This is a genomic window from Pirellulales bacterium (assembly GCA_019694455.1).
Classification (GTDB): domain Bacteria; phylum Planctomycetota; class Planctomycetia; order Pirellulales; family JAEUIK01; genus JAIBBY01.
Genome location: JAIBBY010000042.1, coordinates 1 through 42093, shown reverse-complemented (window position 1 = coordinate 42093; position 42093 = coordinate 1). Strand labels below are relative to the sequence as shown.

Here is a 42093-nt window from a genome sequence, read left to right as displayed (position 1 = left end):
TGCGCGCGTTCTAGTCGGTATTGTCCCACGAGCGCTTCCCCCGGCCGAAAGTGGTCGGAGTGGTGTGGAAACTCGATTGCCACCCTCGCGTCGCTCATCCCGTAGAACTCCCTTCCGGTATGACGATCACCGGAAACTTCCGCTCAAACGTCCGCGAGCCTGACTCGCCGCGCACCAAAATCTTCCATTCGATCGCGTTATGCGCCGATCGAAATGAGTGCATGGCGTGCGCGGGCAGCGCCAATGTAAAGCTCGAGCTAAACGGCGTCTGCTGCGCTAGTTCCGCCCCTTCTTGCGAGGCAATGCGGCTCTCCACCACGCGGCGGGATTCCCGGCGCGTGTTGGTGCCGTGCTGAAAGGTGGCCCGCTCGTCGCACACCAGATCGAGTGCAAGCCGCTTGAGCGCTCGGCGCCCCGGTTGCGACAAAAACAACTCGTAGTTCTGGCCCGGCGCAAGCGGATGCGCGGAAATCTCCAAGATTGTGGGCTCCGCCAGCGATGCTCGCCACAATCGCCGCACGGCAAACACCGCCGTGGCGATGCCACCCCCAAACCAAAGCAACACGAACAACAGCGACAGCCAATCGAGTCCGGTCAGGCCGCCGCCCAACAGGCCCATCGCCAAAACCAGCGCCACCGCGCTGACGACGAGCGCCACCCCCAGCATGACTCCCAGCGCCCACAAGGGGCGCACATCCGCAGCCAGGCGATATGCTAGTCGCGTCCCGGGACTATCCATCCAGGTCGCTAACCGTGGCACGCCCGGAAAATCATGGTCAGGCGACTCGCGCGGCTCGAACAGCTCTCCCGGTATTTGCTGCGCCATGACGGCCCGCCGTTCCGCCGACTTGCCCCAGTTCACCAGCGCATACGCGGCGCCGCCCCCTCCCACCACCACAAACGCCAGCGGAACCAATAGCAGCAACCAACTCCACCAGGTGTAGCCGCGCGTGAGCACCGCCACCGCCGGATCATCGGGCGAGTACCAGCAAGGGTAACTCCCCCCTTCGTTGAACAGGTTCAATGTGCGCAGCGGCTCATCCCGACTCTCCGAAACTTGCCGCGTTATGTCGTAGGCGCGCGCCTGATGCCTAACCCCCTCCACGTCGTAGACAAACTGGAACTCTGGGCGATATACCACCGTGCCGTCGTGCCGCGCAAGCTCCAGCAAGCGCTTGCTCAGTACCACGCACTTCGTCTCGCGAAAGTACTGGTTGACGCGCCATTCAGGGATGATCAGCGTCGCCAACAGATAGGCGCCAAACAGCGCACCGGTCAGCAGCAGGCCGACGAACAACATCGCCTGCGCCACGTAACCCACCAGCGCCGAATCGGTGCGCCGCGCGCCGCGCTTCTTGACATAAAATCGAAATGGTCGAGCCAAGGCCGATTCCCGTCAGCGGTTTCGTCCCATCGTTCGGCCGCGGCGCGGCCAATGGGCAGGGGCGACCCTACTGATATTACCTACATTGCCGCATGGCTGCACGGGCCGCGCTATAGCAACTCCCGAGCGTTGGCCTGAATCTTACGAATCGCCGCCGCGATCTCCGCCATGTCCGCCTCGTCCCCCAGTAGCGCGTATTGCGGAACCCAATAGCATTGCCAACTCGCCCGCTCGGTGACGGGGAACGGCCCCTTGAGAAACGCGTGCTCCTCCTCGGCTTGCGCCCCGCACAGTCGAACGCGGTACGAACCGTTTTGGAACATGTCGAGCCGGTGAATCGGCGGATAGGCGGCCTGGTTCGGAATCCCCTCGGCGTTCATCGCCTCGATAAACCGCTTGGTCGGCACGCCGGCAAACTGCGCGGCGTCGTAATAGTAAATGTACGCGTAATGGCCATTGCGCGTGCAGCGCGGATCGAGCTTCTGCGGCGTGATGCCCGGGATCTCGGCCAGCAGCCGATCCAGGATTTTGGCGTTGCCATGCCGGCGCGCGGTCTGCTCGTCGAGGCGTGTGAGCTGTGCGCTCAGCATGGCGCCTTGCCACTCGCTCAAGCGGTAATTCGATCCGTAGGAGAAGTGCGCGTAAAACCACTCGCCCGGCAAGCGGCCGCAATCGTGCGCGCTGCGCGCCTTGCGTTCGAACTCGTCATCGTTGGTGACGATGATCCCCCCCTCCCCTGCCGTCATCAGCTTGCTCTGTTGAAAGCTGAACGTGCCGGCAATGCCATAATTGCCCACGCAGCGCCCGCGCCACTGGCTGGCGTGCGCGTGCGCGCAGTCTTCAACCAACGCCAGTCCGTGACGGCTGGCAATCTCGGTCAGCCGATCCAGATCGGCCGGGTGCCCTCCCATATGCACCGCGATGATCGCCTTGGTCCGCGGCGTGATCGCCGCCTCGACCAATGCCGGATCGACGCACTGTGTTCCCTCGTCGATGTCCACCAGCACCGGCATCGCCCCCGCGAACAACACCGAACTGGCGGTGGCCACGAAGGTGCTGTTCGGCACGATCACCTCGTCGCCCGAGCGAATCCCCAACGCCGCGATCACCACCTCTAGCGCGTGCGTGCCGTTGGTGATGGCGATGCCGTGCTTGGCGCCGTGAAACTGCGCGAACTCCTGCTCAAACCGCAGCGTTCGCGTTCCCGGTGTGCGCCACCACACCCGGCTCTCCAAAACATCCAGCACGGCCTGACGCTCGCGATCGTCGAAGATCGGCCACTGTGGGAACGGTTTCGTCTTGGACTTCTTGCCGCCCAGCAATGCGAGTTCTGCCATGACGCCCTGGATCACATAGTGGAAATGCTCGCCGCAGTCGGCCACCCATCGGCGCCCATTGCTTTACCAGCGGCGGCTTCGATGTTAGCACAACCGCCGCACTATCCGCAGGGGGGGTTCAAGTGCGCAGGCGCGCTCGGCTACGCGATCAGGTCGTGAACCACTTCGCCATGCACGTCAGTCAGCCGGAAATCGCGTCCCGCGTAGCGGTACGTCAGCCGCGTGTGGTCAAACCCCGCCAGGTGCAGCATGGTTGCGTGCAGGTCATGGACATGCACACGATTTTCGACCGCCTGGAAACCAAATTCGTCGGTGGCGCCGTAGACAAATCCCGGCTTGACGCCCCCGCCCGCCAACCAGGCTGTAAAGCCATAGTGGTTGTGGTCACGGCCATTCACCTTGCCGGCGTTGGCCCCCGTTTGCGGCAACTCCACCGTCGGCGTGCGGCCAAACTCGCCGCACCACAGCACCAGCGTCTCATCCAATAGCCCGCGCTGCTTCAAATCCACCAGCAAGGCGCCAATCGCCTGATCGCATTCGCGCGCCAAGTTGCGGTGGTTCACCTCGATATCGTCGTGGCTGTCCCACGGCTGGCCCTGCCCGTGCCAGACTTGCACAAACCGCACGCCCCGCTCGATCAATCGCCGTGTGATGAGCATCTGCCGGCCTTGCACCCCCGGCCCGTACAGATCGAGCACGTGCTGCGGCTCGCGCGTCACGTCGAAGGCCTCCGCTGCCTCGTCCTGCATCCGGTACGCCAGTTCGAACGATTGAATCCGCGCCTCTAGCGCCGGATCTTGATGACGCGTTTCCAAATGCTCCGCGTTCAGCTTCGCCAAGAGGTCAAGCTGCCGCTTCTGCGCATCGCGCGGCGTGTTGGCGTTGCGAATATTCTCCACCAGCTTGTCGATGTCGGTGTGCTGCGTGTCGATATGTGTTCCCTGATGCACCCCCGGCAGAAACGCCGACTGCCAATTCATCGCCCCCTTGATCGGATAACCGCCCGGGCACATCGCGATGAAGCCCGGCAGGTTCTGGTTCTCGGTCCCCAATCCGTACGTCATCCAAGACCCAAAACTCGGCCGTGGCTGCCGCGCCTCACCGCAGTTCATCAGCATCAGCGATGGTTCATGGTTCGGCACGTCGGCGTGCATTGAACGGACCACACACAGCTCATCGGCCATCTGAGCCACATGCGGAAATATGTCGCTCACCTCAATGCCGCTCTGGCCATGCTTCTGGAACTTAAACGGCGAAGGAAACGCCGCGCCGGTCTTGCGTTCGGTCTTCAAGTTGGTCGGCAGTTCCTTGCCCGCATACTCCGCCAGCCGCGGCTTGGGGTCGAAGGTGTCCACATGCGACGCGCCGCCGTTCATGAACAGATGGATGATGTGCTTGGCCTTAGCGGCAAACTGCGGCGGCTTCGGCGCCATGGGGTTGGCGTAGGTTGAGCTGGCGGTGGCGCCACGCGTTTCGGCGTCGATCAGTCCGGCCAGCCCCAACATGCCGACACCCATCCCCGCCCGGCGCAGCAAATCGCGTCGCGTCAGCGCCTCTGGGCCATGTCCAAAAGAATGCATGATGAGCCTCAATCCACGAACATGAACTCGTTCGTTTCCAACAGCACCTGCGCTAGTTGTTCCCACGGCCCCCACGCGCTGGCTGGGTCTTTGGCCTCCGCCGGCGGCGACTGTTCGACAAAGTCGAGCGCCTGTCGCACCTCGACCGGGGTGGCGCCGCGCCCCAGCACCGCCTCAAACATGGCGCGAACTCGGTTCGAACCTTCCGCCGCCGCCACCCCGGGCCTGGCCGCCACGCCCCGCGCTTGCTCCATCACAAACGGCGAATTCATCAAGAAGAGCGCTTGCTGCGGCACGGTGGTCCGCGGCCGCTGCGGCGTCGTGGCGTCGGGCGCGGCAAAATCGAACGCGCGATATAGTCCCGGCAGATCGCCACGATCGATCACCCCATAAATCGTTCTTCGCGTGCTGTACGGCTGCTGCGACAAGGCAACCGGTCGGCCGCCAATGGCGTGGTCGAGTCGACCGGCTGCCGCCAGCAGGCTGTCGCGCGCCGACTCAAACTCCAGTCGCCGCCGGTTCATCCGCCAATACAAGCGGTTCTCCGGGTCGACTTGTTCACTGTCGGCGCTTCCCGCGCTCGACTGGCGATACACGGCCGACAACATCAATCGCCGGTGCAGCCGCTTGAGCGACCAGCCATCGTCGCGAAATGTCGCCGCCAGATAATCCAGCAGCGCCGGATGGCTGGGCGGATCGCAGCGCACCCCAAAATCGCTGGGCGTATTCACCAGCGGGGCGCCAAAATGATGCATCCATACCCGGTTGACCATCACCCGCGCGGTCAGCGGATTGTCCCCGGCAACGATCGCCCGGGCCATATCCAATCGACCGCTGCCATGTTCAAACGGCTTGCGCTCAGGCCCCGCCAGCACTCGCAAAAACTGCCGCGGCACCATCTCGCCCGCCTGTCCCGGCTTCCCGCGCAAAAAGATATGCGGCTCGTGCGGCGTCGGTTGGTCGACGAGCGTCATCGCGCGCGGCGGCTCGGCGGGCGATTGCGCCTTCCAACCTTCCAGCTCGCGCTTCAAGCGGTTGTATTCGTTGGCCACGGTGCGATCGAGAAAGAAATCGTACTGTTTCTCAATGTCCGCTTTAGCGACCATGCACGGCGCGCCGTCGGCGTACAACACCTGTCGCAGTTCTTCAGACGCGGGGTCGGGCAACGCTTTCAGCGGTTCTCCGCCCGCGCTGGCCGCTACCCGCTGCGCCTCGCGCCATTGTCCTTCGATCGCGGCCAATAGCTCGCCGTAGATGCGCGCCACGTCGGTCATCGAGGCCAGCGGCCCTTTGACCAGCGCGTCTTTCACCAGCCGATTGACCGGCGGCGCGCCGCCGGCCACCTCGGTCGGCAAATTGGCCACCAGCGCCGGCGCTTGTGTCAAGAAATCCTCCGGCTTCAAAGCCGCCAGCGCATGCCAGGGGGCAAACACGGCGTGCGGCGCCTTGGCGGTTTCCGCCAAATAATCGCGCCAGCGCTGCGTCACTCCCGGCTTAAGCTCGTCGGGCTGTAGCGACAGCATGGCCCCTTCGGGGATCGGCGTCGCGCCCCCCACAATCGCCTTCGCCAGGTACTCCGCTACCCGCGTTCGCGCGCCGGAGCGCAGCTCCTCCAAGTGGGTTGCCAGATAACCATCGAGCGCCTGCTGACGCATGGTCGCCTCGGCCTGATGCTTCAGATACGCCTCGTTCTCCTCCGGCATCGCCACCAACGGCTTTTCGCTCGGCTCGACCGAACTGGCGAACACACCATACAGCGAGTAATAGTCGGCCATCGGCACCGGATCGAACTTGTGATCGTGGCAGCGGGCGCAGGTGACTGTCAGTCCCATTAAGCCACGGCATACCACATCGATCCGATCGTCGATGATGTCGTGGATGTTGTGCATGAAGCGGCTGCCCACCGTCAAAAAGCCCATGCCCGCCAAGGCGCGCTGATCGTCTCCCAGTCCCAGTTGATCCGCCGCTAGTTGCTCCAGCAAAAAGCGATCGTACGGCACATCCTCATTCAGCGAGCGCACCACATAGTCGCGGTAGGTGTACGAATAAGGAAACCGCGGATCCTCAGTAAAGACATAACCCTTGGTGTCGGCGTAGCGCGCCACGTCGAGCCAATGCCGCCCCCAGCGCTCGCCGTAATGCGGCGACGTCAGCAGCCGATCGACCACCTTTTCATACGCGTCGGCGGCGCCGTCGTGTTCAAACGCTTCGATCTCCTCCCGCGTGGGCGGCAAGCCAATCAGGTCGTACGTCGCCCGCCGAATCCACACCGCTCGACTGGCGGCGGGCGAAGGCGCCAACCCCGCCTTCTCCAACTCGGCCAAAATGAACGTGTCGATGTCTCCCTTGGGCCAACCCGCATCGCGCACCGCGGGTATCGCCGGCCGCGCGATTGGCTGAAATGCCCAGTGGCTTGCCCGCGCCGCGTCGATCGCGCTGGAGCTATCTTCCACCTTGGGCGGTGGCGCCGCTGGTTCAGCTTCCCCCGGCCACGCTGCCCCTTGCTTCACCCACTCGCGTAGCGCCGCGATCTCCGCTTCCGGCAGCTTTTCATCCGGCGGCATCTGCACGTCTTCGGTGTAACCCACCACGTGCAGCAACCGGCTCCTGTCGGGATCGCCGGGCACAATCACGGCGCCCGCCGTGCTTCCCTTGAGCGCCGCGGCCTTGGTGTCTAGCCGCAGTCCCGCCTCCTGTTCGTCCACGCCGTGACAGCTTGCGCAGCGATTCAAGAGCACCGGCCGCACGCTCTTTTCAAAGAACTCAATCTGCTCGGCCGTGGGCGCCGCATCGGCGGCAAACCCCATGGCGGCCCAACCACACACGACTAACGCACTGACCCAAGTGCGAAGCATCATCCCGTGTTCTCGCTCAAGGCGTCGGGTAGTGGGCGCTCGCGCGAGCGCCACATCGTTCGGGGCGTTAAGGCGGGTGACTCCGGCCGCTCTTTCGCGCCAGCCAAAAGTCACGATCAGGGCGGGAAAAAACTATCGATCTCACTCAACGCGAGCCACGGTCGCGACTCACCGCCAAGCTGCTCGCATCAACACATGTCGATGCCTCTCTTGGCACTTTGAGTGTACCAAAACCGGGCTCGCAGGGTCAAATTTTGGCCGGCAGTGAGGAGTTGGGTGAGCTAGAGCTTAGGCAACTCGCCGGCGTTTCAAGTAAATGAGCATGCTGAGGAGACCCCAAGCAAAAACAGCAACAGCGATTCCACTCGGAATCTTCTCGCGCAACGTCCTGTCAACTACCTCAGGTGATTCGTCGGGAACGATTGCAAGCACCGTGGCGAAGACTCCAAAGAGCGCCCCTGCGCCGGCCGCGACGATTCCGGAGAACACCCAAAGAAATAGCTTCATGGCGGTCATCCTAACGCGCAATGAATTGGTCGCCAGGAAAGCCAAGCCAATTGCGCGCATCCACAAAAAAAGACCCGAGAAGTCGCCTTCCCGAGGCTTCGTGACAACGTGTCGGAGGCGCGCGCCCGATAGGCCACGCCCCCGATTGGAACGATTGAGAATAGGGTAAACAAGAAAAAGAGAGCAAGGACTACGTGAACCGCTTCCTTAACGCCCACGCGAACACACAACCAATCATCGCCAGCGCTGCCGTGCAGGGCTCAGGGACGGGAACGGTTGCCACGCGGAACCCGAGATTGTTCCCCTCGACCGTCGGGAGGTGGTAGTTCCGGTTCGAGGACTGCAAGTAGTTCTCGTTGAAGTTCCACGAACCACCGCGCACACCCCGAAACAACCCGCTGATCAAGGCTTCGTTCCACTCCCACACGTTGCCCCCTTGATCGCTCGTGCCGTAAAAGTTTGCGCTCAACGGGCCGGCGCTGCCGACCGTCGTCACGTTGCCGTTCTGGCTGTTCCAGTGGGCGCCGAAATTGTAGTTGGCGACATTCGCGCCCGGATTGCTGATATTGCCCACACTGTCGGCCGTGGCCACCGTGGGCGCCGCATTACTTGCCGTGGGATAGAGCCAGTAGTTGTCAGTATCCCCACCCTGCGCCACCGGCTGATGGTACGCCGACTTGTACCATTCGTCTTCGCTCGGCAAGTACCAGATCGCGCCGGCGTTGCGCGTGATGCTCAGGCCATTGCTGGGCGTGGCCGTGCCGCCCAATAGCGTGTAGGCGCCTGTTTCCGTGTCGCCCGTCCCCTGCCCGTTATTGAGCCAGTTGGCAAAACGAATCGCGTCGTACCAGCTCACATAGATCACCGGCTTGTCGCCCATGTTGGGCTTGGCCGCGTAGCTGTAGCTCCCGCTGACCCCGCTGCGCGTGATCCCGCCCCAGGCATTGCTGCCCATGCTCGCGTTGTAGAGGGCCAACGGATCACTGGCCGCTTTGGCATTCAAGAATTCGGCATACTGCGAGTTGGTCACTTCGGTCGTGCTTATGCGGTAGGCATAACCGACGCTGCCATACAGATTGCCAGTCAACGGATCGGCGGCGTTGCCCAGGTAGCCCACCGGCACGGTGGAGATGGTGACGGCCGAGGCGGGCAGGGCGCAGGCCGCCGCGCACAGCATGGAGAGCGCAAATGTCGCACTCCGTGAAAAGACGCAGCGAGCTATCTCGAGGGTCATTGGCGATTCCTTGTGATCTGGGTCTTGCCCGCAAATGGTCGCTTGAGGCGCCGTCAGCCAACATTACGACAACCTTGCGAGCAATAGTTTAATGCCACGCGCCCGTTGCGCCTAACATCCGCACAAATTTTGTGGAAATTCTCTTGGACAACTCAAGCTGCCCGACCAAGCGGCGATGCACTCGGTCGTGACGCGATTGCCCACTGACTGTCGATGCCTCTCTTGTCGCTTCGTGGGTGCCCACATCCGTCTGAGATCTATTTGCAGCCACAAAAAAGCCTCGAGAAGTTGCCTTCCCGAGGCTTCGTGAAAACGTGTCGGAGGCGCTCGACTGATAGGCGCGACTACTTGCCCGCTTGCTGCTCTGGCTTCGGCTGTCCGACGACATGCCCTGTCTTGGGATCAATCTCCAAGTCAAGCTGCTCGTCGTCCAGCGTGTAGAAGAAGAAGCCAAACATCATCTCTTCGTACGTCTGGTCCCCTTCCTTCACCGTGGCGTTGGGGTCGGGATTGTAGGGGTTGAACTTTGAATTGTCGAAGTGCGCCAGGCAATGAATCTTCGTCCCCTTGGGGAACTTCTTCGTCTTGGGCGCCCAGCGATAGTTCATCTGCCAATCGAAGTTGTAGTTCGGTATGGCGAGGATGGTCTCTTCCTTGCCGTCCGGGTAAATCGCGTTGAACAACATGTCCTTGCCGCGCAGGTGCATGTGGCTGAACATGCCAATGCCGGTCGCGTCGCCCGCCAGCGTGCGCTCCGCCTCCACCAGATAGTGCGGATGATTCGGCTCGATGGCGAACTTGCCGGTCGTCACACGAAAATGCTGAATCTCCTTCTGCAAGCGATCCTTCACAAAGTTGAAGCCCACCGACGTTTGATCGGTCGTCTCTTCTCCGGTGGTCACGTAGTGAATCTGTAGCACCAGCCGCGCCCCCTTGGGGATGCGGAAACCGTGATGCGGATCGAGCATCATCGCTTCGCCGCCGGGCACATACCCGGTGATGAACTGCGCGTCGGAGATCTTGCTCCCGACCAGGGCCGCCATATTGAGGTGATGCACCACGTCGCGGTTGCCCGGCAGAATCTCGATGTCGCTGACCCACGTGTCTTCGGTGAATTGGTGCGGCAGGATCACGTATTTGTAGGCGATGACCCCTTGCGCGGGGATCTTGATCGGCTTCGACATCGTGAGCACCAAGTCCGGCTCGCCGATCTGCCACTTGCTGTCGGCGGGCGGCAACGGTTCGGGCGCCTTGTCCAAATCGCCCGCCGCCATGCCGCTATGCACCCAGGAGATGATCGTGTCGCGATCTTTCACCGAAAGCGCCTGGCGGTTAACGATCTCGGTGTTTTCCTCGCTGGCGTAGCACGGCGGCATGCGCTGTTCGCGCACCACCTCGGCGATCATCGCGCCGTTCCCCTTGGCGTCCTCATAACTGGAAAGCGTGAACGGCGCGGTGGTGTTGCCACGATGGCACTCCTGACAATGCTGTTTGAGCAGCGGCGCCACATCGTGCGAATAGGTCAGGTTCTTCGACTCCACCGCCGGGGCCGGCGTGATCTTGCAGCCATCGCACGGCGTCTCGGCCACCTGGACGTCGCGACCGGCAAGCACATCCTCGAGCGCGTTCTGCAAATCCTCGCTCACCGCCGCTTCGCTCACCCCTCCCACGCGATACTGATTGTCGATCCGGCCGCGGTATCGCAACTTGCGATCGGCGTCGAGCACGCACACCTGCGGCGTGCGTTGCACGCCAAGCGCCCGCACCACCTCGCCGTCAAAATCCTTGCAGAAGGCGAAGTGGCAGTCGGCTTTAAGCGCCTGGTACGCCATTTCCATGATCGAGTCGGTCGGCCCCACGTTCATGGCAATGAACTGCGCGCCCTGGTCGCGATACTTGGCGTCCAAATCGCGGAGCTTTGGCAGGTACCGCTTCACCAGCGGACAATCGAGATTGGTGAATACAATCACGTACGCCTTGCGCTCGCCGAACTCGCCCAGATTCCGCTCCAGGTAACGAATGTCCTTGAACGTGAAGTCCGCAACCCGCTCGCCAACCTTCACGCTGTCGTCGGCCCCGCAGACCGCGCCCGCCGAAGTCAAAATCGCCGCCACCAACACGCAAAGCGTCCACCGCCGTGACATCGCCAGATCTCCTGAATTGAGGCCGACCGCAACTGCTCTTCTCTCGGCAACCCGCGCTACTTATATCATTGGCCCCGCGTTACTTGCAAATTTCCCGTGGAGTCGGACATCCCCCGACCGCACGCCCTATTGTCGCTTCCCCCCACCAGCGGGGACACGCCACTGCCACACCCTTTGCGGAGTTTTTCCATGCGCACGGCGCTGCTACTGCTTTGCTCCAACCTCTTCATGACCGCCGCCTGGTATGGCCACCTGCGTTATCGGGCCGCGCCCTTGGTGGTGGTCATCTTGGTCAGTTGGCTCATTGCCCTGCCGGAGTACGCGTTTCAAGTCCCCGCCAATCGGCTCGGACACGCCAGCGGGCAGTTCACCGCGCCGCAACTCAAAATCTTGCAGGAGGTGATTTCCATCTCGATCTTTGTACTATTCAGCGCCTGGTGGCTGGGCGAAACGCCACGCTGGAACGAATGGGCGGCGCTGGCGCTCATCGTCGCTGCGGTCATCGTGATGCTCTACCCGCAGTTGCGGCACGGCGGCCCGACTCACCAGTAGTTTTGTCGCGTCGCAATGGCCGCGTGTCGTAACGCATTGCGGGATATCGGCGCCGGCTATCAGTCCTGCGAACCACCATGCGCCATCGCGCCACGACAAATTGGCCGCCGGCCGCAAACCTGCGGTGTTATTTGCCGTTCAACGCGGCGGTCTTCTCGGTCGACGGTTGACGACCGATCTGCTCCGCCACTTGAACCAATAGCTCCATCGCCTCGGGCGGAAACGCGTTCCGCTCGCGACTCCAAAAGCTCACCACCGCCGCTCGACCATCGATCGTCACTGGCACATGCGCGCTGGAACGCAGCGCCCGCGCCATGGTCGATAGGTCCGCCTGCGGCAACGACGCGCTTAGCTCATTGTGAACCACTGGCGCCTTGGCGCGAGCGTATTCGGCCAGCGCCAACTTCTCGCCAGTGATCTCCGCTTCTTGTCCGCCAACCTTCGAGCCAACTAATGGCGGCTGATTCACGGCCAAAAATCGCAGCGTGTCGCCATCGGTCACGCTGACATCCATCCGATCGACCTGCGGGACCAATCCCCCCAATAGCCGATAGAGAATGCCAAACGTTTTGTCCGAGTCCAGCGCTCGCGCCGCCACCTTGCCAATGCGCTTGCTTACTTTCAATTTGCCGCCAGCCGCCTCTTTCAAGAACCCGGCGGTGCGCGTCTTATCGGGCGCCATCGAATCAAAATCGAGATCGGCGCTCTTGGCGAACCAGCCGATCATCATCTCTTCCCACGTCTGGTCTCCCCAACGCACCGGCTTGGTGGGATCGGGATTTGCCAGGTTCTCCTCCGAGTTGTCGAAGTGCGCCAAGCACTCCAATCGCGATCCCGCCGGGGCCAGCACGGGCTCGGCCAACTGGTAGGTGATCTGCCAATTAAAGTCGTAACGCGGCACCTCCATCAGCGTCTTGCGCGTGCCGTCGGCATATACCAAATCGTACCGGAACGACTTGCCGCGCAAGTGCATGTGCGGCGTCAACGACAGAATCTCAGTGGCGCGATCGAACTTGTGCGTGCTTTCCACCGGATGGTTGTCCGCCCCCGCCGGAATCTGGAAGGCGAAGTTGATCGCCATATCCATTTCGATCTCCGCCCGCACATCCTTGGGATCGGCGAACTTCAGCCCCACGCAACTCCGATCCAGCGTCTCGCTGCCGTTGGGCGTGTAGTGCATCTGAAAAATCAACTTCGAACCCTTGGGTATGAAAAAGCACATTCCCTCGGGGTTCACAAACGGCGGCACTCCGGGCGCCGTGCCGCAGATCAACTTGGTGCTTCCCGAGCCAAGCCCTATGCCACCCTCACCACGCTGCCGAGCCCGATGCCGCTCTTCGCGCTGCTTCTCCAGTTCCTCGCCTCCCATGGCCTCTTCACCATCTGCCCCAGGCGGCTGCACGAACACGAAGATATGATGCACCACCGATCGACTGCCCGGCTTGCATTCCGACGCGCTCACCCACTTGTCCTCGGTGAAGCCTGGATCAACGGTAAAGTACTGGTACTCCACCACCCCTTCGGCCGGCACGGTGTATGGCTCGTCGTCCATGTACACCACCAGATCGGGCTCCGGCATCATCCACTCTTCGCTGTACTCACGCGGCGCCGGCAAGTCCGACGGGTCGCCTTCTGGGGCGCCGGCCGCCAACCACTGGTCGATCAGCGCCTTCTCTTCGTCGCTCATGTGCCGATCGTTTTTAAACTTGCCGTATTTGGGGCTGGCGTGCCACGGCGGCATGCGGCCATCGCGCACCACTTCGGCCATCATGTCGGCCCAGCCCACCACCTCGTCGTAGCTGGTCAGCGCAAAGGGCGCGATCTGGCCTTGGCGATGGCACTCCACGCAGCGGTTCTGCAATATTCGCGCAATCTGGTTCGAATACGTCACCGCGCTCTTCGCGTCCGGCTCTCGCATCCGGCCAATCAGGCAGCCGGTCGCCTCGCGATACGGCGCCGCCACTTCCTTGCCCGATAGCAATTCATCGAGCGCCATCGCTAGATCGCGATGCTCCAGCTTGGGCTTGGCGTAATTCGAACCAATCGTAAGACCATACTGATCGTCAATCCGTCCCTGATAGCGCACTGTGCCCGACTTGTCGAGCACAAACACCTCCGGCGTGCGCGTCGCGCCCACTAGGTCGGCCACCTTGTTGTTCATATCCTTCAGCACCGGAAACTCAATTCCGTGCGTGCGGGCGTACGCCGCAATCTCGGTGATCGAGTCTTGCCGGTTGGAATCGATGGCCAAAAACGCCGCGCCGCGCGACTCAAACTCCTTGGCCAATTCCGCCAATCGTGGGCCGTAGAGCTTGGCCAGCGGACATTCCGTTCCCACAAACGCGAGCACTACCGCCTGTTTGTCGCGATATTCCGCCAGCGAATGCTCTTTGCCGCGATAATCGTCGAGTTGGAAGCCATCGATCTTGCGCCCCAGCGAATTTTCGCCGGCCAGCGTCAAACAGCCCAATCCTAGTGCAGCCACAAACCCCAGTGCAGCCACGGTCGCCGCGCGTCTCATGGGGAAACCCTTTCCTGTAAACCACTTCCAATTGGCAATGTGATGGTTAAAGCGTGCGTTCCACCCCAAGGTAGCCCAGGTACGCGCGGCACAGCTCACGCGCCAATTCCGGACCACTCAACTCGTATTCGGTCAAACTCTTCGGCGCATACATCGCACTGATGTCGAGCATGTGCATGACCAACCTCAGCCCGAAATCAACGGCTAGCTCCGGATCGGGATGCGTCAGTTCGTGGCGCCGCGCCAGTAGCAATTGTCGCAAACGGTGCGAAAGGTGACGCTGCAATCGCCCCCCCGATTCCACATAGCTCGGGTCGCGCGTGCACTGCACGATAAAGGCGCTGATCAAACTGCGGCGTTCTTCGTAAATCCGCACCAAGAACGGAATGACCTCGCCCAATATCTCGCCAATGTTCTGCTCCTCCCACAATGCGGGATCGAGCGCCGCATCGGCGGTGGCGATGGCGTCTTCCACAAAGCGCTCGTGAAGACAGCGCAGCAGCGTGTGTTTGTCTTGAAAACGCGAATAGAACGCCCCCACCGAGCTTTTGGCGCGCGCCGCAATCTCCGCCACGCTTGCTTCGACAAAACCCTTCTCGGTCAAAACGGACTCAGCCGCATCGAGCAATCGCTCAAGCGTTTCCTGGCTCCGCGATTGGCGCGGAGGATGAACCCAGTGCAAATGCCCAGCCAGATGAGGCATGATTTCGGTGGTGCGCCGAGGAGAAAAGCAGAATTAGAATTCCGATTCTAGTTTTGCGTTGCTAATCATTAGCTGTCAATGCAATTTCCAACCAAATCCCTTTTGCCGAAAGACGATAGAAACATCCACTAATAGACCTGATCGCGAATCATGGCGCCTCGACCGCTCAAACCAGCGGCTATCTACAGGCCGCCCTCGCGGCCGGCGGCAGGCCGTTTGAATTCGGAGCGCCATTCCGAAAACTCCGAAAACGAGCGCCACCAGTGAACCACGCGGATATTGTCGCAACCAATTGTTGCACAACACCTTGGCATCTACTGGCCCTGTTGTGGATGTGGGTTTTCGGAGTCGGTTTTCGGAGTTCACCCCCCTGTTTTCGCGCTTTTCGTCCGACAACTCTAGCTCGTCGCGCGGGCCCGGCGAAATCGCTGTTCATAAGTGGCCGGCAATTGCCACGGCGCCAATTAGTCTTTGCATTTTGAGCCAACAATTTGGTAGCGTGCCTGTAGCAAGTAAAACCTAGGCAACTCGAATCAACGGCATGCTTCCACTCACGCACCGCCACGGCGTACCGCAATACACCCTCGCTCATTACGAACAAGATTTTGCCGATCGCCATTTGCTTCATGGAGTCATCGCCAAATGGGCGCGCGAAACTCCCGACGCGATCGCCATTGAGGAAGTCGACACCGGCCGCAGCTACACCTATCGCCAGTTTCATGAATCGGCCACTGCGGTGGCGCTGCGACTCTTGGCGCTTGGCTTTCGCCAGGGTGATTTTCTTGCCACGTCGCTTCCCCTATTGGCCGAGCATATCTTTCTGGAATACGCCTGCTTTCAAATCGGCGTCATCCATGCCCCACTCGATTTGCGACTCAAGGCGCCAGAGGTCATCCGCTCATTGGGCCTGATTCGCGCCAAAGGCTTCGCCTTTCTCGGCACGACGCCTGTCGCCGACTTCACCGAACTCGGCCGGGCAGTGCGACAGCATTGCGACTACGTGGAGCATTTCATTCAGTTCGCCCCCCCCGATCAGGCGATCGACGGAGCCATTGCCGCCCAAGAACTGTTTGCGCATGCCGAGAGCGATCTACGCAACGAGTCGCTGGTGGTGGAGCATCGACGCGTGAGCGCGGCGATCCAGCCAACCGACGGCGCCCAAGTGATCTACACCACTGGTTCGACCGGCCTGCCCAAACCGGCGCTCCAGTCGCACCGCAATATAACCAGCCAGAATCTCTGTCTGGCCGCTGGGTTCGACATGCTGCGCCCGTCCAAGATGCTGGTCAACCTGCCGCCGTCGCATGTCGGCTGCCAGGCCGAACAACTGATGACCACGTTCTTCGCCGGCGGAACCTGCGTCGTGTTGCACATTTTCGACGCCGAAAAGACCCTCCGCACCATTCAAGACTACAAAGTCGAGTGTTTCGGCCAGATACCTGCCATGTACGCCTTGGAGTGGCGATTGCCGAACTACCACCAGTTCGACCTATCGTCGCTCCGCTTTGCTCTGTACGGCGGTCAACAGGTGACACGCCAATTTCTGGAGCAGCTTTCTCAGATGGCCCCCAAATTCGGCACCGGCCTTGGCCTCACCGAGATGGCCGGTTTCGTCACCTACACTCCGCTCGACTGGCCCATCGACAAACTGGTTGCTGGCGTCGGCTTCGACATGCCGATCACGCCGCTGACCATTCGCCAACCAATGAATCCCGATGGAACTGCCGGTCCCGAACTGCCAGACGGCGAACCGGGCGAGATTTGCTTCTCCGGCCCGCAGGTCTTGGTCGGTTATGTGAACAACGACGAGGCGTATCGCCACACGGTTTCGACCGATGGCGTCTGTTACACCGGCGACTTGGGCTACAAGACCGATCAAGGATTGATGTTCTCGGGCCGCGCCAAGCTCGTCATCAAACCCAAGGGCTATCAGGTTCATCCGGCGCAAATCGAAAGTCATTTCGCTCTGCTTACCGACAAAGTCGCTTGCTGCGGCGCGGTTGGCGTCAGCCATGACGTCTTCAGCGAAGGCATCGTGCTGTTTGTTGAGCAAAAGCCCGACGCCAGTATTGAGCAGCGCGAGTTGCAATCGCACGCCCGCGAAATAGCAGCCTATATGCGGCCACTACACTACGTGCTGCTGGCTTCGGGCGAATTGCCCCTCAACCGCGTCGCCAAGACCGACTATGTGCGGCTGAAGGAATGGGCGGCCAGCGAAGTGGAGAAACTGCGTGCTGCCGGCGGTTGGGACCGCGATTGACGACTCGCGGCAACGACGTGCGGCGCCATGGTAAAACCTGATGTAGAGAATTAGACGCGCTTTCGATATAATGCGCCCGTCCCGCCCGCCTACCGAGCCCGCCACGGATCACGGCTGACGTCAGAGTGCAAAGAGTGGCCAACTGGGTACGAGTCGCGTCGGCAGCCGCCTGTCCTCCTGGCGCCTGCATTGAGGTCGTCGCCGCCGACCGCATCGTTGCCCTGTTTAACGTTGCTGGCGCCTTTTATGCGCTGGATGGAGTTTGCCCGCACCAAGGCGGCCCGCTGGGCAAGGGATCGCTGAACGGTTCCATCGTCACCTGCCCCTGGCATGGGTGGCAGTTTGATGTGCGCACCGGACGCCATCAATTAAACGCCGCGCTGTTGCAACCCGCTTTCTCAGCGCGCGTGGAAGATGGCATGATAATGGTCGATCTACCTGGCCCGGCGTCGGGGGACGCAACGGATGACCAAAACGGAGCCTGACATCCAATCCTCTTCGGAGCGGCCCACGCCGGAAATCCGGTACCGCCCGTTCCGCAACAGCGATCCGCCCCAACTGGCGGAAATCTGGCGGGCCCGCGCTCGCGAGCGCGGCGTGGTGCAGCCAATGTCCGCAGAACTATTCGAACAGTTGGTTCTCGCCAAGCCCTATTTTGACAACGAAGGCCTGATCGTCGCTCTGGATCAAGAGGTTCCCGTCGGCTTTGTGCATGCCGCCTTCGGCCCCACCGACGACTTGACCGGCATCTCGCGCGTGATGGGCGTCACCAGCATGCTCATGGTGCGGCCCGATTACCGCCGTCTCGGCATCGGCCATAATCTCCTCGCGCGCAGCGAGGAGTACCTGCGGCAGCACGGCGCCAAGGTGCTCTACGGCGGCGGAGTCTACCCACTCAATCCGTTCTATCTGGGACTCTACGGCGGCAGTGAACTGCCGGGCGTCCTCGAGTCCGACGCCGAGGCGCAGCGACTCTACCGTTCCAGCGGCTATCGCGAGATCGATCGCTGCGTCATTCTCCACCGTGACCTGGCCGACTTTCGTCAACCAATCAGCCGGCAGCAGATGCAAATTCGTCGTTCCACCACGGTGCAGGCAACCGCCGACCCGCAGTCAAGCACCTGGTGGGAAGCATGCACCTTCGGCGGCTTCGATCGTACGCGCTACGATCTAATCGACACCGCCAGTGGTGCCTCCTTGGCGCACGCCTCCACCTGGAATATGGATTTCCTCGCTGCCACCTGGGGCGTACGCGCTGTCGGACTCATTGATATTGCGGTCGACCAGCATCAAAGGCGGCAAGGCTACGCCACGTATTTGCTTAGCGAGATTTTCCGCCGCCTGCAGGCCGAAGGGGTGAGCGTGGTTGAGTCGCAGACCATGCTCCGCGAGAACAGCGCGGCGCTGGCTATGTACCAAAAGCTGGGCTTCCGCGAAATCGACCGCGGCATCATCTTCCGTAAGGAAGAGGCATAGCTCGCTCGAGGGGCGCGCTTGCTACAGCCGAATCCCCAATTCGCGCAGTGCTTCTTCAATTGCGGCCACTAATTCGCGCATGTCGTCCGGAAACACGTGTCCAATTGTGCCGATGCGGAATGTCTCGGCCTGACTCACTTTGCCGGGATAAATCACGAATCGCCGCCGCTTGAGCGCTTCATAAAATGTCTCGAAGCGAAACTGCGGATAGTCGGGAAAAATAAACGATGTGATGATCGGCGAGCGATGCTCCGCCGCCACCAGCGGCCGAAACCCCAACCGTTCCATCCCTTCGACGAGCACGCGATGGTTTTCCCGATATCTTCGTGCCCGCGCGGCAATGCCCCCTTCCGCGTCTAGCTCCGCAATGGCGGCGGCAAGCGCCCGCACCGTGTGCGTGGGCGACGTGTACCGCCATTTGCCATGCTTCGTCTCCATCTCGCGCCATTGATCAAATAGATCAAGCGACAGCGATCGAGCGCGGCCTTCCGTGGCTTCCAGTGCCCGGCGATCGGCCACGATTAGGCCGAAGCCCGGCACACCTTGCAGGCACTTATTGGCCGACGACACCAAGAATTGCGCATCGACCTCGTCGATTGTGAACTCGATCCCGGCAAACGAGCTCATCGCGTCCAGTAAGAATGTCTTTCCGTACCGCCGCGCCAATTGGCCTGCCTCGGCGGCTGGATTCAAGATCCCGGTCGTCGTCTCGCAATGCACCAGCGCCAAATGCGTGATTGCGCTGTCGGTCTTCAACTCCTGTTCGATTCGCGTCAAATCAGCCGGCGCTGCTTCGCTCTGCGTGATCTCGGTACAGGCGATTCGCAAGCATCGGGCGATGTCAGCGATTCGCTTGCCATAAGCGCCGTTGTTCACGACCAGCAGCTTGCCATCGGCCGGCAATGCCGAGCCGATTGTCGCCTCCACGGAGAACGTGCCGCTCCCTTGCATCAAAACCGCCGCATGCCGCGCATCCCCCCCCGCCAGACGTACCAGGTCGGCTCGTAACCGCGTCACAATGTCGTTGTATTCGTGATCCCAGGTGCAGTAGTCCCGCAGCATCACCTCCTTCACGCTTTTCGAGGTCGTCAACGGGCCTGGGGTCAGCAGAAGATAAGGGATGTCGGCGTCCATCGCGGCGGACCTGGGTGTGCGGATTTAGCGAGTTTGGCTGGCAGCAACCTACCAGCGCCCTGCGTGCCGCTTCAACCAGCCACCGGTAGCCAATTTGTCCAATTTGCAGCCCGACAAGACCGTGCCTAGTCTGGTACACTGCTGCTCGCCGGCAATTGCTATTCCCGCGAGGAACGCTCATGAGGATCGGAAAGAATCGCCGCGCCCAGATTAGCGCGGTGCTTGTCATGGCTACGATCACCGTCGCCACACAGCGCGGATACGCGCAACTTTCGATCGGCTCGACCACCGGCGTGCTGCCGCCGAGTATGCCAACCACGTCGCTGATTCTCGGCGACGATCTCAACAAGCTTCAAGCCGAGTGGCAGTCACCGGTCAATGCCACGCAGCAGTATTGGAAGTCCGACATCGTCGGACGGGCAAATCAAGCTGTAAGCGGCGCGGCGCCAGCCACGTTCGCCGCGGCGGCAACCAATTCCAGCATCGCGGAAGCCGCGGGTTTACGTTTTGCAATGACCGGCGCCACCGCCGACCTGAACAAGACTGTCACCGCGCTGCTGGTCGCCGCAATTCCAGCGCAAAACGGCAACGACTTCATTACTCATCCCGAAGTGCTCACGACTTACCTCACCGCTTACGACATGATCCGCGGCGCTTCACTGGTCGATCTGCCGCAAACCACGCGCACTGCAATTGAGTCGCGATTGACCACACTCACCAACAATCTCTCGTATGGCAACAACACCTATAGCAACGCGCGTAGCAAGATCGGCGCCACGAAGGCCTTGGCCGGAGTGGTCCTCCGCGATCAATCCATGCTCGACCAAGGGCTGACTGATCTACAAGGACACTTTAACTACAGCACTACGGATGACGGCTGGTTCGCCGATAGCCAGGGACATTATCTCAACTACACATTGCGTCATCTGGCGCTGTTCGCTCGCGCCTACGATCAAGGTTCCGGCGTAAATATCTATCCCAACCTGCAACCGCTCTTCGATTTATCGATTGGCATTCGAATGCCCGACGGCACCACGCCCAATGTCTCCAACGGGCTCAACCGACCGGTGGCGATGAACCTCTTTACGCAAACGCCAAATGCGGCCGATGCTGGTGAAGAGCTTTGGTATCACAACAGCTTGCCGCAGCCATATCCGTTCGACGCGGTGAACATTCTCAACAACAACGGAACCTATTCCAGCTTTTTCGCGCTCACCGATTTCACGACCGCCACACCGCAGGCGCCTACGGCATCGCCTACCTATTTTGCGCCGGGACAATCGCACATCTCGGTCTTTCGCGAGGACTGGGGGACCACCAGCGACTACTTGATGATCTCTCCCGGCGTCGATCCGCCGCCGCTTGTGCTCAATGCCCCCACGCTGCCCGAACCAATCTATATAAGCGCCTTTCACTCGCACAACGACACGATGGAGCTACTGCTCGCCGCGAAGGGAAAATACCTGCTCGTGGCGCCGGGATACCAACGTTCCGACCTGTCAAACTCGCCGCCCGGCCTCGCCACGCAAGACCCCACTTGGCACAACGTGGTGCTGATCGATGGCGGGGTCGGCCCGCAATCGCAAGGCATGCGCATGCGACCGGAAGAATTCACCTCCAGCAATCGCCTCGACTCCACGGAACTTGGCGGCTTTCACGGCGTCAGCGACTTTAGTTCCACCAGCGCCAACTATGCCTCGACCGACGTGACACGAAGCATGGCGTTTCCGGGTGAGGACTATTTTGTCGTCGTCGATAGAATGCAAGGCGACAGTTCGCACGCTTACGGTTTCAACTTGGTGGGTCGCGGCACGCGCACCGTGCTCGGCAACCAGCCCAATGCCATCGATGTGAAGTGGGAGCACGACGGCGCTCAGGTCATCGAGCATTTGATCGGCACGCAAGCCATGTCGCTGACTACCGGCGACTTGTGGATGCACGACACGTTCAACGACTTCGAACCAACCAAACGCATGACGGCGACTATGTCTGCCGAGGACGGCATGTTCTTGTCGGTGCTCGAAACCGGTACTGCGGGCGCCGCCGCGCAACTCTCGATCACCACGCTGGCCAACACCCCCGACCTGCTCGCTGTTGGCATCGACAACTTCGCTGCCGGGTGGCACGACACCATTGTTTCTCAATTGGTGGCTGCGCCCCATACAACGGCTGGCATCTCGACCGATGCTTGGTACGCGTACATCCGCCAGTCGGGTGGAGAACTCACCCGCGCCATGCTTTCCGATGGAACTGGCTTGGATGTCGACGGCCAGCAAGTGGTCTCGTTGGACCACGCGGCGACCTTCTCGCTGCTGTTCGATGGAATGCACGTGCTCGGAACCATCTCGGCCGATGGGTTCACGCCGGGTACGGAACTGGCGTTCGCTAATCGCGGCGCGATCGCCACCGCGACATTGAACGGCGCCGCGATCTCATTCAGCAATCAGCCTGGCAGCGCCAGCGTGCAACTGAGCGGTCCTGGAGCGCTAGACATCACCTTCGTGTCGGTGCCTGAACCGGCCAGCGCGGTATTGGTCGGCATCGCGGCCCTGATACTTGCCAGTTGCCGCCGAACTAAATCAGGCGTCGCGCGAGGCTAAACCAGTCGTCCAAATCTTGCCAAGCAAGGTCGACTGCTTCGACAGTTTGGTATGAACCGAAGCTGGTTCCCGCCAGTCGCGCGGCCGGCGCCAATTCGGCGATTGGGGTTTCGTCGATCTTTGCTTCCGTTGCTTTCACCAGGGCTAGCGGCGCGATCGACGCTGGCTTCGCAACATCTTGCATCATCGAACCGCTCAGGCTCGCGGCTTGCATGCCCGCCGGTAGCATCAGTGATGTTGCCGGCGAATCATCCCCCGCCTCGGATCCGGTGGGCAAAGGGAATCCGCTGTCGAATGGCCAAGGATGCAGCGGCAAATCGGTCGACACCACAATCTGCGTCGTGAAGCGATAGGGGAATCGCAATGGACTAGGGAATGTCAGTTCGACAAAGTACGCTGTGGCTCCCGTCGCTGGCGTGGGGACATTCGCATAGTACACGCCAGGTTCGCTCTCAAACAACGTGTTGCTTGACCAAGGCAGGCCGGTGTACGCGTTGCGGAAATCCCTCTCAAATTGATTGGTCGCTTGCCACATGGTGACCGTAAGCGGTGTATCCTCGGTCTCCACGCGCAGCGTGCCGTCGTCGAGCACGCTCCATGAGAACTTCGGCAGTTGTCGATTGTTGAGAATCGCTTCGTAAAACGTCGTGAGCGCTGCTGCGGTTTTCGAATTCAACCCAGCACTTATGTCCAATCCGTGGCCCGTGTTGGGCAAATACAACAAATAATTGTTGTCGCCCGGCAGATCGTCGAAGTAGTACTGCGACGAATCGGAGACAAAAAACTCATCCCCCGCTGAATTGACGATCAACTTGGGGATGTCGAAGCGGCCGTTGTTCAAGTAACTATACGGATCGACGACCTTCCCCAACATTTGGCCCTGCGGAGTCAAGATGCGATCGAAGATATGTGAGTCATTGTAGTCGGCAATGGCCTGCGAAAAGAAGTTGTAAACCCCATAGTGATGCTCCATCTGCGCGCCCAGGTTCAGCGCGTCGAACACCATCGGCATGATACCCCGCACGCGATCATCTACCGCAGCCGTCAGCCAGGTGGTCCAACCGCGTTTGGAGGCGCCTGTCACCACGAAATCATCGACTTCAAGATTGCGGCCCGCCACCGTCGGCAAGAACTCCTGAGCCGCGTCCATGGCTTTCACGGCCGATTTCACCATCGGCAAAAGCAATGGCCAATCCGAGTTGGGATCGGGATTATTCAGGAACTTGTCGAACGTGTATGCGATGATCGCGTCTTCTTCACGTTCCGTCGTCGGATCGTCGGCAAACCAAACGGGCTCGCGCGGAATCATCGGAACATGCACCGCGATGCTATTGGTCGCAACCGCCGCCTGCACAATGGCGCGCACGTCCGAATCGTTAAAGTTCGCCACGGTCGGAGGCGACTTGTCCTTGTCACCGCCATCAATCAACAAGAGCGCCGTGCTCTTGGTGACCTGCGACGGCACAATCACGCTCACCCAATGCTGCCACAGCGTCTCATCGGCTGTGAAATCCGCCGCGTTGCGCCATTTCTGGCTCTTTAGATCCAGCACATAGATCGTGGCGCCCGGCACGTTGAATTCGCTCTGCTTGGTCCAGCCATAGGCGCCGTCGTCTGCGGCCACATAGTTTTTCAAGGTGTCAACCATGGTCTGGTCGACCAAAACTTTTTGCTCCGCGCTGGTACCCTCGTTGCCTGCTAAATCAGCCACCCGCGCGCGCATGGCCACCACATATCCCGCCGAATGCGCCGATGGCAGCGCAGTGGCCAGCCCAATTTCTTGCAATCCATTGTTCAAATGCGCTTGCGTATGGTTTCGTTCTCCCGCGTCGTCATAATCGCCGTCGTTATTCAAGTCGACATCGATCGCAAACGGCGCGTTGGCCGCGCTACCGGCATCCGTGACTAACGTCACGCGCACATGCGGCGTCAGGTCGGGCGTATAAGGCTGAGTGACAAGCTCCACTTGAGGCGCAACCGTCGACACGCGGAACTGCAGAGGCGTCCCCTGCCCTCCCACATTACCCGCCGCGTCAATGATCGAAGCGTAGATCTCATGATCACCATCGGACAGAGCCGGAATCGGGATCGGCGTCCCGCCAGATCCTTGAGCGACCTGAACGCCATTGACAAACAACGTGACCACTGCCGCCGGGGCGCCCGCCACGATGAACGATGGCGTCGTCAACTTAGTGATGTTGTCGCTGTCGCTGGCGCCAGTGTCGCTCTCGGCAACCATATCAGGCGCCTCCGGCGACTCGCCAACGCGATCCAGTGTGAATTCCACTCGCCTTGTTGTCGCATAGGCAAGTTCATCCCGCGCCACTATCGTCAGCGCATGCTCACCATCTTCCAGCGCGCCCCCTGCAAGCTGATTCAACTGAGCAAGGCTGATGGTGAACCGCCCCTGGCTATCCAGACTCCCTTTGAGATCGAGCTTTTCCGGTAAGTCGTTGAGTTGGGCTTGCAAACTCACCAGTGCGGACAATCCCGACGACACGGTCACCTGCCCGCCCATGCTAGGATCGGACGTGATGCCATCGTCGTTTGTCGCCCCGAATGGCGCAGTGTCGTTTGTCAGCCCCCCCGCGATTTGCGCGCCACCACGTCCGGCATTCAAGCGATTGATAATTTGCAATACATCAATCGCGGTTAGCGATCCGTCGCCCGACGTGTCGTAGTAATAAGGCGGCGATTGACCAGCTTGGATCGTCGGCAATTGCCCTGGACCGCGACTCTTGTCATTGATGCGATTGATCGCCACGAGCGCGTCAATCGGCGTGATGAAGCCGTCGTTGTTCACATCCAAGGCGCGCGTTGGATTGGTCCAAGGGCTCGCCGACATCAAACGACGATCCTCGAGTGGTTCCATTACAATCGTGCGCGTTCGCGCCGCGCGCAAATGCCGCGGCGCTGGCTGTAGATACCTGTCCATCATGTTCCGTATTGCAGTGTGGGCGGAACTGCCTAAAGGCAGCGCATCTTGCCAACAAACTGGCTTGGCGTGGTCGCCTTATCCTACTTAGACCGTGCGCGTGCGGCAACGATTTTGACCAATTGCCTCCGACGCCTAATGCCACCGTTGACTGCGGTCCACGAACCACAGTTGGTGCAGTCTGCTTGACGTTAAGGCATGAATGGCGGAATCGGAGCCGTCTTGCGGCCCTCGATCATATCGAGCAGATAGCTCGCAACAGCGGTGGTGTACAGCTCCAGCAATTTGCGACCTGTCTCGGCAGTTGCCTGCGCCGGTGAAGAGTCAGGCTGGTCCGCCATCACTTCAGTTCGAACATTCTCGGCAAAAGCCGCCAACGCGAAGGCCGTTTCAAACTCCTGCGCGTGCCCCGGCACCGCGCTGGTCTTCATCACGTCGCGCGCATGCTGGCGATCGACCATGTCCCAGTACGAAAGAAAGTGCAAACTAATCTCGTTGATTTGCAAGAACTGATCCCATACTCCTTCGCACGGACGCACATTGCCGCCATGCCCATTGAGCACCAGGATGTTGCGAAACCCGGCGCGCGTCATGCTCTCGATCATATCGGAAAGCACGGCCAAAAAGCTGCCAGGGCGCAGCGACAGCGTTCCTGGATGCTTCATATGATGCTCGCTGATACCGGCCATGAGCCCCTGCGCCACGACGACTCGCGGGGCCAATCGCCTCGCCGCGCCCAAGGCAATTTCGTTAACGCTCCGCCAGTCGTGCTCCATCGCCAGGTGTTCGAGGTGTTGCTCGATGGCAGCCACCGGAATCACGCACGCTTGCAGTTCGCCAGCGCGCATGCGTTCTCGAAATTCGCGCCGCGTCAATTTGCCCAGCAACACTTCGGTCATTCCAATCTCTCTTTGTGTACATCGGCCTATTCGATGGCGCTTTCCGCGCGCAACGCTCGCAGAGTAAGGCGAAACGCCTCACTGGTTCGTTCCAAATCGGCGTCTGAATGCACCGCACTGGTTGGGCCGCCTGGCCAAGAAAAGATTTCCACACCGTGCGTCATCATCCCGATGCGCAGTTTGGCCAATAGTCCGGTTGCGGCCGGCGCCTTGAGAACTCGGAAGTCATGCAGACCGGCCTCAATCTCCGCGACGGTGATCGACCGTCGCTCGGGGTTGGTAAAAATATGAAAACCAGAGAAAGTGCCATACACCACCCAGCCCACGCCTTCCTCTGCGACCACGCGCTGCAACTCCGCGCGCAGCCTTGCCGCATAATCATTTGCTCGCTGACAGGCATCCGTCGATCGAATCAGTTCCAGCGTGGCGATGCCGGCCGCCGCCGATAGCGGATTCGCATTGAAGGTGCCGTGGTGCGGTATCTTTGGCTTCGCGCCGAACGATAATTGATCCAGTAACTCTTGTTTGCCCGCCACGGCCCCACCCGGCAGGCCGCCCGCCAAGATCTTGGCGAGCGTGGTCAAATCGGGCGTGACTCCGAAGTGGGCCTGCGCGCCGCCGGGCGAGCATCGGAATCCGGAGATCACCTCGTCGAAGATGAGCACCACTCCGCGCGCGGTGCAGGCCTTGCGCAGCGCGGCCAAGAAATCCGGTGTGGTCGGCACTTGTCCCCAACTGGCGCCGGTCGGCTCGATGATCACCGCCGCCACGTCGCCGTGAGAGTCCAGCAGCCGTTCCGTTTCGGCAAGGTCGCCAGCGGGCGCCAGCACAACTTGCCGCGCCACTTCGTCCAGCACCCCTGGCGTCGGTTGTCCTTCGAAATTCGAGCTATACCCAAATGCCACATGATCGTGCCAGCCATGAAAATGCCCCAAGAATCGCATAATTTTCGATCGGCCGGTTGCGGCGCGGGCGATGCGCAGCGCGAGCAGCGTGGCTTCCGTTCCAGAACTGGTAAACCGCACGCGCTCCGCCGACGGCACAAGCTGTTGAACTAGCGCGCCCCAGCGCAATTCCAGTTCATGGCTGGCGCCAAAGTGCGTGCCGCGCTCGAGTTGTTTACGCACCGCCTCAACTACGGGCGGATAATTGTGTCCCAATAGCAGCGCGCCATGTCCTCCCGTGTAGTCCACATACTCGTTGCCGTCCACGTCCCATTTGTGGGCGCCGGCCGCGCGCTCCACATAGATCGGATACGGTTCCAAATAGCGACTATCGTGCGTCACGCCGCCAGGAAAGACGCCGCGGGCCGTACTCGCCAGCCGCGCAGACGTCGGCGTCATCGCCTTGAAGCGAGACACAATTTCTTCCACTGCGGAGCAGTTGGCGGCTCCCATAGAAAAGTTTTCCTTGCCTGTCTAATGTGCGGCGTCCGGCCTTGAGGCTGTTCCCGATAGCGTGACCGTATCTCGCATCCGATAGATTTGATACATCTCTGGTCGCACATGAGCAACCACATACGGCAACGGAACGCCGCGCGCGCCGTTGTAAAAGCTGACGCCCATATCGTGCCGCAGAGTTGTGGTGGTGCTTGCCACTGGAACATTCAATCGAGCGACTTCGTCCCAGACGTTGGTCGGCAAATCAAAAATATTCGTGTTCTGTCGAGGCACGATCACAAGGTCATCGGGATGCAACGTGTCTTTGGAGAAATCGATTGGGCGGCCGCCGAGTTGCTGAAGATAATACTGAAATCCCCAATGTCCTTCGAACCACAACGGGTCCGATAGCGCGGAGTAGCGGGCATACAATTCTTCAGCGGCGTTGCGCCCGGCTTGCGCATGGCGATAGTCACCCCAGGCAATGAACAACGAAAACAATAGCGCTGGCACGGCGCACCAGGCTAGCGGCGTCCGATCGCGCGCCAGCCATGGCCAGCAGCGTGATTCCAACTGGCGCGCCAGCAAAATGCCAATTGCCGGCGCGGCAGGCAACAACGAGCGGCCGTTGATGGTCCAATTAAAGTCGGCCGTGAATGTAAGCGTGCCGAGAATCCACAAGCACAACAAGATTGAATTCGCATCGCGGCGCCGCACGAGTTCGTTGATCAACAGCAACGTCACCAGCATACTAGCTGCGACGAACACTCCGGCGTGCAATGGAAAATACACCAAGCGCCCGCTTGCCATGTCGATCGGAAAGCCAAACATCCGCTCGCTCAGGCCACTGCCATAAACGCCCTCCGATAACCACAGCGCGCCTGTCATGCAGGAGCCAGCCAGCACTACCACCGCGATCTGCCAGACGGGAAACACGATCGGCAGGTAACACAGTAGCGTGGCATAGCAGCCTCCCAAAAACAGGACAAAGACTGCAAACTGCCTCCAAGGCCGATCGGCCAAAGCAGCGCGCGTCTTGCTGGCGTAGTCCTGTGCCTCGAAAAACATCCCAGCGCCGTAAAGGCGCCGCGTGTACAACTCGTAGGCGACGATCATCGCCACCGGTACCGCCAACGCCAACAGCCAAACCCCAGGCCTTCGCCTGACGGCCAACGTATAGACGAGCAACAGTGGAATCAGGCACACACCAAAATATTTTGTGAGCGCGGCCAGCCCCATCAATATGGCGGCGGCCAGCAATAGCCAGTTCTGTTGACGCTCCAATCCGGCCAACCAGGCAACAATCGCCCAGCACCACAGCGCCAGCATCATTGTGTCGCACATCACACTGGTCGCCGACACCACCAGCACTGGCGTCAAGAGCATGGCTAGCGCTGCCACCAGCCGGAATTGGCACATCCGTCTTGCGATGAAATAGGCGCCAAACACCAAACCAACATTTGGCAGCAGGAACGCCATGTGCAAGGCGGACTCGCTCTTGCCGAACAAGGTGATCGCCGCGGCAATGTAATATGCAGCGAGTGGCGGGTTCTTGGTCAACACGTGCATCGGCGTTTCGTGACCGTACCAATTGACGTGAAAACCGAAGAAGTCAGTCGGCTCGCGTCGGATCTGCTCGGCCGTCCAGAGGAACAAGGGATCGTCGATCGAAAACGCCTTGCCCAAGAATGGCGCAAAACAGCATAGCGCGACAAACAGCAGGATGCGCAAGTCGGTAGACAGTGTGCTGGATGTGACCTTGAGATCAGCCGTCGCGCTCGACGCGTGAAGCACGTTGTTTCCTTTGAATAACAATGGCGCCCACACTGGGCCACCACAATTCAAGATCGCGACCGACTTGCCGTTGCGAAACACTGCGGATCGGCGCCACAATATAACTCGCCGGCCTCGCCTTACGATGTGCCCCGTTGTGTTTCGTAGGAATTGGCTATGTCCGCCATCGACGTCGCTCCGATCGACACTCGCTCTTCCAATCGATCTGCGTACGAATCGGCGTATCGCCTTGTGGCCTATCTGGCGCTATTGTCCGTTTTTGGCTCGTTGCTGTATGGATTTCGTTATGACCCGAATGCCAGCGGTTGGAACTACGTCGTCAACCTGGGGTTGTACCTGTTTTTTGCCGTGCCGCATTTGTTGATGACTCGCGCTTGGTTTAAGGCAGCCGTTTGGGGAAGCCCGGCGGGCAAACCCAGCGAGCGCCGTTTCTACATCCTTTCAACGATAGTTACCTGGGGAGCAATTCTCATCTTGCAGCGCCCATTGCCGGGCTTCGCGCTGGACATGCCTGAGCCGATTCGCTTCCTGGGTTATCTGGGGTTCTTGCTATCGCTGTTGCTATTCTTCGAGGGCTTCACTTTCGCCGCGCTCGATTCCATGATCGGCGCGTCGGGGTCTGCCATCACGCTTTCTCATGGGCCAGAAACACCGCTGTTCACCGAAGGGCAATACGGCGCCGTTCGCCATCCCATGTATCGCGCCGCTCTGCTTGCGGGAGCCTGCGCGCTAGTCATCCATCCCAACGCGGCGGAGTTTTTTTGGGCCACGCTCATTGGTGTGACCTTTATTGCCTTTATTCCAGTTGAGGAAGCTCAACTCCTGGCCGCACGCGGCGATGACTATCGCCAATACATGGCCCGTACGCCGTACCGCCTCATACGAGGCGTTTGGTAACAACTACGGCTTGCGCGGAAATTCGCATAGCGGCACACTGCCGGTGGGCTCCGCGATAACTTCCGCCAACGTCGTCGACTGAAACGCCTTCTCCACCATGGCTATTGCGTTGTCGACCCGACGGTGCAAAGGGCACAAGTTCACCCCGTGTGATTCGAGTCCCAACGGACAGCTTTGAATCCGTGGAATCGGGTCCACCGCGTTCACGACCTCAAGGATCGATATTTGGTTCGGCGCGCGCATCAGACTGACGCCGCCGCCAATTCCGCGCTGCGAATGTACAAGACCCGCGCGATTGAGGCTCTGAATCACCTTCGCCAGGTATGCCGCAGGCACCTTGGTGACTTCCGCAATCTGCTGCGTAGTGCGCGCCGCGGGCGCTTCACTTGCCAGACAGACCATAGCACGCAACGCATACTCAACCGTTTGGGAAAACATAAACGGCGCGGCTCCACAGGTATTGTTTGTGAATAGACTATGGCGCCGACGCAGCCGCCGCAAGAATTCCCGCGCCGAGACGCTTCGACTCAGCGCAACGACGACAAATACTCCACCAAGTCACGAATTTCGGATGGAGTCAGCAAATTGGCCGCGTGCTCCGGCATGGCCGACGCGCCGCGGCCACGCTCTTCGATACTCTGTTTGGCAATCGCCAACGGCTGACCGTCCGCAGTGACAATGTTCACCTGCGCATCGTCTTCCGACTTGAGCACGCCCGTCACCACTTGCCCGTCGTCGAGCGCCAGCACTACCGTCTCAAACCCTTTCGCGATCTTTTGATTCGGCGCCACAATCGACTCCAGCAGATATTCGCGAGTCTGGTCCTTCGCGATCTTCGCTAAGGCGGGCCCCACATCGCCTCCGCGCGTGCCGATCTTGTGACACCGCACGCACGCGGCCGCCGCTTTTTCGAAAAACACATCCCGGCCGCGCTCTCGACTCCCCCCTTCCAAACAGTTGCGGAACGCAGCGATCGGATCGTCAGCGTTGTGCGCGCCTCGCAGCCGCTCCAGCCGATCACGAATCCGCTCATCCCCCTGCTTGCGCTCGGCTGCCATGCACAGATCGAGCCGAACAGTCGCCGGCAACGATCCTGCAAGCAGTCGATCGAGCGAAGCCACCAAGATATCGTTTGCCTGTTGGGCTTCGATTTCTCCAAGCGCTACGTACGCCCCTTGCTGTTCTTCGAGCGAGTCACCGGCCAGAGCTTTCTCGATCCAGGGAATGGCTTCCGCCGGTTTCAGTCGAGCCAGCCATCGCTGCGCGACGGTTCGAATCGCTCCTTCGCGATCTTCTAACGCCAGTCGGATGGTCGCCTCGAAGTTTGCTTCACCGATTTGCCCCAATGCCTCGAGCGCGGCGACGCGCGCCGTGGTCGAGCGATTGCCATCGATGACGATCGCAGACAGTGGCGCCGCAGCCTCTTTGAGCCGCAGAGCGCCCGCCGCCTCGGCCAGCGCCGCTGCAAGATTGTCGGACAATCCGTCGTTCAGCGCTGCTAATTGTGATCCCAAAGCCACCCGCGCGTCCTCGGCAGGCCGATTGGGCAAGGGGCGCCAAAGCCCCATCACGCGATCCTTGCCGTTCGGAAGCTCCCAGTCGCGCAACATCGACAGCGCTTCGGCGCGCGTCGCCTCCGACCGATTCGCGCTTGCCGCCCAGCGCGCTAGTTGGCGAGCGTCTTCGGCGCTGCCGCCACGATAAAGCGCGTTCAATATTCGCAGCGGCACATGTTCTGGAAGCTCGTCGCGTAGCGCCAACTTGGCCAACTCGGGACGGGCGGCCTCGATTGGCACATCATTGATGGCGCGCGCGGCCTCGAGGACCAGCGTCGCATCGGCATCGTCTAGAAAGCGGGCGATGTCAGGACTCTCCCAACGCCTTAGCGCCAAGAGCACGCCCATTCGGACCGCCGCAGACTCGTCGTCCGCCCAGGCCAGTGTCGCCGGCACATCATGGGTCCACGTAAGCGCCATTACGGCGGCATGTCGCAGCAGTGGATCCTGATTGTTATTGTCGCGCAACAGTTCGACCAAGTGAGGAGCCGATGAGGCGCGTGCCAACTTGCCCAGGCTGAGCGCGGCAAAAAAACGCACTCGCGACTGGTCGTCTTTCAGGAGCGCGACCAGCGTCTCGTAAGCGCCTTGCAACCGAGCCTCGCCGGCTACTTTCGCCGCTTGCGCTCGGATCTCGGCGTCGGCGTCGGCGAGCAAGGGCGCCAAGTCGACTTTCGGCGCATCCGCGCGGGACAAGAGCTGTCCAAGTCCCCAAATCGCGTGAACGCGCGCAATTCGATCCTTGTCAGCAGTCGCCACATCGACGAGGCGATCGGCGACTTCGATTCCACGTTCAACCAGCGCGAATTGCGCCTCTTGGCGAATTCGCATATCAGGATGACCAAGCAACATCACCAGGGATTCCATCCCACGATCGGTCATCCCCTCGTCGAGCAGTCGGCGCACTTCGGCAGCCTGAGGATCCGTTTGCCTCGACTCGCTCACGACGCGGAAGATACGTCCCTTGCCAGTTTTTTCCCATCCTTCGACCCAATCGCTCACATATAGCGCGCCATCGACGCCAAAATCGACATCGGTCGCCAACACCGACCAGGCAAATTGCTTGGCGTCGACCAGTTCGAAGGACGCTCCTTGGGGCGTCAATCGGAAACTGCGCACGCCGCTGAATGAAGGCGTACCGCGAAAATCGGCCAAGAAAAAGTGGCCGTTGTAATCCGCGCTAAGCCCGGTCCCAGGGTAATAGGTCAGCCCGGATGGCCCATCGCCAAGGTTTGCGATCGGCGGCACCAGATACGGCGCTGCGCGGGCGCCTTCCGGCGTCCAGAGTTTTTCAGCGTTCCAAGGGCCGCGCGACGTGGGACGTGTGATGTACTGATAGCCAATGCGCCAGCCGCTGTCCCCTCCTTCGACGACATGCACCCAACGGGCTTTGTCGCCGCCATCAGAGTTGTTGTCACCCGTAAACAGGTTTCCCCATTCGTCGAACGCCAATTCTTGCGGGTTGCGCAATCCCGTGGCAAACACTTCAAGTTGGGAACCATCGGGTTGGCAGCGCAGCACCGCGCCGGTATCGGGATAGGCCAAGGTCTTGCCTTCGGCCTCGACATGGAAACCGCGGTCCCCGATGCTGAAGTACAACTTGCCATCCGGGCCAAGCTTCAATCCGTGCAGATCGTGCCCTAGAAACGCGACATGCACGCCAAACCCGGTGTGCAGGGGGGTTCGCACGTCGGCCCGTCCGTCGCCATCTTGATCGGCCAAATTCCACAACGTTGGCAGGCAAGTGAACCATACCTGCCCACGGCGGGCCAACAGACCGGCGGCGATGCCATCGGCCGCGTCGTTGAAGCCGTCGGCAAACACCGTCGCTGAGTCGGCCCGGCCGTCGCCGTCGCGATCTTCGATCAGCCGCACGCGCTCGTGCTCAACCTGATAACTCGCGAACCCATCTCCCAGATACTTCTTATACATCGCCACCCGGTCGGCGACTGAGCGCGAGGCCAAGTCGTCGTCGAGCCAGTTCATGTGGTAGCGATTGTCGGTGACGCCTGCATGGTGCCGAAAAGTCTCGGCCACGTAAAACCGCCCATGCTCATCCACACAAAACGCGACCGGATTGGCCAGCATCGGCTCCGCGGCGAACAGTTCGACCCGGAAACCTTTCGGCACGCGAATGCCGCTCAAGGCACGTTCCGCTTCGCCAGAGGCCTCTAGCACTCGAGGAGAATAGCGGGGCGCCGAGTCGGCGGGGTCGGCGGCGAGTCGCGCCTGCCATCCAGTCATCAGAAAAGCGACGAACGCAATTCCGCGCCAACGCGCGCGGAGCAAGGCGCCAAACATTCCAACTAAGCCTCTAGAAATCCGCTGAATCAGATAGGAGCCGTTCGCCACAGATCGGCGCGCGGGCGCCCACCCCTACGGCGAGCTTTAACTTAGTTGCCCGCCTGGAGCCCGGCAAGCAGCGGAATTGTGCAAAGTTGCGAGAATCGTTATGGCAGGACCGAAAACCATTGCGGCCACCAAGCTTCGGTTCGCAGATGGGCGAGGGTCTGGCAAATCAGCGGAATCCAGATGTATTGCAGGGCGCGCTTAGCTTCGATGCGCAGGCAGCGCGCATCGACTGGAATGATCTCGGGTCCGTGATACGCGGACCAGCGTGGCAGCAAGCGAGGCGTCCGGGCGCAATACTCATCGAACGCGGCGCCCAACCGCGAGCGCAGCCGGCGTTCTTCAGACCCAATGGTCACTGAACCAAAGACGATCGAGGCGATTAACAGTCCGGCGGCAAAGGTCAGACTTTGCATGAAGAATGCGATCGAAAGAGTAAGCAGCAGATTCCCCAGATAGAGGGGATTGCGACAAACGGAGTACGGGCCTTCGGTGACGAGCGACTTGCCTTTGTGGCCACCAATATAGAGAGTCGCCCAAAGTCGGAATCCCGCCCCTGCCAGAAAGACGATCCAACCAGCGCTTTCGAACAAGAACCGGGCCAGATGGCTGCCGGCAAACACCGGACTTGATAGCAATCCGGCGGCGCCGAATGGAATCAAAATCAAAATCGTCACCAGCCCGCGCGCTCGTTCGAGCCAACTGCGGGTGTAGTGCAACGACGGACTGATGAGAACTTGCGATGTGGCCATAGCTTCCATGCGGCTAGTGATTTCGCGTGGCGTCATGCCGGCGCGATGATAGCGGCCCAATGGCCGACTGGCGGGCGAACGTTACTTGCGGATCGCCGGATGGTCAATCTCAACTTCGACTTCTGTCAAATTGCCATCTTCGGCAAACGGGCGGTTTTTAGCCATTGAGGGCTTCGGCGGCGGTAAGAATCGTATTGGCGATGTCGATTAACTTTTGGTTTTTACTGCTAGCAATCTTCTGCAATCGCCGAAATGCCTCCTGCTCGTCGATGTTGAGGTGTTTCATCATGATGCCTTTGGCGCGCTCGATGATCTTGCGATCAGCCAAGGCCTTTTTGAGATCGGCCGTCTCCTCGCGAAGGGTTTGAAACTCTTGAAACCGCCGCGAGGCCAAAGCGATTGCAGGCTCCAGTTCCGCAATCTTGATCGGCTTCACCAGATACGCCAGCACATGGCTGTTTTGCGCGCGCTCAATGAATTCCGGATCGGTGTAGCCGGTAACAAGAATCACCGGGGTGGGAATCTGCTCGTACACCGCTTCCACCGCTTCCAGGCCGTCCATGTCCGGCATCTGAATGTCGGCGATGATCAGGTCGGGACGGCAGGTTCGGCAAGTTTCCAAGAGTTGTCGACCGTTCTCGGCTTGTGTGACGACCTGGTGACCAAGTTGGTCGAGCATCCGCCCCATGACGTCGCGAACGGTGGGGTCGTCATCGGCCAGCGCGATCCGCAACTTGTGATTGGTCTTTTCGAGTGACGCCTTGCCATTCGAGGTCGCCATGGAACTACTTTCCCCAATTTGCCACTTGGCCAAGCTCGCGCGGCCAAGCAGGTTGCGATCAGCCGTTCGTCGCTGTCGCCGGAATCAACGGCATTTATTGTACCGCACTCGTATAGAACTCCAACAAGTGCGTCGATGCGGGAAACTCATTTGGCAAGAGGACGAGACGGGGGACTGTCTGCCCTGCTCCAATTGTTGGAACAACTTCTCGGCATGGCTGAGGTACCGCCTGGGACATTTTGACGATAGTGGCGACCAGCCAGGCGCTTCTGCTACGCTGCCGCTGGCTCATCGCCTGTGAAGAACCACGCCCCCAACGATACGTCCCACAAGAGGCGCGCGTGAATAACATCTATTGGTCTGGTGTCGCGGCCGTCGCCGCCATGTACATGGCCTTTCTGGTGATTGGCTGGATCGCGGCGCGCAAGACCAAATCGGGCACAGCCGCCGATCTGCTGTTGGCGGGCCGAGCGATGCCGCTGTGGATCGCCACCCTGACGATGACCGCCACTTGGGTCGATGGTGGCTACCTGTTGGGGACCGCCGAGGGCGCGCTCACCGGGCTGGCGCGTGGCCTGCAAGGGGGACTCTGTTTTGGCATCAGCCTGATCTTAGGAGGCTTATTCTTCGCCAAACGCATGCGGCAACTCGAATACACCACGCTGGTCGACCCATTCGACGCGCGCTACGGTCGGCAATGGGCCGCTGTGCTATTGCTGCCCGCGCTTTTTGGCGAGGTGATCTGGAGCGCGGAACTGCTGGTGGCGATCGGCTCGACGTTTGGCGTGATCTTAGATTTTGACCTGACAACATCGATTCTGATATCCGCCGCAGTAGTCACAGCGTACACCTTGATCGGCGGCATGTGGTCGGTGGCTTATACCGACGTGGTGCAACTAGCGCTGGTGCCGCTGGGTCTGTTGGCCGCGATGCCGTTCGCGCTGTCGCACGTGGGCGGACTGAGCGAATTGTTCGCCAGCTATTCGAGCCAGAAGCTGGAAGCCGCGCGATTGCTCCCTCCGGTGCGGCCGTCGCAACAGTTCTGGACGGGCCCGGCGATCATTCAATGGTGGGAGGTGTCGCTGATGCTGGTTATGGGGGGCATCCCTTGGAACTGCTATTTTCAGCGCGTTCTCTCTTGCCAAACTCCATCCAAGGCGCGCTGGCATTCGATCATCGCCGGCGCGTTGACGATTGTGCTCACGGCGCCGCCGTTGATCCTTGGCATGACAGCGGCCGTTTACGCCTGGCCGACTGCCCAGGCCGAAACGCTGGCGCGCGAGCCTTCGATGGCTTTGCCGCTGCTACTGCGCGACCTGGTGCCTTATGGCATTGGCTTGTTGGGACTGGCCGCGATCATCGGCGCTGTGACTTCCAGCTTCAGCGCTTCGATCCTATCGGCGGGGTCGATGCTGTCTTGGAACGTCTATCGGCGGCTCCTCGCGCCCGACGCCGGAGTGGGCGCCATGACGCGGATGATTCGCCTGTCGATCCTTGGGCTTGGCGTGTTCGCCGCGATCTTCGCCTTGCGCGTCGAGAGCGTGCAGCAGCTTTGGTTTTTCACGGCCGATCTGGTGTACGTGTTGCTGTTTCCACAACTGCTGTGGGCCCTGTTCGACTCCAAGGCCAACCGCACCGGCTCAATGGTCGCGTTTGCCGTATCACTTTTGCTGCGGCTCGGGGGGGGCGAGCCGGTTTTGGCGATTCCGGCGATCATTCCGTACCCAGAAATCTTCGCATCCTTTCTGCCGGGCAGCGCCGCCGACTGGTATGATCGTGACACCGCGACCGTGCTCGCGCCATTTAAGCTGCTGGCGATGCTCTGCGGCCTGATCTTGCTGCCGTTGGTGTCGCGCATCACGGCAAGCTGGGACGCGCCGCGACAATTACGGCGTTTGGAAACCTGACCTATGTCTGTCAGCGATCGCATGCAAAACGAGTTTCGACCACAGTGGTTGCGCCCTCTTTGGGTCTGTGCGTGGGGCGTGCACCTTTACACGGCCATGGGCCTGGTGATGGCGGGGCTCATCACCTGGCTGCTCGTCGGCGATCGCCCCGATCGCTTTGTGCTCGCCTTCGTGCTGATGCTGGTGGCCACTTTGATCGACGCGACCGACGGCTTTTTGGCACGCGGAGTTCGCGTGAAAGAAGTCTTGCCCGGTTTCGATGGTCGGCGATTGGACGACATCACCGACTTCTTGAACTATGTCTTCTTGCCGCTGTTCTTGATTTACCAGTCGGGGCTGTTGCCGCGTGGCTGGGAACCATGGCTGCTGCTGCCGCTGGTGGCCGCCGCTTACGGTTTTTGCCAGGTATCGGCCAAGACCGACGATGGCTTTTTTCTGGGCTTTCCGTCGTATTGGAACTTGATCGCCTTTTACCTGTATGCGCTCAATCCGCCGCATTGGGTTTCGCTAGCGGCGGTGATCGTGTTTTCGCTGCTCACCTTCGTGCCGATGCGCTATCTGTATCCCACTCAACCCGGTCGCTTGAATCAGGTTTCTCTAGCGCTGGGCGCGGTGTGGGGAGTGCTGCTGATGCTGATCTTATGGGGAGCGCGCAAGGAGCCATTCGACGGCGAAAAAACGCATCGGCTGACCAGTTGGTCGCTCTTTTACCCGCTGTACTACTTGTTGGCGTCTTGGGTAGTCAGCGCGCGCTATTGGCTCTCGATGCGCAAGCAATCGCCGCCGCGCTAGCGCCTCTGGAGGACGCTCCCGCGGGCGGCCGATCCGCGCTACGGCCGGCGGCGCTGGCGGGCCGCGTTTTCGCGAGCGATGGCCTGCTGTTTGATTTCTTCCAAGAGCTCGCGCGCCGGCTTCAACTCTTCCACTTGCTCGGGCGACAGTCGCTCGTTGAGCTTACGCAAGTTCTCTTGCAATTCGACGATGGCGAACGACGGCACGCGTTTCTGCTTTAGCTGCTCGAACAACTCGTCGGACTTGTCGACGATACGTTTGGCCGCATCGGGCGACTTGCCAAGTTGCTCCACAGCGTACCGGGCCCAAGACGACAAGTGGCGCACCGCGACCTGCGGCTGCCCATAACGCAACTGGGCTTGGAACATGTCTTCTTGCAGCGCGTTGAGCGCCGGCGAGTCGGGAAACTTCTTGATCGCGAACTGAAAGTTCTGCTCGGCGTAGACCACTTGATGCCCGGTCGCATTCTGCGCTTTGACGAGCGCGATCCAGGCCGCTTCGCTATTGGGGTCCTGACGCGAGGCGGCATAGGCCACACGCACCGCCTGCGGCGCGCGTCCTAGTTCCAGCAGCGCTTGCGACAATTCCACTCGCTCGTTGATCGATAGCGCGCTGGCGGGTTTGGCTTCGAGTTCCTTGACTCGCGCCGCCAACTTGGCCGCGCGATCGAGATCGGGTTCTACTGCCGCCGGCGCGGCGGTCTCGGTCTTGGTTTCATCGCCTAGCGCGGCGGAAATGATCGCCGACAACGCGATGAACAAGGCGACCAACATTCGAGGCGAGCGACCACGCATGACGGATCTCCACGTAATCGAGCACTTTACAAGCCGAGGCGACCCTCTAGTTTAGAACATCGCCGGTCGCCAAGCGCCAACTGCCCCGACGCGGACCACTTGGTACAATCCGAGCCTTCGATACCTCAGAAATTCACGGAAATCTTACACATGTCAAGCGATCGAAGTCACGAGCATCGCTACGAAAAGCTCACCTGGGAGGAGATCAACGACGCCGTCGCCGAGGGGAAAATCCCGGTAATTCCGGTCGGCGCCGTGGAGCAGCACGGGCCGCACTTGCCGCTCGATGTCGATATGGCCCTGGCAACCAGCGTGGCGCTGGCCGCTGGCAAACGCATCCCCGACAAGATGCTGGTCCTCCCTTGCCTGTCGTATGGCTACACCGGGCATGTGATGGACTTTCCGGGCACGATCAACATCCATTACCAGACCTTCATTGAACACACGCTGGATGTTTGCAAAAGCCTGGCCTATCACGGTTTCAAGAAGATGCTGCTCCTCAACGGACATGGCTCGAACATGCCGAACCTCGATCTGGTTGCCCGCCGCTGCAACCTGGAAACCGACGCTCAGTGCGGCTTCACAGGCTGGTGGCGCTTTCTGACCGTCGATCCCGAGTTTTTACCAAGCTGGCGCGAAAGCGAATTTCCGGGGGGCATCGCGCACGCCTGCGAGTTGGAAACGAGCGTCTACATGCACTTGTTCCCCGAAGACGTGCGCATGGATCGCATTCGCTCCGGGCAGTACTCGTTCCACGCGGAAAAGTCCAAGTTTCGATACGTCGATCTGTATGGCTCCGGGCCGGTGGATGTCACCAGTTGGACCGCCAGCTACACCGACACGGGTGTCATGGGCGCGGCGGCGCTCGCCACGCCGGAAAAAGGGAAGCGCGCGCTGGACGAAGCGGTGTCGCGGTTGTGCGAGTTCATTGTCGAGTGGCAGGGCGTGCCGGCGCCGAAGCGCAAGGAGAATCACGCCGAGCGACCCACCATGCCGATGCCTTGGAATCAAGCGCATTCATTGGATTGGAAATAGCTGGTCTCCCGTGTGGTGGATCTTCGCGATCGGTTGAATGGCGAGACTGACCGCGCTCACTCGGTTGCCACCAACTTAACGTCCCGAGCTAAAGTCACAGACGGACTCGCACGGCGCGCTCCTCAAACAGGGTTGCCGATTCAAGGTCCAATCTCGGTACGATGGCGTGGCGATCGAGCGCGGCGGCGTCGGCAATGTCGGCGGTCAGCCCAATCGCGCGCAGATTGAGGCCGCCTTGCGTCTCGGCCAGTTCGCCGGCCAGATTCGCCGCTGTCACTTGCCCTTCATATCTCGATTGCACGGCGCGCCAGGCATCGCGGGCGATCCGCGCCTGATCATTCAGCGACGGACCGCTTGCGCCAGTGGATTCGCGCAGCACATCATCGACCAACAGCCCCGCCAACAAGGTGTCTTCGCGCGTGATTTCGCCGCGCGTGCCGGAGCAGAGAATCGCGATTCGCTCGGCCTTGCGCAAGGTCTCGACCACGGCGCGGCGATTGGTGAACGCGGCCAGCAGCGCCAGATCGGCGGACAGCGCATGCAGCATGGCGGCAGTGCCGTTGGTGGTGGTGAACACGACACGCGCCCCGCCGACACGCGAGGAGGTGTACTCGCAGGGCGAATTGCCCAGGTCGAAACCTTCGATCGGCAAGCCGCCGCGCTCGCCGCCCAGCAAGCACTTGTCGCTGCCGGCCGCAATGCGCCGCGCATCGTCGATTTCCAAACACGCCACCACTTCGCTGGCGCCGGCGTCTAGCGCCGCCGCAATGGTCGTGGTTGCGCGGAGCACATCGATCACCGCGACACTACGCCCGACCAACTGCTCGCGCGGCGCCAGCGCCGGCAGCAGATGAACTTCGATGCTGGTCATGGGACGCTATCCGAGATCAGGTCATTCAATTACTTCACCGCTTCACCTGCGGAGCGCCCGGCAGCAGCTTGGCCGCGGGGTCGCTGGGCGGTTTGTCGAGCGCCAAGAACGCGAACAGGTCGGCCAATTCTTCGGGCGACAGTTGCTTGTTCAGGTCCTCTGGCATCAGCGATAAGGGACTCGTTTCCATCTCGTCGATCTCGTCGCGCGGAATCACTTCGAGCTTGCCGCCTTGCAATTTGAGCACCACGCGGTCTGGCCCGTCCTCGGCGACCAGGCCCGTGACGATGCGCCCGTCGCGCGTGGCCACTGTGCGCGCTTGGTAATCGGGGCCAATCACCAGGCTGGGATCGAGCACGTTGGAAAGCAGTTGTTCCCAAGAGTTGCGACCGTTGAGCGTGATGTCGGGCCCCACTTCCTGGCCGGCGCCATAAATCTTGTGGCACTGCCCACACACTTTGTTGAACACCTCCTGACCGTGCCGCGGGTCGCCGGGTCGCGACTCCAGCAGGTCGCGCGTCAGTTCGATGAACTCCTCGCGATCTCGACTGCGCTCGCGCCGCACCGTGCCCCAGATACGGGTGACTTCTGCCAGCAGTGGCTCATCGGCCAACTTGACCATCCGCAGTAATTGGTTGGCGTTTACCGCCGAAGCCGGAATGTGCCTCGTGGCCACCGCCAGCACCAACTGTCGCGCGTTCTCGCTGCGTTCGGTCAATTGTTCGACCACCACTGGCTGCAACTCGGGTTCCACTTGCGCGTACAGCGCGACCAGCGCCGCGGGCGCCGACGGATCGGCAAACTGGTCAATCCGTTCCAGGAGTTCGCGCCGCAGAGCGACGGCTTGTGCTCGATCGGCGCAGAGCGCGCGCGCTAGCTCCACGGCCTCTGGCGCTGGCAAGGCGCGGGCCAGCGCGTCGAACGCCAAGAGCCGATCTGCCTGGCTGGCATCGCCCGCGCGGAACAGGTCGCGCGCGGTACGCAGGCCGACGGGATCACGGCCTAACGCCAAGAGCGCCGCGGCCGGCGCTTGGCGCGGATCGCCGGGCGCCTGCGCGCTTGCGC

30 protein-coding genes are annotated in these 42093 nt (G+C 60.7%); 9 read left to right on the top strand and 21 right to left on the bottom strand.

Annotated elements, in window-relative coordinates; all coding sequences use genetic code 11:
* Window positions 1-94: 94 nt before the first annotated feature.
* The 7 genes from K1X71_15795 to K1X71_15765 form a co-directional block, all read right to left on the bottom strand.
* Complete coding sequence (locus K1X71_15795) at window positions 95-1384, bottom strand: DUF3592 domain-containing protein (protein ID MBX7074606.1); 1290 nt, start codon at window positions 1382-1384, stop codon at window positions 95-97.
* Window positions 1385-1494: 110 nt separating this feature from the next.
* Entirely contained in the window at window positions 1495-2721 is a 1227-nt protein-coding gene (locus K1X71_15790; GenBank protein ID MBX7074605.1) for a DegT/DnrJ/EryC1/StrS family aminotransferase, read from the bottom strand.
* Window positions 2722-2861: 140 nt separating this feature from the next.
* Window positions 2862-4301, bottom strand: a complete 1440-nt coding sequence (locus K1X71_15785) for a DUF1501 domain-containing protein (GenBank protein ID MBX7074604.1) — start codon at window positions 4299-4301, stop codon at window positions 2862-2864.
* An 8-nt stretch (window positions 4302-4309) separates the two neighbouring features.
* The gene (locus K1X71_15780; GenBank protein ID MBX7074603.1) at window positions 4310-7159 is read right to left on the bottom strand and encodes a PSD1 and planctomycete cytochrome C domain-containing protein; all 2850 of its coding nucleotides are present in this window, start codon (window positions 7157-7159) and stop codon (window positions 4310-4312) included.
* A 285-nt stretch (window positions 7160-7444) separates the two neighbouring features.
* Window positions 7445-7663: a hypothetical protein gene (locus tag K1X71_15775; GenBank protein ID MBX7074602.1), complete on the bottom strand. Its 219-nt coding sequence runs from the start codon at window positions 7661-7663 to the stop codon at window positions 7445-7447.
* Between the two features lie 190 nt (window positions 7664-7853).
* Window positions 7854-8897 (bottom strand): formylglycine-generating enzyme family protein, encoded by a 1044-nt coding sequence (locus tag K1X71_15770; protein ID MBX7074601.1) that lies wholly within the window; start codon window positions 8895-8897, stop codon window positions 7854-7856.
* 344 nt (window positions 8898-9241) lie between these two features.
* Window positions 9242-11041 (bottom strand): redoxin family protein, encoded by a 1800-nt coding sequence (locus tag K1X71_15765; protein MBX7074600.1) that lies wholly within the window; start codon window positions 11039-11041, stop codon window positions 9242-9244.
* Between the two features lie 189 nt (window positions 11042-11230).
* Here K1X71_15765 and K1X71_15760 point away from each other — a divergent pair, with 189 nt between their 5' ends.
* The gene (locus tag K1X71_15760; protein ID MBX7074599.1) at window positions 11231-11593 is read left to right on the top strand and encodes a DMT family protein; all 363 of its coding nucleotides are present in this window, start codon (window positions 11231-11233) and stop codon (window positions 11591-11593) included.
* 127 nt (window positions 11594-11720) lie between these two features.
* On the opposite strand, the gene K1X71_15755 is transcribed toward K1X71_15760, so the two are convergent.
* Both K1X71_15755 and K1X71_15750 read right to left on the bottom strand, forming a co-directional pair.
* Complete coding sequence (locus K1X71_15755) at window positions 11721-14114, bottom strand: redoxin domain-containing protein (protein ID MBX7074598.1); 2394 nt, start codon at window positions 14112-14114, stop codon at window positions 11721-11723.
* Window positions 14115-14160: 46 nt separating this feature from the next.
* A complete protein-coding gene (locus tag K1X71_15750) occupies window positions 14161-14817 on the bottom strand; it encodes a TetR/AcrR family transcriptional regulator (GenBank protein MBX7074597.1) in 657 nt (218 codons plus the stop codon).
* A 541-nt stretch (window positions 14818-15358) separates the two neighbouring features.
* Here K1X71_15750 and K1X71_15745 point away from each other — a divergent pair.
* The 3 genes from K1X71_15745 to K1X71_15735 all read left to right on the top strand — a co-directional run bounded on the left by K1X71_15745 (window position 15359) and on the right by K1X71_15735 (window position 18553).
* Window positions 15359-17077 carry an acyl--CoA ligase gene (locus K1X71_15745; GenBank protein ID MBX7074596.1) on the top strand — a complete coding sequence of 573 codons (1719 nt, stop codon included), beginning with the start codon at window positions 15359-15361 and terminating at the stop codon, window positions 17075-17077.
* Between the two features lie 134 nt (window positions 17078-17211).
* Entirely contained in the window at window positions 17212-17562 is a 351-nt protein-coding gene (locus tag K1X71_15740) for a Rieske 2Fe-2S domain-containing protein (GenBank protein ID MBX7074595.1), read from the top strand.
* Window positions 17543-18553 (top strand): GNAT family N-acetyltransferase, encoded by a 1011-nt coding sequence (locus tag K1X71_15735; GenBank protein ID MBX7074594.1) that lies wholly within the window; start codon window positions 17543-17545, stop codon window positions 18551-18553. The genes K1X71_15740 and K1X71_15735 overlap by 20 nt, the downstream gene beginning before the upstream one ends.
* Window positions 18554-18574: 21 nt before the next feature.
* Here K1X71_15735 and phnW read toward each other — a convergent pair whose 3' ends face one another.
* Window positions 18575-19687, bottom strand: coding sequence for a 2-aminoethylphosphonate--pyruvate transaminase (gene phnW / locus K1X71_15730; protein MBX7074593.1), 1113 nt, complete (start codon window positions 19685-19687; stop codon window positions 18575-18577).
* Between the two features lie 179 nt (window positions 19688-19866).
* On the opposite strand from phnW, the gene K1X71_15725 reads away from it, so the two are divergent.
* Window positions 19867-22287, top strand: a complete 2421-nt coding sequence (locus K1X71_15725) for a heparinase II/III-family protein (GenBank protein MBX7074592.1) — start codon at window positions 19867-19869, stop codon at window positions 22285-22287.
* Here K1X71_15725 and K1X71_15720 read toward each other — a convergent pair.
* The 4 genes from K1X71_15720 to K1X71_15705 all read right to left on the bottom strand — a co-directional run bounded on the left by K1X71_15720 (window position 22262) and on the right by K1X71_15705 (window position 29294).
* Window positions 22262-25132 carry a hypothetical protein gene (locus K1X71_15720; GenBank protein ID MBX7074591.1) on the bottom strand — a complete coding sequence of 957 codons (2871 nt, stop codon included), beginning with the start codon at window positions 25130-25132 and terminating at the stop codon, window positions 22262-22264. The two genes, K1X71_15725 and K1X71_15720, sit on opposite strands and share 26 nt — an antisense overlap.
* A gap of 281 nt (window positions 25133-25413) precedes the next feature.
* A complete protein-coding gene (locus tag K1X71_15715; GenBank protein MBX7074590.1) occupies window positions 25414-26121 on the bottom strand; it encodes a creatininase family protein in 708 nt (235 codons plus the stop codon).
* Window positions 26122-26147: 26 nt separating this feature from the next.
* The gene (locus tag K1X71_15710) at window positions 26148-27518 is read right to left on the bottom strand and encodes an aspartate aminotransferase family protein (GenBank protein MBX7074589.1); all 1371 of its coding nucleotides are present in this window, start codon (window positions 27516-27518) and stop codon (window positions 26148-26150) included.
* A 21-nt stretch (window positions 27519-27539) separates the two neighbouring features.
* Window positions 27540-29294, bottom strand: coding sequence for a glycosyltransferase family 39 protein (locus tag K1X71_15705; protein ID MBX7074588.1), 1755 nt, complete (start codon window positions 29292-29294; stop codon window positions 27540-27542).
* Window positions 29295-29450: 156 nt separating this feature from the next.
* Between K1X71_15705 and K1X71_15700 the strand changes: the two genes are divergently transcribed.
* The gene (locus K1X71_15700) at window positions 29451-30191 is read left to right on the top strand and encodes a hypothetical protein (GenBank protein MBX7074587.1); all 741 of its coding nucleotides are present in this window, start codon (window positions 29451-29453) and stop codon (window positions 30189-30191) included.
* 3 nt (window positions 30192-30194) lie between these two features.
* On the opposite strand, the gene K1X71_15695 is transcribed toward K1X71_15700, so the two are convergent.
* The 4 genes from K1X71_15695 to K1X71_15680 all read right to left on the bottom strand — a co-directional run bounded on the left by K1X71_15695 (window position 30195) and on the right by K1X71_15680 (window position 35629).
* Window positions 30195-30629: an Rrf2 family transcriptional regulator gene (locus tag K1X71_15695; protein MBX7074586.1), complete on the bottom strand. Its 435-nt coding sequence runs from the start codon at window positions 30627-30629 to the stop codon at window positions 30195-30197.
* A gap of 89 nt (window positions 30630-30718) precedes the next feature.
* The gene (locus K1X71_15690) at window positions 30719-33991 is read right to left on the bottom strand and encodes a HEAT repeat domain-containing protein (GenBank protein MBX7074585.1); all 3273 of its coding nucleotides are present in this window, start codon (window positions 33989-33991) and stop codon (window positions 30719-30721) included.
* A gap of 206 nt (window positions 33992-34197) precedes the next feature.
* On the bottom strand, window positions 34198-34857 hold the full coding sequence (locus K1X71_15685) for an isoprenylcysteine carboxylmethyltransferase family protein (GenBank protein MBX7074584.1): 660 nt from the start codon (window positions 34855-34857) through the stop codon (window positions 34198-34200).
* Window positions 34858-35005: 148 nt separating this feature from the next.
* A complete protein-coding gene (locus K1X71_15680; protein MBX7074583.1) occupies window positions 35006-35629 on the bottom strand; it encodes a response regulator in 624 nt (207 codons plus the stop codon).
* A 341-nt stretch (window positions 35630-35970) separates the two neighbouring features.
* Here K1X71_15680 and K1X71_15675 point away from each other — a divergent pair, with 341 nt between their 5' ends.
* Both K1X71_15675 and K1X71_15670 read left to right on the top strand, forming a co-directional pair.
* Window positions 35971-37536: a sodium:solute symporter family protein gene (locus tag K1X71_15675; protein ID MBX7074582.1), complete on the top strand. Its 1566-nt coding sequence runs from the start codon at window positions 35971-35973 to the stop codon at window positions 37534-37536.
* A 3-nt stretch (window positions 37537-37539) separates the two neighbouring features.
* A complete protein-coding gene (locus tag K1X71_15670; GenBank protein MBX7074581.1) occupies window positions 37540-38328 on the top strand; it encodes a hypothetical protein in 789 nt (262 codons plus the stop codon).
* A 38-nt stretch (window positions 38329-38366) separates the two neighbouring features.
* Here the strand turns inward: K1X71_15670 and K1X71_15665 are convergent, their stop codons facing one another.
* Entirely contained in the window at window positions 38367-39122 is a 756-nt protein-coding gene (locus tag K1X71_15665) for a hypothetical protein (protein MBX7074580.1), read from the bottom strand.
* A gap of 150 nt (window positions 39123-39272) precedes the next feature.
* Between K1X71_15665 and K1X71_15660 the strand changes: the two genes are divergently transcribed.
* Window positions 39273-40157 (top strand): creatininase family protein, encoded by an 885-nt coding sequence (locus tag K1X71_15660; protein ID MBX7074579.1) that lies wholly within the window; start codon window positions 39273-39275, stop codon window positions 40155-40157.
* A gap of 94 nt (window positions 40158-40251) precedes the next feature.
* Here the strand turns inward: K1X71_15660 and K1X71_15655 are convergent, their stop codons facing one another.
* Window positions 40252-41028: a 2-phosphosulfolactate phosphatase gene (locus K1X71_15655; protein MBX7074578.1), complete on the bottom strand. Its 777-nt coding sequence runs from the start codon at window positions 41026-41028 to the stop codon at window positions 40252-40254.
* A 34-nt stretch (window positions 41029-41062) separates the two neighbouring features.
* On the bottom strand, window positions 41063-42093 hold a 1031-nt coding region (locus K1X71_15650; GenBank protein MBX7074577.1), incomplete at its 5' end, for a c-type cytochrome.

Coding starts and splice junctions, on each gene's coding strand:
- K1X71_15790 (MBX7074605.1), bottom strand. CDS start 2,721: ATGGCAGAACTCGCATTGCTGGGCGGCAAGAAGTCCAAGACGAAACCG.
- K1X71_15785 (MBX7074604.1), bottom strand. CDS start 4,301: ATGCATTCTTTTGGACATGGCCCAGAGGCGCTGACGCGACGCGATTTG.
- K1X71_15780 (MBX7074603.1), bottom strand. CDS start 7,159: ATGATGCTTCGCACTTGGGTCAGTGCGTTAGTCGTGTGTGGTTGGGCC.
- K1X71_15775 (MBX7074602.1), bottom strand. CDS start 7,663: ATGAAGCTATTTCTTTGGGTGTTCTCCGGAATCGTCGCGGCCGGCGCA.
- K1X71_15770 (MBX7074601.1), bottom strand. CDS start 8,897: ATGACCCTCGAGATAGCTCGCTGCGTCTTTTCACGGAGTGCGACATTT.
- K1X71_15765 (MBX7074600.1), bottom strand. CDS start 11,041: ATGTCACGGCGGTGGACGCTTTGCGTGTTGGTGGCGGCGATTTTGACT.
- K1X71_15760 (MBX7074599.1), top strand. CDS start 11,231: ATGCGCACGGCGCTGCTACTGCTTTGCTCCAACCTCTTCATGACCGCC.
- K1X71_15755 (MBX7074598.1), bottom strand. CDS start 14,114: ATGAGACGCGCGGCGACCGTGGCTGCACTGGGGTTTGTGGCTGCACTA.
- K1X71_15750 (MBX7074597.1), bottom strand. CDS start 14,817: ATGCCTCATCTGGCTGGGCATTTGCACTGGGTTCATCCTCCGCGCCAA.
- K1X71_15745 (MBX7074596.1), top strand. CDS start 15,359: ATGCTTCCACTCACGCACCGCCACGGCGTACCGCAATACACCCTCGCT.
- K1X71_15735 (MBX7074594.1), top strand. CDS start 17,543: ATGACCAAAACGGAGCCTGACATCCAATCCTCTTCGGAGCGGCCCACG.
- phnW (MBX7074593.1), bottom strand. CDS start 19,687: ATGGACGCCGACATCCCTTATCTTCTGCTGACCCCAGGCCCGTTGACG.
- K1X71_15725 (MBX7074592.1), top strand. CDS start 19,867: ATGAGGATCGGAAAGAATCGCCGCGCCCAGATTAGCGCGGTGCTTGTC.
- K1X71_15720 (MBX7074591.1), bottom strand. CDS start 25,132: ATGTCGGCGAGCCCTTGGACCAATCCAACGCGCGCCTTGGATGTGAAC.
- K1X71_15715 (MBX7074590.1), bottom strand. CDS start 26,121: ATGACCGAAGTGTTGCTGGGCAAATTGACGCGGCGCGAATTTCGAGAA.
- K1X71_15710 (MBX7074589.1), bottom strand. CDS start 27,518: ATGGGAGCCGCCAACTGCTCCGCAGTGGAAGAAATTGTGTCTCGCTTC.
- K1X71_15700 (MBX7074587.1), top strand. CDS start 29,451: ATGTCCGCCATCGACGTCGCTCCGATCGACACTCGCTCTTCCAATCGA.
- K1X71_15695 (MBX7074586.1), bottom strand. CDS start 30,629: ATGTTTTCCCAAACGGTTGAGTATGCGTTGCGTGCTATGGTCTGTCTG.
- K1X71_15690 (MBX7074585.1), bottom strand. CDS start 33,991: ATGACTGGATGGCAGGCGCGACTCGCCGCCGACCCCGCCGACTCGGCG.
- K1X71_15685 (MBX7074584.1), bottom strand. CDS start 34,857: ATGGAAGCTATGGCCACATCGCAAGTTCTCATCAGTCCGTCGTTGCAC.
- K1X71_15680 (MBX7074583.1), bottom strand. CDS start 35,629: ATGGCGACCTCGAATGGCAAGGCGTCACTCGAAAAGACCAATCACAAG.
- K1X71_15670 (MBX7074581.1), top strand. CDS start 37,540: ATGTCTGTCAGCGATCGCATGCAAAACGAGTTTCGACCACAGTGGTTG.
- K1X71_15665 (MBX7074580.1), bottom strand. CDS start 39,122: ATGCGTGGTCGCTCGCCTCGAATGTTGGTCGCCTTGTTCATCGCGTTG.
- K1X71_15660 (MBX7074579.1), top strand. CDS start 39,273: ATGTCAAGCGATCGAAGTCACGAGCATCGCTACGAAAAGCTCACCTGG.
- K1X71_15655 (MBX7074578.1), bottom strand. CDS start 41,028: ATGACCAGCATCGAAGTTCATCTGCTGCCGGCGCTGGCGCCGCGCGAG.